The 55,668-nt window shown below is 72.4% G+C and carries 58 protein-coding genes (1 of these 58 only partly in view); 36 read left to right on the forward strand and 22 right to left on the reverse strand.

Annotation, left to right across the window (positions count from 1 at the left end):
• The 4 genes from ABGB17_RS19020 to ABGB17_RS19035 form a co-directional block, all read left to right on the forward strand.
• Positions 1-1,334, forward strand: a 1,334-nt coding sequence (locus tag ABGB17_RS19020) for an FAD-binding oxidoreductase (RefSeq protein WP_347631293.1), incomplete at its 5' end; no start/stop codon positions are given.
• Positions 1,335-1,597: 263 nt separating this feature from the next.
• Positions 1,598-2,035: a CBS domain-containing protein gene (locus ABGB17_RS19025; RefSeq protein WP_347631295.1), complete on the forward strand. Its 438-nt coding sequence runs from the start codon at positions 1,598-1,600 to the stop codon at positions 2,033-2,035.
• A 193-nt stretch (positions 2,036-2,228) separates the two neighbouring features.
• Positions 2,229-3,182 (forward strand): diacylglycerol kinase family protein, encoded by a 954-nt coding sequence (locus ABGB17_RS19030; protein WP_347631297.1) that lies wholly within the window; start codon positions 2,229-2,231, stop codon positions 3,180-3,182.
• Positions 3,183-3,209: 27 nt separating this feature from the next.
• Entirely contained in the window at positions 3,210-3,734 is a 525-nt protein-coding gene (locus ABGB17_RS19035) for a Tn3 family transposase (RefSeq protein ID WP_347631299.1), read from the forward strand.
• 45 nt (positions 3,735-3,779) lie between these two features.
• Here ABGB17_RS19035 and ABGB17_RS19040 read toward each other — a convergent pair whose 3' ends face one another.
• Entirely contained in the window at positions 3,780-3,971 is a 192-nt protein-coding gene (locus tag ABGB17_RS19040) for a hypothetical protein (RefSeq protein ID WP_347631301.1), read from the reverse strand.
• A gap of 126 nt (positions 3,972-4,097) precedes the next feature.
• Positions 4,098-4,997 (reverse strand): DUF4436 family protein, encoded by a 900-nt coding sequence (locus ABGB17_RS19045; protein WP_347631303.1) that lies wholly within the window; start codon positions 4,995-4,997, stop codon positions 4,098-4,100.
• Positions 4,998-5,154: 157 nt separating this feature from the next.
• Here ABGB17_RS19045 and ABGB17_RS19050 point away from each other — a divergent pair, with 157 nt between their 5' ends.
• Positions 5,155-5,367 (forward strand): hypothetical protein, encoded by a 213-nt coding sequence (locus ABGB17_RS19050; protein WP_347631305.1) that lies wholly within the window; start codon positions 5,155-5,157, stop codon positions 5,365-5,367.
• A gap of 102 nt (positions 5,368-5,469) precedes the next feature.
• On the opposite strand, the gene ABGB17_RS19055 is transcribed toward ABGB17_RS19050, so the two are convergent.
• Positions 5,470-6,261 (reverse strand): maleylpyruvate isomerase family mycothiol-dependent enzyme, encoded by a 792-nt coding sequence (locus ABGB17_RS19055; protein WP_347631307.1) that lies wholly within the window; start codon positions 6,259-6,261, stop codon positions 5,470-5,472.
• 88 nt (positions 6,262-6,349) lie between these two features.
• The gene (locus tag ABGB17_RS19060; RefSeq protein WP_347631309.1) at positions 6,350-7,006 is read right to left on the reverse strand and encodes a TetR/AcrR family transcriptional regulator; all 657 of its coding nucleotides are present in this window, start codon (positions 7,004-7,006) and stop codon (positions 6,350-6,352) included.
• A 72-nt stretch (positions 7,007-7,078) separates the two neighbouring features.
• Between ABGB17_RS19060 and ABGB17_RS19065 the strand changes: the two genes are divergently transcribed.
• Positions 7,079-8,065: a carotenoid oxygenase family protein gene (locus ABGB17_RS19065; RefSeq protein WP_347631311.1), complete on the forward strand. Its 987-nt coding sequence runs from the start codon at positions 7,079-7,081 to the stop codon at positions 8,063-8,065.
• Between the two features lies 1 nt (position 8,066).
• On the opposite strand, the gene ABGB17_RS19070 is transcribed toward ABGB17_RS19065, so the two are convergent.
• Complete coding sequence (locus ABGB17_RS19070) at positions 8,067-8,861, reverse strand: FadR/GntR family transcriptional regulator (protein WP_347631313.1); 795 nt, start codon at positions 8,859-8,861, stop codon at positions 8,067-8,069.
• A 158-nt stretch (positions 8,862-9,019) separates the two neighbouring features.
• Here ABGB17_RS19070 and ABGB17_RS19075 point away from each other — a divergent pair, with 158 nt between their 5' ends.
• Both ABGB17_RS19075 and ABGB17_RS19080 read left to right on the forward strand, forming a co-directional pair.
• Positions 9,020-9,601, forward strand: a complete 582-nt coding sequence (locus ABGB17_RS19075; protein WP_347631315.1) for a gluconokinase — start codon at positions 9,020-9,022, stop codon at positions 9,599-9,601.
• A 36-nt stretch (positions 9,602-9,637) separates the two neighbouring features.
• Positions 9,638-10,198 carry a ferritin-like domain-containing protein gene (locus tag ABGB17_RS19080; RefSeq protein WP_347631317.1) on the forward strand — a complete coding sequence of 187 codons (561 nt, stop codon included), beginning with the start codon at positions 9,638-9,640 and terminating at the stop codon, positions 10,196-10,198.
• A gap of 34 nt (positions 10,199-10,232) precedes the next feature.
• Here the strand turns inward: ABGB17_RS19080 and ABGB17_RS19085 are convergent, their stop codons facing one another.
• Positions 10,233-12,548, reverse strand: a complete 2,316-nt coding sequence (locus ABGB17_RS19085; RefSeq protein WP_347631319.1) for a phosphoketolase family protein — start codon at positions 12,546-12,548, stop codon at positions 10,233-10,235.
• Between the two features lie 169 nt (positions 12,549-12,717).
• Here ABGB17_RS19085 and ABGB17_RS19090 point away from each other — a divergent pair, with 169 nt between their 5' ends.
• The 8 genes from ABGB17_RS19090 to ABGB17_RS19125 all read left to right on the forward strand — a co-directional run bounded on the left by ABGB17_RS19090 (position 12,718) and on the right by ABGB17_RS19125 (position 17,789).
• The gene (locus tag ABGB17_RS19090; RefSeq protein WP_347631321.1) at positions 12,718-13,131 is read left to right on the forward strand and encodes an organic hydroperoxide resistance protein; all 414 of its coding nucleotides are present in this window, start codon (positions 12,718-12,720) and stop codon (positions 13,129-13,131) included.
• Between the two features lie 65 nt (positions 13,132-13,196).
• Positions 13,197-14,126: an ABC transporter ATP-binding protein gene (locus ABGB17_RS19095; RefSeq protein ID WP_347631323.1), complete on the forward strand. Its 930-nt coding sequence runs from the start codon at positions 13,197-13,199 to the stop codon at positions 14,124-14,126.
• Positions 14,126-14,293 (forward strand): hypothetical protein, encoded by a 168-nt coding sequence (locus tag ABGB17_RS19100; protein WP_347631325.1) that lies wholly within the window; start codon positions 14,126-14,128, stop codon positions 14,291-14,293. The genes ABGB17_RS19095 and ABGB17_RS19100 overlap by 1 nt, the downstream gene beginning before the upstream one ends.
• Positions 14,290-15,120, forward strand: coding sequence for an ABC transporter permease (locus tag ABGB17_RS19105; RefSeq protein ID WP_347631327.1), 831 nt, complete (start codon positions 14,290-14,292; stop codon positions 15,118-15,120). The genes ABGB17_RS19100 and ABGB17_RS19105 overlap by 4 nt, the downstream gene beginning before the upstream one ends.
• A gap of 5 nt (positions 15,121-15,125) precedes the next feature.
• Entirely contained in the window at positions 15,126-15,926 is an 801-nt protein-coding gene (locus ABGB17_RS19110) for an ABC transporter permease (protein WP_347631329.1), read from the forward strand.
• Positions 15,927-16,019: 93 nt separating this feature from the next.
• Positions 16,020-16,343, forward strand: a complete 324-nt coding sequence (locus ABGB17_RS19115; RefSeq protein ID WP_347631331.1) for a multidrug efflux SMR transporter — start codon at positions 16,020-16,022, stop codon at positions 16,341-16,343.
• A gap of 55 nt (positions 16,344-16,398) precedes the next feature.
• Positions 16,399-16,725, forward strand: coding sequence for a DUF952 domain-containing protein (locus tag ABGB17_RS19120; RefSeq protein WP_347631332.1), 327 nt, complete (start codon positions 16,399-16,401; stop codon positions 16,723-16,725).
• A gap of 77 nt (positions 16,726-16,802) precedes the next feature.
• Positions 16,803-17,789, forward strand: a complete 987-nt coding sequence (locus ABGB17_RS19125; RefSeq protein ID WP_347631333.1) for a radical SAM protein — start codon at positions 16,803-16,805, stop codon at positions 17,787-17,789.
• A gap of 162 nt (positions 17,790-17,951) precedes the next feature.
• Here ABGB17_RS19125 and ABGB17_RS19130 read toward each other — a convergent pair whose 3' ends face one another.
• From ABGB17_RS19130 to ABGB17_RS19140, 3 genes are all read right to left on the reverse strand, one after another.
• Positions 17,952-19,259: an Ig-like domain-containing protein gene (locus ABGB17_RS19130; protein ID WP_347631334.1), complete on the reverse strand. Its 1,308-nt coding sequence runs from the start codon at positions 19,257-19,259 to the stop codon at positions 17,952-17,954.
• A gap of 279 nt (positions 19,260-19,538) precedes the next feature.
• On the reverse strand, positions 19,539-21,752 hold the full coding sequence (locus tag ABGB17_RS19135; RefSeq protein ID WP_347631335.1) for an ATP-dependent RecD-like DNA helicase: 2,214 nt from the start codon (positions 21,750-21,752) through the stop codon (positions 19,539-19,541).
• 204 nt (positions 21,753-21,956) lie between these two features.
• Positions 21,957-22,817 (reverse strand): SDR family oxidoreductase, encoded by an 861-nt coding sequence (locus ABGB17_RS19140; protein WP_347631337.1) that lies wholly within the window; start codon positions 22,815-22,817, stop codon positions 21,957-21,959.
• A gap of 182 nt (positions 22,818-22,999) precedes the next feature.
• Here ABGB17_RS19140 and ABGB17_RS19145 point away from each other — a divergent pair, with 182 nt between their 5' ends.
• Complete coding sequence (locus tag ABGB17_RS19145; RefSeq protein ID WP_347631339.1) at positions 23,000-23,896, forward strand: helix-turn-helix transcriptional regulator; 897 nt, start codon at positions 23,000-23,002, stop codon at positions 23,894-23,896.
• Positions 23,897-23,967: 71 nt separating this feature from the next.
• On the opposite strand, the gene ABGB17_RS19150 is transcribed toward ABGB17_RS19145, so the two are convergent.
• Positions 23,968-24,996: an alpha/beta hydrolase gene (locus tag ABGB17_RS19150; protein WP_347631341.1), complete on the reverse strand. Its 1,029-nt coding sequence runs from the start codon at positions 24,994-24,996 to the stop codon at positions 23,968-23,970.
• A 182-nt stretch (positions 24,997-25,178) separates the two neighbouring features.
• Between ABGB17_RS19150 and ABGB17_RS19155 the strand changes: the two genes are divergently transcribed.
• The 4 genes from ABGB17_RS19155 (at position 25,179) to ABGB17_RS19170 (ending at position 27,930) form a co-directional block, all read left to right on the forward strand.
• Positions 25,179-26,126 (forward strand): WYL domain-containing protein, encoded by a 948-nt coding sequence (locus ABGB17_RS19155; RefSeq protein WP_347631343.1) that lies wholly within the window; start codon positions 25,179-25,181, stop codon positions 26,124-26,126.
• A 106-nt stretch (positions 26,127-26,232) separates the two neighbouring features.
• Positions 26,233-26,358 (forward strand): hypothetical protein, encoded by a 126-nt coding sequence (locus ABGB17_RS19160; RefSeq protein ID WP_347631346.1) that lies wholly within the window; start codon positions 26,233-26,235, stop codon positions 26,356-26,358.
• Between the two features lie 851 nt (positions 26,359-27,209).
• On the forward strand, positions 27,210-27,659 hold the full coding sequence (locus tag ABGB17_RS19165) for a hypothetical protein (RefSeq protein WP_347631348.1): 450 nt from the start codon (positions 27,210-27,212) through the stop codon (positions 27,657-27,659).
• A gap of 25 nt (positions 27,660-27,684) precedes the next feature.
• Positions 27,685-27,930 (forward strand): arabinofuranosidase catalytic domain-containing protein, encoded by a 246-nt coding sequence (locus tag ABGB17_RS19170; protein ID WP_347631350.1) that lies wholly within the window; start codon positions 27,685-27,687, stop codon positions 27,928-27,930.
• A gap of 134 nt (positions 27,931-28,064) precedes the next feature.
• Here ABGB17_RS19170 and ABGB17_RS19175 read toward each other — a convergent pair whose 3' ends face one another.
• From ABGB17_RS19175 to ABGB17_RS19190, 4 genes are all read right to left on the reverse strand, one after another.
• Positions 28,065-29,966: a CocE/NonD family hydrolase gene (locus tag ABGB17_RS19175; RefSeq protein WP_347631352.1), complete on the reverse strand. Its 1,902-nt coding sequence runs from the start codon at positions 29,964-29,966 to the stop codon at positions 28,065-28,067.
• A 346-nt stretch (positions 29,967-30,312) separates the two neighbouring features.
• Positions 30,313-30,720, reverse strand: coding sequence for a hypothetical protein (locus tag ABGB17_RS19180; protein WP_347631354.1), 408 nt, complete (start codon positions 30,718-30,720; stop codon positions 30,313-30,315).
• Positions 30,721-30,912: 192 nt separating this feature from the next.
• Complete coding sequence (locus ABGB17_RS19185; RefSeq protein ID WP_347631521.1) at positions 30,913-32,139, reverse strand: serine hydrolase domain-containing protein; 1,227 nt, start codon at positions 32,137-32,139, stop codon at positions 30,913-30,915.
• A gap of 247 nt (positions 32,140-32,386) precedes the next feature.
• Entirely contained in the window at positions 32,387-32,893 is a 507-nt protein-coding gene (locus ABGB17_RS19190) for a hypothetical protein (RefSeq protein ID WP_347631356.1), read from the reverse strand.
• Between ABGB17_RS19190 and ABGB17_RS19195 the strand changes: the two genes are divergently transcribed.
• Positions 32,871-33,254, forward strand: a complete 384-nt coding sequence (locus tag ABGB17_RS19195; RefSeq protein WP_347631358.1) for a LysR substrate-binding domain-containing protein — start codon at positions 32,871-32,873, stop codon at positions 33,252-33,254. The genes ABGB17_RS19190 and ABGB17_RS19195 overlap by 23 nt on opposite strands.
• A 199-nt stretch (positions 33,255-33,453) precedes the next feature.
• Here the strand turns inward: ABGB17_RS19195 and ABGB17_RS19200 are convergent, their stop codons facing one another.
• A complete protein-coding gene (locus tag ABGB17_RS19200) occupies positions 33,454-34,086 on the reverse strand; it encodes a TetR/AcrR family transcriptional regulator (protein ID WP_347631360.1) in 633 nt (210 codons plus the stop codon).
• Between the two features lie 102 nt (positions 34,087-34,188).
• Between ABGB17_RS19200 and ABGB17_RS19205 the strand changes: the two genes are divergently transcribed.
• From ABGB17_RS19205 to ABGB17_RS19215, 3 genes are all read left to right on the forward strand, one after another.
• Positions 34,189-34,929: an SDR family oxidoreductase gene (locus ABGB17_RS19205; RefSeq protein WP_347631362.1), complete on the forward strand. Its 741-nt coding sequence runs from the start codon at positions 34,189-34,191 to the stop codon at positions 34,927-34,929.
• Positions 34,930-35,100: 171 nt separating this feature from the next.
• Positions 35,101-36,201, forward strand: a complete 1,101-nt coding sequence (locus tag ABGB17_RS19210; RefSeq protein WP_347631364.1) for a M20 family metallopeptidase — start codon at positions 35,101-35,103, stop codon at positions 36,199-36,201.
• 433 nt (positions 36,202-36,634) lie between these two features.
• A complete protein-coding gene (locus ABGB17_RS19215) occupies positions 36,635-37,429 on the forward strand; it encodes a PIG-L family deacetylase (RefSeq protein ID WP_347631366.1) in 795 nt (264 codons plus the stop codon).
• A 98-nt stretch (positions 37,430-37,527) separates the two neighbouring features.
• Here ABGB17_RS19215 and ABGB17_RS19220 read toward each other — a convergent pair whose 3' ends face one another.
• Positions 37,528-38,106, reverse strand: a complete 579-nt coding sequence (locus tag ABGB17_RS19220; RefSeq protein WP_347631368.1) for a DUF1062 domain-containing protein — start codon at positions 38,104-38,106, stop codon at positions 37,528-37,530.
• A gap of 334 nt (positions 38,107-38,440) precedes the next feature.
• Complete coding sequence (locus ABGB17_RS19225) at positions 38,441-39,178, reverse strand: VOC family protein (protein ID WP_347631370.1); 738 nt, start codon at positions 39,176-39,178, stop codon at positions 38,441-38,443.
• 173 nt (positions 39,179-39,351) lie between these two features.
• Here ABGB17_RS19225 and ABGB17_RS19230 point away from each other — a divergent pair, with 173 nt between their 5' ends.
• On the forward strand, positions 39,352-40,698 hold the full coding sequence (locus ABGB17_RS19230) for a serine hydrolase domain-containing protein (protein WP_347631372.1): 1,347 nt from the start codon (positions 39,352-39,354) through the stop codon (positions 40,696-40,698).
• An 8-nt stretch (positions 40,699-40,706) separates the two neighbouring features.
• Here the strand turns inward: ABGB17_RS19230 and ABGB17_RS19235 are convergent, their stop codons facing one another.
• A complete protein-coding gene (locus tag ABGB17_RS19235; RefSeq protein ID WP_347631374.1) occupies positions 40,707-41,252 on the reverse strand; it encodes a dihydrofolate reductase family protein in 546 nt (181 codons plus the stop codon).
• A 223-nt stretch (positions 41,253-41,475) separates the two neighbouring features.
• Here ABGB17_RS19235 and ppk2 point away from each other — a divergent pair, with 223 nt between their 5' ends.
• Positions 41,476-42,417, forward strand: coding sequence for a polyphosphate kinase 2 (gene ppk2, locus ABGB17_RS19240; RefSeq protein WP_347631376.1), 942 nt, complete (start codon positions 41,476-41,478; stop codon positions 42,415-42,417).
• A gap of 9 nt (positions 42,418-42,426) precedes the next feature.
• Here ppk2 and ABGB17_RS19245 read toward each other — a convergent pair whose 3' ends face one another.
• Positions 42,427-43,119, reverse strand: coding sequence for a response regulator transcription factor (locus ABGB17_RS19245; protein ID WP_347631378.1), 693 nt, complete (start codon positions 43,117-43,119; stop codon positions 42,427-42,429).
• A 7-nt stretch (positions 43,120-43,126) separates the two neighbouring features.
• Entirely contained in the window at positions 43,127-44,284 is a 1,158-nt protein-coding gene (locus ABGB17_RS19250; protein WP_347631380.1) for a histidine kinase, read from the reverse strand.
• A 243-nt stretch (positions 44,285-44,527) separates the two neighbouring features.
• On the opposite strand from ABGB17_RS19250, the gene ABGB17_RS19255 reads away from it, so the two are divergent.
• Complete coding sequence (locus ABGB17_RS19255; protein WP_347631382.1) at positions 44,528-44,752, forward strand: hypothetical protein; 225 nt, start codon at positions 44,528-44,530, stop codon at positions 44,750-44,752.
• Here the strand turns inward: ABGB17_RS19255 and ABGB17_RS19260 are convergent.
• Positions 44,724-45,344, reverse strand: coding sequence for a helix-turn-helix domain-containing protein (locus tag ABGB17_RS19260; protein ID WP_347631384.1), 621 nt, complete (start codon positions 45,342-45,344; stop codon positions 44,724-44,726). The two genes, ABGB17_RS19255 and ABGB17_RS19260, sit on opposite strands and share 29 nt — an antisense overlap.
• 46 nt (positions 45,345-45,390) lie before the next feature.
• Between ABGB17_RS19260 and ABGB17_RS19265 the strand changes: the two genes are divergently transcribed.
• From ABGB17_RS19265 to ABGB17_RS19290, 6 genes are all read left to right on the forward strand, one after another.
• Positions 45,391-46,452: an NAD(P)/FAD-dependent oxidoreductase gene (locus ABGB17_RS19265; RefSeq protein ID WP_347631386.1), complete on the forward strand. Its 1,062-nt coding sequence runs from the start codon at positions 45,391-45,393 to the stop codon at positions 46,450-46,452.
• A gap of 226 nt (positions 46,453-46,678) precedes the next feature.
• Positions 46,679-47,746, forward strand: a complete 1,068-nt coding sequence (locus ABGB17_RS19270; RefSeq protein ID WP_347631388.1) for a methyltransferase domain-containing protein — start codon at positions 46,679-46,681, stop codon at positions 47,744-47,746.
• A 65-nt stretch (positions 47,747-47,811) separates the two neighbouring features.
• Positions 47,812-48,669: a helix-turn-helix transcriptional regulator gene (locus tag ABGB17_RS19275; protein WP_347631390.1), complete on the forward strand. Its 858-nt coding sequence runs from the start codon at positions 47,812-47,814 to the stop codon at positions 48,667-48,669.
• 68 nt (positions 48,670-48,737) lie between these two features.
• Positions 48,738-49,865 (forward strand): sensor histidine kinase, encoded by a 1,128-nt coding sequence (locus ABGB17_RS19280; RefSeq protein WP_347631392.1) that lies wholly within the window; start codon positions 48,738-48,740, stop codon positions 49,863-49,865.
• Entirely contained in the window at positions 49,862-50,527 is a 666-nt protein-coding gene (locus tag ABGB17_RS19285) for a response regulator transcription factor (protein ID WP_347631394.1), read from the forward strand. Before ABGB17_RS19280 ends, ABGB17_RS19285 begins: the two co-directional genes overlap by 4 nt.
• A gap of 120 nt (positions 50,528-50,647) precedes the next feature.
• Positions 50,648-51,631, forward strand: a complete 984-nt coding sequence (locus ABGB17_RS19290) for an NAD(P)-dependent alcohol dehydrogenase (RefSeq protein WP_347631396.1) — start codon at positions 50,648-50,650, stop codon at positions 51,629-51,631.
• Here ABGB17_RS19290 and ABGB17_RS19295 read toward each other — a convergent pair.
• Positions 51,621-53,615: a BTAD domain-containing putative transcriptional regulator gene (locus ABGB17_RS19295; protein WP_347631398.1), complete on the reverse strand. Its 1,995-nt coding sequence runs from the start codon at positions 53,613-53,615 to the stop codon at positions 51,621-51,623. The genes ABGB17_RS19290 and ABGB17_RS19295 overlap by 11 nt on opposite strands.
• 124 nt (positions 53,616-53,739) lie before the next feature.
• On the opposite strand from ABGB17_RS19295, the gene ABGB17_RS19300 reads away from it, so the two are divergent.
• Positions 53,740-54,645, forward strand: coding sequence for an alpha/beta hydrolase (locus ABGB17_RS19300; protein WP_347631400.1), 906 nt, complete (start codon positions 53,740-53,742; stop codon positions 54,643-54,645).
• A 197-nt stretch (positions 54,646-54,842) separates the two neighbouring features.
• A protein-coding gene (gene rox / locus ABGB17_RS19305) for a rifampin monooxygenase (protein ID WP_347631402.1) crosses the window boundary here: on the forward strand, positions 54,843-55,668 show its 5' portion. It continues 722 nt past the right edge of the window; 826 of the gene's 1,548 nt are visible here — the first part of the coding sequence; it begins with the start codon at positions 54,843-54,845; its stop codon lies beyond the right edge, outside the window.

Genomic DNA, 55,668 nt, shown 5'->3' on the forward strand with positions numbered 1-55,668 from the left:
GTGCGGGGGTGGGCGGGCGGTTGCGGGGCCGGGTGGAGGGTGCGGTGCACCTGCCCGGGGACGCGGGGTACGACGTGGCGCGGCGGCCGTTGTTCGACACGATCGATCCGTGGCCCGCGGCGGTGGTGGAGGCCCGTACGGCGCAGGATGTGCGGGTGGCGGTGGAGGCGGCGGCCGGTGCGGGGGTGCCGCTGGCGGTGCAGGCGACCGGGCACGGCACGCATGTGCCGTGTGACGGCGGGGTGCTGGTGCGGACCGCGGCGATGGACGCGGTGGAGGTGGACGCGCGGGCCCGGGTGGTGCGGGTCGGGCCGGGGGCGTGCTGGGGGCGGGTGGTGGAGGCGGCCGCGGCACACGGTCTGGCGCCGCTGTCGGGGTCCTCCCCCGATGTGGGGGTGACGGGGTTCACGCTGGGTGGCGGGGTGGGATGGCTGGCCAGGCGGTTCGGGTTCGCCGCCGACAGCGTGGTGCGGGCCGAGGTGGTGACCGCCGGGGGGCGGCCGGTGACGGTGGACGCGGGGCGGCACGCGGACCTGTTCTGGGCGCTGCGGGGCGGCGGGGGGAACTTCGGGGTGGTGACGTCGCTGGAGTTGCGGTTGTTCCCGGTGCGGCGGGTGTACGCGGGGGCGGTGTACTTCGCGGCCGAGCGGGCCGGTGAGGTGCTGGCGTGTTACCGGGAGTGGACGCGGTCGGCGCCGGGCTGGCTGAGCACGGCGGTGCTGGTGCGGCGGCTGCCGGACTCGGCGGACGTCCCGGCGGCGGTGCGGGGCCGGCGGGCCGTGGTGCTGAAGGTGCTGTCGTCGGGCGGCGCGGCGCGGGCCGAGCGGGTGCTGCGGCCGTTGCGGGCGGCGGGCGGGCCGGTGCTGCACGACGGCCTGGCGCGGGTGCCGTACGCGGAGGCGGCGATGGGCGGCACCCGGTCGGCGCATGTGGAGTTCGCCCGTGACCTGCCGGACACGCTGATCGGTGTGCTGGCCGGGGCGGTGGAGGAGGATTCGCCGCTGTCGGCGGTGGAGGTGCGGCACTGGGGTGGCGCGATGGCGCGTCCGGGGCCGGGCGCGGGCCCGGTGGGGCACCGGTCGGCCGTGTTGTCGGTGACGCTGGACGAGCGGGTGCCCGAGCTGGTGGCGGCGGTGCGTCCGCACGTGACCGGGGGGTCGTTCCTGAATTTCCTGTCCGACCCGGCGCGCACCGCGTCGGCGTACACCGCGGCGGACTGGCGGCTGCTGCGTGAGGTCAAGCGGGCGTGGGACCCGGGCAACGTGTTCCGCGGGAACCTCAACATCCCCCCGGCGGGCGCCCGGTCGGCGGGGCCGGTGGCGGCGACCGCGTGAACCTGGCCGGGGCGGGGACCGGGGGTGTGTGTGAGGCCGGGCCGTCGCGGAGCGGGCCGCGGCGGCCCTTGGTGGTCCGGGACGGGTCTTCGCGGCCACGGCGCGGAGCGTGCCCCGTGGGGGGCCGCGAGCTGTGCCTGCTCCCCCGGGTTCCGGCAACACGCGGCACAACAACCCCCCAACAGTCCATATAAGCGCTGATTAGTGGAGTTTCTTGGGCATAACCGGCATGTAGGAGTTCGTCGCACCATCCGGGGGCACCGATGACCACACATGGAACCGGCAGGACGGCCAAGGACCTCATGCACGAGGGCGCGCAGTGCATCGGTGAGCACGACAGCCTGCGGGCGGCCGCGCAGATGATGCGCGACCTGTCGGTCGGAGCGCTGCCGATCTGCGGCGAGGACGACCGGCTCAAGGGCATCATCACCGACCGAGACATCGTCATCAAATGCTGCGCCGAGAACGGCGACCTGGACCGCACCACCGCCGGGCAGCTCGCCGAGGGCGGCCTGGTGTGGGTGGACGCCGAGTGCAGTGTCGAGGAGGCCCTGGACGTGATGGCGCGCCACCAGATCAAGCGCGTGCCCGTCATCGACCACCACCGCCTCGTCGGCATGATCAGCGAAGCCGACCTGGCCAGGGAACTGCCCGACGAGGAACTGGCCGAGTTCGTCCACCGCGTCTACGCCGGCGCCTGACCCACGGGGACCGCGGCCCCGGCGCCCGCCACCGGGGCCGCCTCCCCCTGCCCTCCCGGGCCGGCCCGGCGCGCCGGCGATCCGCCGCCTCACCAGGGCGGCGGCTGCGCGCCGGTGCCGGGGCGGGACGTTTCGGCGGGCGGTGCCGGGTAGACCGGGAGGGGGTGTGACGGCGGAGGGTGGGGAGTGTGTGATGCGGCGGGTGCTGGTGCTGAGGAATCCCTCGGCGGGCGGGGTGGACGACGAGGCGCATCGGCGGGTCATGGCGGTGCTGAAGGAGTACACCGACGCGGTGGAGGCCGAGGCGGACGGGCCCGACGGGCTGGCGCGGGTGCTGGCCGAGCACCCGGGGCGCGACCCGGTGGCGGTGGGCGGGGACGGCACGCTGCACGCGGTGGTGGCGGCGCTGTCGGCGCGGGGCGAGCTGAAGACCCGCACGGTGGGGCTGGTGCCGCTCGGCACGGGCAACGACATGGCGCGGGGGCTCGGCATCCCGCTGGACCCCGAGCAGGCGGCGCGGGTGGTGGCCGGCGGGGTGGAGCGGCACATGGACCTGCTGTTCGACGACGAGGGCGGGGTCGTGGTGAACGCGGTGCACCTGGGGGCGGGGGTGACGGCGAGCCGGGCGGCGTCGGCGCTCAAACCGGTGCTGCGGCGGCTGGCCTACCCGGCCGGGGCCCTGGCCGCCGGCCTCGGGGCGCGGGGCCGGCCGGTGCGGGTCGAGGTGGACGGGACGGTGGTGGCCGACGGGCGGCGCCGCGTCTTGATGGTGGGGGTCGGCAACGGCACCAGCATCGGCGGCGGCACCCCGCTGACCCCACGGGCCCGGCCGGACGACGGCCTGGCCGACGTGGTGGTGTCGTTCTCCACCGGCCCCCTGCGGCGCCTGGTGTACGCGGTACTGCTGCGCCTGGGCCGGCACGGCCGCCAGGACACGGTGGTGACACTGCGCGGGACCCGCGTCACGGTGCGGGGCCCGCAGATGGACGTGAACGCCGACGGCGAGCTGACCGGCCCGGTCACCCATCGCACCTGGACGGTCACCCCGGCGGCCTGGCGGATCACCGTCCCCGCGTCCACCGCGACGGGGAACCAGTGGCCGGTTGACCGCGCCGGCGTTCCAGGTGTCCCTGACATGACCACGTGAGGCGTTCAGGGCCGAGGGGTGCTGCATGTGGCCGGGTCGCTGGAGGCGAACCAGGTGCGCGCCTACGACCTGGTGCGGATGCTGTCGGCCGATGGCCGCCTGACCGGGCTGGGGGCGGCGTTCGCGCGCTACGGCCGCATCTTCAAGTCGATGCACCTGCTGCATGTGGCCCACCTGGAGGACTGCCGGCGGATGACGGGTGCCCAGCTCAACATCGGCGAGGGCCGCAACGGCCTGGCCCGGCGCGTCTTCTTCGGCAACCTCGGCCAGCTGCGCCAGGGCTATGCCAAGGGCATGGAAGACGAGCTCGGCGCGCTTGGCCTGGGTCTCAACGCGATCATCTACTGGAACAGCCTCTACATCGACGCCGCCGTGAAAGCTCTGCAGGCGGACGGGCAACTGTCGACCGGCCCGGAGATCCGGGCCCGGCTGTCCCCGTTGATCTGGGAGCACATCAACTTCCACGGCAGCTACCCGTTCACCCGCCCGCAAGCGCCGGGGAACCTGCGGCCGCTGCGCGATGCGAGAGCCGGAGACGACGAACAGGACTGACCACGATGGGGTCCGGTGCCCCTCCGCCGGCCGGCACCGGCACTCTCACCCGGACGGTGGAGCTGCTGGGCCAGCCGTTCGGCGGTTGTCGTCGTCGTCGCGGGCCTCGTTCTTGTCGGCTGCGGATTGGGCCCGGCGGTCGAAGTCGTCTTCTGCGGTGTCGCTGTCGGGGTTCTTGGCCGCCGCGGATCGGATCCGGGCGGCAGCGTCCTTGTCCATCGGTGTGTGCTTGCTCATGGCTGGTGCGTACCCGGACCCGGGCAGGCGGTGGGGGCGCGGGCGAAGTTCGGATGCACTGTGACTGCCTCCCCGCCACGGCCTGGCTCGACCGACTGGGCCCCGTTTCCTCCCGTGCCTCCCAGGTCACGGCGAGTTCGTACTCTGCGAGGAGCTTCGTGAAGGGCGGGTGTGAGTGAAGATCGTGGCCGCGGCGATGATTGCCACCTCGATCCCGAGCACTTTGTCAAGCAGGGTGAAGCCGGAGATGTCCTGAGGCACGAGCACTTGTCGCAGCGTCACGACCGCGAGCAGCGCCGCCGCCAGCTCCAGCGGGCTGGTGTTGTCGGAGCGCCGACGCCACATCAGGAGCGCGACGACGAGCAGCATGGGCGTGAGCAATACGCTGTAGATGAACGTGAGGGTCTTCGGGGAACGGGCAAGATCGACTTGTAGGTGCCGCAGCGTTCCTCCGGTGAAACTGCCTTTGTTGGCGGTGCCCACCGACGGCAGCGACCAGTCGCCGAGGTTGCCGTCCAGTCGCACCGAGGAGATGGCGTGGACCAATCGGCCCTCCTCACTCCTGTTCTCATGGGGATGTAGTGTGATCCCTCGAGAAATGGAGAGGTTCACCTGGAATAACGCCGTGTAACGATCGTTCGGGTAATTGTTCATGGTGCCCATAAGCGGCACCTTGAACGTCGGCAGTCCGAGCTCACCGTCCCGTTCCTGCACCTCTCGGGGGATGGGCAACTTCATTTCGACCGAATTGGCGCTGGTCCGAAGGTCGTCCCGCCCCTGAACAATCATGGTGGCGACGGCACCGTCGTCCACATCGGCCACTCCCCACGCCAGGTAGATGCGGCCGCCCACCGTCATCTGTTTCGACCGCAGGTCCACTTCGCGAATTATCAGGTGGATCTGAGCGTCGCATATAGCGAGTTCCCGGCAACTCATGCCGATCAGGCCGGCATCCTTGACAGGGAAGGCTGACCAGACGGCCACGACAACGACTCCGAGGATCACCACATTGAGGGCCCATCGCATGGCGGTCACCATAGCGGCGCTGGCCGTCATGCTCGCCCGCGCGTGAGAAACGACTCATCCTGTCAAAGAGGGATCGCTGACCCGCAGTGGCCGGTAGCCCAGGCGTGGGCGGCGTGCCTGACCGACCTGCTCGGCGCCAGGCCGTTCGGGGCTGCAGATGCAGTCGCCCAAGGTCGAAGACCTTGACCTGCGGTTGGACGACGAGCACATGCGCATCTGCGGCAAGGGCGGCAGCGTGCGCACCGTGCCGCCGGCCGAGCCTTTCACCGCCCACTGGCGAAAGCGCCGGCTGCCGCCGGGCGGCCGCGCGTTCGACAGGCAGGACGTGCTGCGCCTGCACGGCCTGACGCGAGAACTGATCCCGCGCTGACGCCCGTGCCTCCGCCGGCGTCGGCGGAACGGGAGGCCGGCATCGCCGCGGGCGGCCGTCGCGCAGGACACCCGCGGCGTGACCAGGGCCGGCCGGGGCGGGTCAGAAACCGGGGAAGACGCGGCGCAGGTCGTCCAGGGTGACGGCGCCGGTGACCTTCACGCCGGCCGGGGTGTGGCGGGGGGCGTGGCGGCCGGAGACCAGGCGCAGCCACCACTCGGCGGGTGCCTCCAGGGTGGCGTCCGGCGCGGCGGGGGCGCCGGTGAGGGTGACGGCGTCGTTGATCTCCAGGCCGAAGTGACGCTCGGGGGCGGTGGTGCGGACCGCGACCACGGTGTGGCGGCCGTCCAGGGCCCCGGGCTTGGCGGCGAACCCGATCAGGGCGCCCGCGGTGTCGAGCAGCAGGCCGACCGCCTCGGGGGCCAGGGCCGGGGCGGGCTCGACGGCGGCCTTGACGTCCCAGGTGTGGTGGGTGAACTCGCCGAGCCGCATCGCGGCGAACCCCGCGACGTCCGGCGGCGGCGCCGGCCACCACAGCGCCACCCGCAGGTCCTGCCGCTGGTGGGGGTCCAGGTCCTCGAACCGGCGGACCAGGGCCTCGTTGGCGGCGGCGAACGCCTCGGCGCGGCCGGCACGCGACATGGAGTCCCAGCGGGCCCACACGCCCCTGATGGTGTCCCCCGGCGGGGAGCCGGTGCCGTCCAGGGCGCCCTGCAGCGCCGCGAGGCTGATCTCGGCGCCGGAACCCAGGTGGCTGAGCACCTGGGAGACGTCCCACTCCGACGCGCCCGAGGGCCGCGCCAGGTCCTGCTCGGTGAAGCCGCGCACCAGCGCGGCCAGCTCGTCCAGCCCCGACCGCAGCGCCTTGATGGCACGGTCCGCCTGCTCGCTCATCTGGTCCTCTTTCTCCGGTGGTCCCGCTGACGCCGAACGTCACCGGCCCCGGGAATCATCCCGGTCCGGCACGCCACCGGGCCCGGGGTCAGGCGCGGACCTCGGTGTCCAGGCGGGTGCGGGAGGCGGCGACCGAGCGGGTGGCGGCCTGCAGGGTGTCGCCGGCGCCCACCATGAGGGCCACGAGCTGGGCCTCGAAGACGCGGCCGGCGTCGCAGGGCTCGATGAGGTACTCCCCCAGCTCCAGGGTGACCAGGCCGTGCACGGCGGTCCACAGCTGGTGGGCGATCAGTTCGGCGTCGCCGACGCCGAACCGGCCGGCCCGCAGGCAGCGGGTGGCGCACGCCACGACGGTGCCGAGGGTGTAGCGGCCGTACTGGCGGTCCTCGGCGGACAGGGAGAACCCGGCCAGGGACGCGCCGCCGAACATGACGGCGTACAGGTGGGGGTTGGTGAGGGCGTTGTGCCGGTAGGCGCGGCCCAGCAGCACCATGTCGCACACCGGGTCGGCGGTCTCGGCGACCTTGGAGAAGTGGTCCTGCAGGCGGGCGAACCCCTCGTAGACCATCGCGCGCACCAGGCCGCTCATGCCGCCGAAGTTGGTGTACACGGCCATCGTGGAGCTGCCCGCCTCGGTGGCCAGGCGCCGGGCCGACAGCGCCTGCGGGCCTTCGTCGGCCAGCAGGCGCGCGGCGATGTCCACCAGCGCGGGGCCGGTGCGCGGATCGGATCGTCGTGGGCTCACTTGACGAGTATGGCATAACACCGTTATGTTTGACATAACAGCGTTATGCAACCAGCACCCGGAGGTGCCCCGATGGCCGTCACCGAGCACGCCCACCCGTGGGCACCCGCACCCCCCCGCCCCGGCGGCGGGCACCACGCCCCGGCGGGCACCGGGAACGGCGAGGCCGGCGCCGACCACCTGGCCCCGGCGTCCGCGGTGGCGGGCGACGGGGCGTTCGGCGTCCAGGGGGTGATCCCCGGCGAGCTGGACGGGGCGCTGGTGCGGATCGGCGTGCCGGGGCGGGGCGGGCGGCCGCTGGTGTGCGGGATCCGGGTGGCGGGGGGCGTGGCCCGCCGTCTCACCCTGGCCGACCTTCCCTGGGACCTCCCGGCGGCCGAGCCTGCGGCGGGGGTGCGGGTGGTGGCGCGCACGGGGCGGTTCACGGTGCTGTACGACCCGCCGGTCGCCTACAGCCGGGCCGCCGACCTGATGGGCGACCCCCTCCCCTACCGCCCGCACGGCCGCCCCGCCCGGGCCGGGCTGCTCCCTCGCGGCGGCGGCGCGCCGCGGTGGTTGGACGTCGAGCCGTTCACGCGGGCGGTGAACGCCTTCGACGACGGCGGCCGCGTCGTCCTGGACGTCACCGCCGCCACCGGCACGCGCCGCTGGACCCTGGACCCCGGCGGCGCGCCGGCCGCCGGCCCGCCGGTGGACGGCGCGCCGGCGGTGGCGGCGGTGGACCCGCGGGTGGCGGGGCGCCGGCACCAGATGCTGTTCGGGCGCGACGCCGGCGGCGGCGCGGTGCTCACCTGCGACCTGGCCGCCGGGACCCGGCGGCGGCGGGCCCTGGCGCCCGGGTGGGGCGCCGAGGAGCCGGTGTTCGTGCCGCGCGGCCGCGCCGAGGGCGACGGGCGGCTGCTGGTCCCGGTGCGCGACCACGCGCGGCGCCGGGCCGCGGTGCTGGTGCTGGACGCCCTGGACCCCGCCGGGCACCCCGAGGCGGTGATCACGCTGCCGTTCCTGCCCCCGCCCGCCGGCCGCGTCCTGTGGGTCCCCGCCGGCGGCCGCCGGCGGTGAGTCAGCCGGCGCCGGCCTGGCGGCGGTGCTGCTGGGGGGACGGCCCGGGCAGCGGCTGGGCCTCGGTGAGCATGGCGGTGGTGGCCTCGTCGACGATGTCGCGCATGGCGCGCTCGGCGGCCTCGGCGTCACCCGACTGCACGGCCTCGGCGACGTCGGCGTGGCGGCGGATGGCGGCGCCCTCGGGCAGGCGCGGCATCAGGCCGTGCTGGGTGCGGCCGCGCAGCACCTCGGTGACCACGTCGGTGAGGGCGCGCAGCATCTCGTTGCCGGAGGCCTCCAGCAGGGTGCGGTGGAACAGGATGTCGGCCTGCAGGTAGTCGCGCAGCTCCCCGGCGCGGCCGTGCACGGCCATGCGCATGACGGCCCCGGTGAGCACCCCGCACTGCGCGGGGGTGGCGTTCCCGGCGGCCAGCGCGGCGGCCACCGGTTCCACGCCGCGGCGCAGGTCCCCCAGGGAACGCAGCAGGGCGTCGCGGTCGGCGCCGGCCAGGCGCCAGCGGATGACGTGCGGGTCGAACAGGTTCCAGGCGGTGCGCGGGGCGACGGTCACCCCGACGCGGCGGCGGCTGGTCACCAGGCCCATCGACTCAAGGACGCGGATGGCCTCGCGGATCACCGAGCGCGACACCCCGAAACGGCGTTCCATCTGCTCGCCGCGCAGCACGGCCCCGGTGGGCAGCACGCCTGAGGTGATCAGGGTGCCCAGACCGTCGAGCACGTCCCCGTGCAGGCCCGAACCGGATGCCGGAGCCGGTGCCGGGGTCGCCGGAATGGTCTGGTCATTGCCCCCCACGGTCGCTGATCCTCCCACGATATGGATGCAAAGCCAGCCACACGCCTTATAAATACGACTTTTAGCACTTCATACTTGATTATGCCAGATGAATTGTGCCACTCTGTCGCCGGGCGCCCCCCGACACCGCCGCCCCGTCCCCGACCGTGAGGCCGCCGATGACCACCGCCGACCCTCCGCCCGCTGCCCGCGCCCCCGGTGCCGAAACCTCCGCTGTCCCGCTGCTTGTGGTGATGGGCGTGTCGGGGTCGGGCAAGACGACCGTGGGGCGCGCCCTCGCCGCCAGGCTCGGCGTGCCGTTCGCCGACGCCGACGACTTCCACAGCCCCGGGAACGTCGCCAAGATGACGGCCGGGATCCCCCTGCAGGACGCCGACCGGCTGCCGTGGCTGCGGCGGGTGGGGGCGTGGCTGGCCGGGCGGGCGGGTGAGGGCGGGGTGGTGAGCTGCTCGGCGCTGCGGCGCGGCTACCGCGACGTGCTGCGCGAGGCGGCGCCGGCGGCGTTCTTCGTGCACCTGCACGGCGACCGGGAGGTGGTGCGGCGGCGGGTGACCGGGCGGACCGGCCACTTCATGCCGGCGTCGCTGGTGGACTCCCAGTACGCGGCGCTGGAGCCGCTCGGGCCGGACGAGAACGGGGTGGTGCTGGACTTCTCCCGCCAGGTGGACCGGCTGGTGGAGGACTACCTGGCGGCGACGGGGACCACCCCGCCCAACGAAACCGACAAACCGGATAAATAGTGCGTTTTGTCGGTCTGGGCAGGGTACAGGCACGACATGGCGGAGTTTCTCACCGACATCCAGACGCTGCGCGACCGGGCACGCGAGGAGATCGACAAGGGCCCGGTCACCGAGGCCGCCGGCGCCGACCTGCCGCGGGTCGTCCAGGTGTGCAACGAGGCCCTGGCCACCGAGATCGTCTGCGTGCTGCGGTACAAACGCCACTACTACACCGCCGGCGGCGTCCACGCCGGGCCGGTGGCCCGGGAGTTCCTGGAACACGCCACCGACGAGCAGCGGCACGCCGACATGCTGGCCGACCGCATCGCCCAGCTCGGCGGCCAGCCCGACTTCGACCCCGCCCGGCTCAGCACCCGGGCCCACATCCGCTGCGACGCCGGCCAGGACCTGGTCGAGATGATCCGCGAGGACCTGGTGGCCGAACGGGTCGCCATCGCCTCCTACACCGAGATCGCCCAGTGGCTGGGCGACGGCGACCCCATCACCCGGCGGGTGTTCGAGCAACTGCTCGCCGACGAGGAGGACCACGCCGACGACCTGGCCGACCTGCTGCAACGCCTGCCCCGCCACCGCGCCGACGCCGCCGGGCCCGCCTGAGCGGGCACGGCACGCCGCCGGCCGCGGGCCGTCCCTAGTGCGGCCAGGTCCAGTCCCGGATCTCCGGCGGGTCCTCGCCGTGGCGGCGGGTGTAGGCGCGGGCGCGCAGCCGCTCGTCGACCATCTGCTGGCGCAGGTGGGCGTGGGACTCCCCCAGGCCGGGGACACGGTCGATGACGTCCATCACCAGGTGGAACCGGTCGATGTTGTTCATCATGCACATGTCGAACGGCGTGGTGGTGGTGCCCTCCTCGATGTACCCGCGCACGTGCAGGTTGTGGTGGCCGTGGCGGCGGTAGGTGAGGCGGTGGATGAGCCACGGGTAGCCGTGGAAGTTGAACACGCAGGGCCTGCCGGTGGTGAACAGGGCGTCGTAGGCCTGGTCGGAGAGCCCGTGGGGGTGCTCGGCCTCCGGCTGCAGCCGCATCAGGTCCACCACGTTGACCACGCGGACCTTCAGGTCCGGGATGTGGCGGCGCAGCAGGTCGGCCGCGGCGAGGGTCTCCAGGGTGGGCACGTCCCCGGCGCAGGCCAGCACCACGTCCGGCTCGGCGCCCTGGTCGGTGGAGGCCCACGGCAGGATGCCCAGGCCCCGGGTGCAGTGCACCACCGCCTCGTCCATGGTCATCAGATCCAGCACCGGCTGCTTGCCGGCCACCACGACGTTGACGTAGTCGCGTGAGCGCAGGCAGTGGTCGGCCACCGACAGCAGGGTGTTGGTGTCGGGCGGCAGGTAGACCCGCACCACGGTGGCCTTCTTGTTCATCACCACGTCGAGGAACCCGGGGTCCTGGTGGGTGAAGCCGTTGTGGTCCTGCCGCCACACGTGGGAGCTGAGCAGGTAGTTCAGCGACGCCACCGGGCGGCGCCAGGGGATCTTGCGGGTGGTCTCCAGCCATTTGGCGTGCTGGTTGAACATCGAGTCGACGATGTGGATGAACGCCTCGTAGGAGTTGAGCAGCCCGTGGCGGCCGGTGAGCAGGTAGCCCTCCAGCCAGCCCTGGCACAGGTGCTCGCTGAGCACCTCCATCACCCGGCCGTCGGGGGCGAGGTTCACGTCGGTGGGCTCGATCTTGGCGCCCCACGTGCGGGAGGTGGTCTCGAACACCGCCGACAGCCGGTTGGACTCGGTCTCGTCCGGCCCCATGATGCGGAAGTCGGAGGGGTTGGCGGCCATCACGTCACGCAGGAAACGGCCGAGGACGCGGGTCGGCTCGGTGGTGGCGGCCGCGGGGGCCTTCACCTCGGCGGCGTAGCCGGTGAAGTCGGGCAGGGCCAGCGGGCGCAGCAGCTCCCCGCCGTTGGCGTGCGGGTTGGCGCTCATCCGCCGCTGTCCCCGCGGGGCGGCCGCGCGGACCTGCCCGGTGGGGGCGCCGGCGGCGGTGAACAGCTCCTCGGGGCGGTAGGAGCGCATCCAGCGTTCCAGCTGGTCCAGGTGCGCGGGGTCGTCGCGCACCCTGGACAGGGGGACCTGGTGGGCGCGCCAGGTGCCCTCCACCGGCAGGCCGTCCACCTCGCGGGGCCCGGTCCAGCCCTTGGGGGTGCGCAGCACGATCATGGGCCAGGGGTCGCGGGCGCCGGCCTTGATCTCGGCGATCTGGTCGAACACGGTGTCCAGGGTGGCGGCCATCATCTGGTGCACCTCGGCGGGGTCGTCGCCGGCCACCAGGTGCGGGCGGTGCCCGTAGCCCTCCATCAGCCGCAGCAGGTCGCGCTCGGGGATGCGGGCCAGCACGGTCGGGGCGGCGATCTTGTAGCCGTTCAGGTGCAGGATGGGCAGCACCGCGCCGTCGCGGGCCGGGTCGACGAACTTGTTGGCGTGCCAGCTGGTGGCCAGCGGCCCGGTCTCGGCCTCCCCGTCGCCCACCACGCACGCCACCACCAGGCCCGGGTTGTCGGCCGCGGCGCCGTAGGCGTGGGCCAGGGAGTAGCCGAGCTCGCCGCCCTCGTGGATGGAGCCGGGGGTCTCCGGCGCGACGTGGCTCGGGATGCCGCCGGGGAAGGAGAACTGGCGGAACAGCCGCCGCATGCCCGCCTCGTCCTGCGACACGTACGGGTACACCTCCGAATAGGTGCCCTCCAGCCAGGCGTGCGCCACCGCGGCCGGGCCGCCGTGCCCTGGGCCCATGATGTAGATCATGTCCTGGTCGCGTTCCCGGATGATCCGGTTCAGGTGCGCCAGGCAGAAGTTCAGGCCGGGGCTGGTGCCCCAGTGCCCGAGCAGGCGCGGCTTGACGTGCTCGGGCCGCAGCGGTTCGCGCAGCAGCGGGTTGTCCAGCAGGTAGATCTGGCCGACGGACAGGTAGTTGGCGGCCCGCCAATAGGCGTCGACATGCTCCAGCTCGCTCATACCTCAGAGCGTTCCCGTCCTCAGGAGGTTATTCCAGGGACCTTCGTCCCGCCGCCGGTCCCTCCTTGGTCCCGCCCCGGCCGCGGGCCGCCTCCCGGGAGGCGGCTACATTGGACGCCTATGACCGAACATCGTTCGGTTTGTTCGCCCGGTGTGAGGAGTGACCCCTATGTCAGCGCTGTACACCGCCATCGTCACCGCCTCGGGCCGTGAGGGCCGCGCCGTCTCCTCCGACGGGCTGCTGGACCTCACCCTGGCCCCGCCGGCCGAGCTCGGCGGCGACGGCAAGGGCACCAACCCCGAGCAGCTTTTCGCCGCCGGATACGCCGCCTGCTTCGCCAGCGCCCTGTCCCTGGTCGCCCGCCACCGCAAGATCGACGTCTCGCACGCCTCGGTCACCGCCGAGGTGGGCCTGGCCGGCGCCGCCGGCGGCCGTTTCGGCCTCCAGGTCACCCTGCGCGTCGAGCTGCCCGACGAACTGCACGGCGACCAGGGGAACGCCCTGGTGGAGGCCGCACACCAGGTGTGCCCCTACTCCAACGCCACCCGCGGCAACATCCCCGTGGAGCTGGTCGTCGAGTGACCGCCGCTGCGCCGGGGCCGAAAACCTGTTGCGGGATCGTCGGTGGGCGCCGCTAGGGTCGCCCCATGTCGACGGGGTCGCTCATCCACGCACGGGGACTGGTCAAACGGTTCGGCGCCTTCACCGCGGTGGACGGCATCGATCTGGACGTGGCGCCGGGGGAGGCGTTCGGGTTCCTCGGGCCCAACGGCGCGGGCAAGTCGTCCACCATGCGCATGATCGGGTGCGTGTCCATCCCCACCGCCGGCGAGCTGCGCATCCTCGGCATGGACCCCGTCGGCGACGGCCCCCGCATCCGGGCCAGGCTCGGGGTGTGCCCCCAGCTCGACAACCTCGACCCCGACCTCAACGTGCGCGAGAACCTCACCACCTACGCCCGCTACTTCGGCATCCCGCGGGCCGAGGCACGGCGCCGCGCCGACCAGATGCTGGAGTTCGTCCAGCTCGCCGACCGCGCCGCCAGCACCGTCGAGCCCTTGTCGGGCGGCATGAAACGCCGCCTCACCATCGCCCGCGCGCTCATCAACGAGCCCGACCTGGTGCTGCTGGACGAACCCACCACCGGCCTGGACCCCCAGGCCCGGCACCTGCTGTGGGAACGGCTGTTCCAGCTCAAACGCCGCGGCACCACCCTGGTCCTCACCACCCACTACATGGACGAGGCCGAGCAACTGTGCGACCGCCTGGTCGTCATGGACGGCGGCCGCATCGTCGCCGAAGGCTCACCCCGCGCGCTCATCGAGAACTACTCCACCCCCGAGGTGGTGGAACTGCGCTTCGGCGACCAGCGCCCCGCCGACGTCGCCGGCAAACTCACCGGCATCGGGGAACGCGTCGACCCCCTCCCCGACCGCGTCCTGGTCTACGCCCCCGACGGCGACGCCGCCGTCACCGAGGTCCACCGCCGCGGCCTGTCCCCCACCAGCGTCCTGGTCCGCCGCTCCACCCTGGAGGACGTGTTCCTGCACATCACCGGCCGCACCCTGGTCGACTGATGGCCGCCACCCGCCCCGCCGTCCACGCCGCGCGTGCCGCGGCGACCACGACCACCCGCCCCGCCTCCCCGCGCCGGAGCGGGCAGGGGACCACGGCACCCCTGACCGCGGCCGTCCCCGCAGGCGCGGGAGCGACCACCACGACCGGCGCCGGGGGTGAACGATGACCACCACAGCGGCCCGGCCCGGCGCGGGACCCGGTGAGGGCGCCCGGATCACCGGGGAGCACGGGGTGAGCTGGGTGTCCACCGTGGCCGTGCTGGAGCGCTACCTGACCCTGCACCGCAGGCTGTGGCGGGCGTCGGCGGCCTCCTCGATCCTGATGCCGCTGATGATCCTGCTGGGGTTCGGGCTCGGCGTCGGCGGCCACATCGGGCAGGTGGAGGGAGTCGACTACCTGGCGTGGATCGTGCCGGGCGTGCTGGCCTCCACCGCCTTCCAGGTCGCCATCGGCGAGTCCACCTGGCCGGTGCTCGGCGACTTCAAATGGGTGCGGGCCTACCACGCCATGCGCGCCACCCCGGTGCGGATCGCCGACATCGTCACCGGGTGGCTGCTGTTCGTCCTGCTGCGCGTGGTCTCCTCGGTGCTGATCGTGCTCGCCGTCACCGCGCTGTTCGGGGCGCTGCGCTCCCCCTGGGCGCTGGTCACGCCGCTGGTGTGCGGGCTGCTGGGACTGGCCGCGGCGGCACCCACCACCGGGTTCGCCGCCACCGTCACCCACGACAGCTACTTCGTGCTGCTGTTCCGGTTCGGCGTGGTGCCCGCCATGCTGTTCGGCGGGGTGTTCTTCCCCGTGGACCAGCTGCCCGCCGCGGCCCGGCCGATCGCGTACCTGTCGCCGCTGTGGCACGGGGTGGAGCTGCAACGCGCCGCCACCCTCGGCGCCGCGCCGCACTGGCCGGTCGCCGCGCACGTGGCCTACCTGCTGGCGGTGACCGCCGCCGGTGCCGTCTGGGCGCTGCGCGCCTTCCGCAACCGCCTCCAGGACTGATCGCCATGGTGACCACGATCATCGCCGCCCGCCTGTCCCCGTCCCGGGTCGGCGCCGTGATCAACCGCAACGTCGGCGTGATGCGCTCGGGCCCCCACTACTGGCTGATCCTGCTGTCGGGGTTCTGCGAGCCGCTGCTGTACCTGCTGTCCATCGGCGTCGGCGTCGGCGCCCTGGTCGGCGGGCTCAGCGTGGACGGCCGCACCCTGCCGTACGCCGCGTTCGTCGCCCCCGCGATGCTCGCGGTGTCCGCCATGAACGGCGCCCTGGCCGAGACCACGATCAACTTTTTCTTCAAGATGAAGTACCAGAAGACGTTCGAGGCGGTGCTCGCCACCCCCGTCAGCCCGATCGAGATCGCGGTCGGCGAGCTCGGCTGGGCGATGATCCGCGGCTCGGTGTACACCGGGGCGTTCCTGGTGCTGATGGTGGCGTTCGGCCTCACCTCCCCGCTGTGGGCGCTGGCCGCGTTCCCCGTCACCATGCTGGTGGGGCTGGCGTTCGGCGCCGCCGGCATGGCGGTCAGCACCCTGATGCGCGGCTGGCAGGACTTCGACGTGATGAACGTCACCCAGTTCGCCCTGTTCCTGTTCTCGGGCACCTTCGCCCCCGTGCAGGACTACCCGGCCGCCGTCCAGGTGGTGATCCAGGCGACCCCGCTGTACCACGCGGTGGAACTGGTGCGCGACCTGTGCCTGGGCGTCCCCGGCTGGGGGTCCCTCGGCCACGCCGCCTACCTGCTGGCGCTCACCGCCGCCGGGCTCGCGTTCGCCGCCGCCCGGCTGCGCAGCAAACTCCTCGTCTGAGGGGGACCGGCACGATCGCGATGCCGGTGGGGCGCTAGAGTCGGGCGGCGTACCGGCGCCCCCAGCCGGTCGGGGACGAAAGGGCCGGTTCCGATGGCGTGGTTACTGCTCGCGGCCGCGATCGCCTGCGAGGTGCTCGCCACCACCGCGCTGAAACTGAGCGACGGATTCACCCACAAAGGCTGGTCGGTGGCGGTGGCACTGGGCTACATCGCCTCGTTCGCCCTGCTCGCCCAGGTGCTGAAGATGAAGATGGAGGTCGGCGTCGCCTACGCCGTGTGGGCCGGTGTCGGCACCGCCGCCATCGCCGTCATCGGCGCCCTGTTCCTCGGTGAGAGCCTGACCCTGGCCAAGGTCTCCGGCATCCTGCTGATCATCACCGGCGTCGTCCTGCTCAACCTGGCGGGAGCCCACTGACACCCCGCCGGCCCCCGCAAGCCGGGGCTCGGACCGGAAGGCAAGGAGCGCGGCGATGATTCTGCACCTGGCGCTGGCCGCCGACTGGGACGCCGCGCGAAAGGCCGGGGAGTACCGCGTCTCCACCCTCGGCCGCACGCTGGAGCAGGAGGGCTACATCCACGCCTGCACCGACATGACGCAGCTGACCGGCGTCGCCGGCCGTTACTACGGCGGCGTCACCGAACCCCTGGTGGTCCTGGCCATCGACGAGGCCCTGCTCGGGTGCCCGGTGGTCCTGGAGACCCCGCCCGGCGCGGCGGAGCGGTTCCCCCACATCTACGGCCCGGTGCCGGTGACCGCGGTGGTGTCGGCCACGCCCTACCCCACGCCCGGCGCCTGACCGGTGGCCCGCCGGGGCCGCGGGCGACGGCGTGTCCGGGTTGCGGATGGTATCGAAAACGTGTTCCACTGTGGGGCATGCGTTTCGACGCTCTTCCCCTCGTCGCGGACGCCCCCGCGGCACGTCCGCGGATCGAGCGCCGGGCGGTGCGCCGGGCGCAGGGCGCGACCACCTTCTACGAGGTGGCGTCGCGCACCATCATCGACAAGGTCCCGCCCGCCCTCGGGCTGGGGGCCGCCTGGGCGGTCAGCCCCTACCGGGGGTGCGCCCACTCGTGCCTGTACTGCGCGGGGCGGCGCGGGCACCGCTACCTCGGGCTGGACGGCGAGCGGGACTTCGGCACGGCGATCGTGGTGAAGACCGACGCCGCGCGGCGGCTGCGGGCCGAGACGGCCAAACCCGGGTGGCGCGGTGAGACGATCGCCATCGGGCTGACCGGCGACTGCTACCAGGAGGCCGAGGCCACCTACCGGCTGATGCCGGGCATCATGGCGGCGCTGCGCGACACCGGCAACCCCTTCCAGATCATGACCAAGAGCACGCTGGTGCTGCGGGACGCCGAGCTGATCGCGCAGGCCGCCGAGGTCTGCGACGCGCGGGTGATGGTGTCGGTCGGGTTCGTGGACGACCGGCTGCGCCGCGCCGTCGAGCCGGGCGCGCCGAGCGCGCAGAAACGCCTGGAGCTGTGCGCCGAGCTCAACGAGCGCGGCGCCGCGTGCGGGGTGCTGATGGCACCCATCCTGCCGTGCCTGACCGACTCGGAGGACCAGCTCCGGGCCGTGGTGCGCCGGGTCGCCGAGACCGGCGCGGTGAGCATCACCCCGCTGGTCCTGCAACTGCCCCCCGGCGCCCGCGACTGGTACCTGCGCTGGCTCGCCGACGAACACCCCGCCCTGCTGCCCCGGTACACCGAGCTGTACGGCACCGGCCCCGTCGCCGCCCAGTCCTACCGCGACCGCGTCACCGCCCGCGTCACCGAACTGGCCCGCCTGTACGGCATCGGCGCCAGGCACCGCCCCTGGTCCCCCGCCCGCGCCGCCGACCGCCAGATGGCCCTGCTCTGACACCCGGCGCCCGGGGTGAGCACCGCCGGGCCTGGTGAGGTTCCCCGGCCGGACGACCCCGCAGGGCGCGCCGGTGAACGGACGCCCGGCGAGCTCGGCCATCCCCCCGGCTATCTCCTCGCCGGACCTGGGCGGCGCGTTCGGCCCGCTGCCGGGGGTGGGTCAGCCGGTGACGGCGGCCTGGTCGGTGGGGGCGACCGGGGTGGCCGGGTCGGTGGCCTCGGCGGAGGGAGTCGGGGTCGGGGTGGCGGTCTTGGGGGTCTGGGGAAGGGCGCTGCCCTTGCGCCACTGCTTGAAGGGCATCTGCCAGAAGCCCCAGCCGTTGTTCCACTCCAGCTCACGGTTGGTGCCGGTGATCTTGACGATGTCGCCGCGGTGGAAGTTGTCGTAGTACCACTTGGCCTGGTCGGGGCGGGCGTTGATGCAGCCGTGGCTGACGTTGGCCCGGCCCTGCGAGCCGACCGACCAGGGGGCGCTGTGGACGTACTCGCCGCTGCTGGAGATCCGCACCGCGTGGTTGACGATCTCCTTGTAGTAGCCGGGGTCGCCCTCCTTCTTGCCGGGCGAGATCATCGTGACGGGGTTGCCGCGCTCCATGGTCAGGTGGATGCCGTTGGTGGTGGTGTACTCGCGGGTGGTGGCCTTGCCGGCGCTGATCGGCATGCGCTTGACGACCTTGCCGTCCTTGCGCACCACCATCGTGTGGGAGCGCACGCTGACCGTGCTGATCCACGCGGCGCCGATCTTCATGGTGCTGGCGTAGTTCCGCACGCCGTACATGTCGGACGCGCCGCGCACGCCCTGCAGGTCGGCGTTGAAGGTGACCTTCTGGTGCGCCGCCCAGTACTTGGAGGGGCGGTAGATGACCTGGCGGTCGCTGATCCACCGCCACGCGCCGGTGTGCGGCTTCTCGGACGTCACCGTGAGCGCGCCCTCCACCGACTTCTTGTCCCGCACGTCCTGGTCGAACGTCACCATGAGCGGCATGCCGATGCCGAGGGTCTCGCCCTTGACGTTGGGGGTGATGTCGGCGATACGCAGCTGACGGGCCGGGGTCAGCGTCTTGAAGGCGCTGGTGACGGTGGCGGGGCCGCCCTCGCCGGCGGCCTTGGCGGTCACGGTGTAGGCGGCGGCGGGCTTGAGCCTGCCGGTGGACACCCAGCGGGTGCGGTCGGCGTTGAACTCCCCCTCCACCGGCTTGCCGCCGCTGGACACGCTGACGTCCTCCAGCGCGCCGCCGGTGGCGCTCACCACGACCGGCTTGTCGGGACGGACCTTGGCCGCGCCCTTGGCCGGGCTCACCTTGATGACGGGCGCCGGGACGGCGGGCGTGCTGCCGGCGCCCGGACCGGAGGAGGCGCCGGGCAGGGCAGGGCCGCCGCCCGAGCACGACGACACGGTCAGCAGCCCCGCCACCACCAGGGCGAGGGTGGCGATAGGTGTCCTGAGACGCTGACGAACGCCCCGCACGGTCACTTCTCCCCCAGTCGGCAAAGTCCCATGAAAAAAACCCTAATAGGCACGGGCACCGATACGTACATCTTTTGGGCGAGTTAGATCACATTTCGGCCACCGTGCGGGGCGAATGCGGACGTCAACGGGCCTGTGGCCTGGTCGGCGTCGCTTACGCCCTTTGTCAGTATTTGAGATGACTATGGCCTGCATATTGCCCTGGGAGCCCGCGAACTAACGATCACCGCGGCCGTGAAGCGGGCACACCGAATCCCGCGGCCCCCGCGACGGGGGTGCTCAGCCCTGGCGCAGCCGGTGGGTGAGGCCGGTGTGGCGGCGGCCGGCGCCGCGGGTGCGCACCGCCTGGCCGAGGGCGCGGCGCGAGCCGACCAGCACCACCAGCTTCTTGGCCCGGGTCACCGCGGTGTACAGCAGGTTGCGCTGCAGCATCATCCAGGCGCTGGTGGCCAGCGGCACCACCACCGCGGGGTACTCGCTGCCCTGGGAACGGTGGATGGACACCGCGTAGGCGTGCGCCAGCTCGTCCAGCTCGTCGAAGGCGTACTCGACGTCCTCGTCCTCGTCGGTGCGCACCGTCAGCCGGCCGTCCTCAGGGCGCAGGTCCACCACCACGCCGACGGTGCCGTTGAACACCCCGGCCGCGCCCTTGTCGTAGTTGTTGCGCAACTGCGTGACCTTGTCGCCGATCCGGAACACCCGCCCGCCGTACCGCCGCTCGGGCATGCCCTCCCGGGACGGGGTGAGCGCCTCCTGCAGCGCGGTGTTCAGGTTGCCCGCCCCGGCCGCGCCCCGGTGCATCGGCGCGAGCACCTGCACGTCGCGCCGCGGGTCCAGCCCGAACCGGCGCGGGATGCGCCGCGCCACCACGTCCACGGTCAGCGCCGCGATCTCCTCGGGCTCCTCGCAGGGGAACAGGAAGAAGTCGGACATGCCCTCCAGTACCGGGTGCAGGCCGGTGTTGATGCGGTGCGCGTTCACCACCACCCCCGACTTCTGCGCCTGCCGGAAGATCTGGGTGAGCCGCACCCGGGGCAGCACCTCGGCGGCCAGCAGGTCGCGCAGCACCTCCCCCGCCCCCACCGACGGCAACTGGTCCACGTCCCCCACGAACAACACGTGCGCGCCGGGCGCGACCGCCTTGACCAGCTTGTTGGCCAGCAGCAGGTCCAGCATGGACGCCTCGTCCACCACCAGCAGGTCGGCGTCCAGCGGGTTGTCCCGGTCGAAGGTGGCGTCCCCGCCGGGCCGCAGCTGCAGCAGCCGGTGCACGGTGGTCGCCTCGTGGCCGGTCAGCTCGGCCAGCCGCTTGGCCGCCCGCCCGGTGGGGGCCGCCAGCACCACCTTGGCCTTCTTGGCGCGGGCCAGCGCGACGATGGAGCGCACCGTGAAGCTCTTGCCGCACCCGGGGCCGCCGGTCAGCACCGCCACCTTGGACGTCAGCGCCAGCCGCACCGCCTCGGCCTGCTCGGCGGCCAGCTCGGTGCCGGTGCGCTCGCGCAGCCACCCGAGGGCCGCGTCCCAGTCGACCGACCCGAACGCCGCCAGCCGGTCGTGCCCGCCCTCCAGCAGCCGCAGCAGCGCCCCCGCCAGCGACAGCTCGGCCCGGTGGAACGGCACCAGGTACACCGCCGGCACCGTGCCGTCCCCGGCGGGCACCTCCTCGCGCACCACGCCCTCCTCGGCGGCCAGCTCCTCCAGGCAGGTGGCCACCAGCTCGGCCGGCACCTCCAGGATCTTCACCGCGTCGCCCACCAGGTTGGGCGCCGGCAGGAAGCAGTGCCCGCCGTCGGCGGCCTGCGACAGGGTGTACCGCAGGCCCGCCTTGACCCGGTCGGGGCTGTCGTGGGGGATGCCGACCGCCTGGGCGATGGTGTCGGCCGTCTTGAACCCGATGCCCCACACGTCGTCGGCCAGCCGGTACGGCTCGGTGCGCACCACCGTGATGGAGGCGTCGCCGTACTGCTTGAAGATGCGCACCGCGATGGAGGTGGACACCCCGACGCCCTGCAGGAAGATCATCACCTCTTTGATGATCTTCTGTTCCTCCCACGCCGCGGCGATCATCTTGGTGCGCTTGGGCCCGAGCCCCGGCACCTCCACCAGCCGCTCGGGGGCGCTCTCGATCACCTCCAGGGTGTCGAGACCGAAGTGGTCCACGATGCGCTCGGCCATCTTCGGCCCGATCCCCTTGATCAGCCCCGACCCCAGATACCGCTGGATCCCCTGCACCGTCGCCGGCAGCACCGTGCTGTAGGACCACACCTCGAACTGCCTGCCGTACCGCGGATGACTCCCCCACCGCCCCGTCAGCCGCAGACTCTCCCCCACCTGCGCCCCCAGCAACGGCCCCACCGCCGTCACCAACTCGTCCCCGCCCCGCTCCACCGCCACCCGCGCGATGGTGTACCCGGTCTCCTCGTTGGCGTAGGTGATGCGCTCCAGGACCGCGTCAAGAGAAACAGCAGGGAGACCGTCTGATCGAGTCGTCACAGAACCCCCCTGCGTCCAGAGCTTTCGCCAAAGGGTAGAGCAGCCGGAGCCCGCCCAAGAGATCGTCACCAAGGACGCGTCAGATGCGTGGGACGCGTCGATGGCAATATCGCTATGGCCGTGACCGGGTGCGGCTCATCCTGGGTGGAAGAGCCGCACCCGGTGTGGGTTCGGGCCAGTACCTCTCTGGCGTATCGGCCGATGTCAGGCGGCGGGGAAATCGGTGGCGGGTGCGCTGAGCGCCGTGGCGTCGAGGTTGGCTTGCAGGGCCTGGACCTTGGCGGTGGCGTAGGAGTGGGCGTCCGAGCCGAGCAGCTGGCGCAGCGGGCCGTCGCCGGCCACGACTTGGCTGATGATCGCTCCGGCGCCCTTGACCGGGTCGCCGAGCTGGCTGCCCTGGAGCTTGAGGTGGTCGGCGACCATCTGGCGGATGGCCGGGTAGTGCTCGGTGGTGCCGGCGGGCAGGGCGAGCGAGTCCTCGGTGAGGAAGGCGGTGCGGAAGTAGCCGGGTTCGACGATGGTGACCTTGACCCCGAAGTCCGCCACCTCGGCCGCGAGGGCCTCGCTCAGTCCCTCCAGCGCGAACTTCCCCGCGCAGTACAGGGCCCAGCCCGGAACGGCGGTCAGGCCCAGGACCGACGACACGTTGACGATGTGGCCGCCGCGCTGCTCGCGGAGGATGGGCAGCGCGGCACGGAGCACGTTCCACACGCCGGCGACCTGCACGTCGAGCATGTCGCGGACGTCGCGGTCGCTGGTCTCCTCCACCGCGGCCAGGAAGCCGTAGCCCGCGTTGTTGACGACGCGGTCCAGGCCACCGAAACGCTCGACGGTGTCAAGCACGGCCTGCTTGACCATCGCCTCGTCACGCAGGTCGACGGCGAGGGGGAGAAGACGTGAGGTGTCGACCCGGTCACCGAGCGCCGCGAGCAGCCGCTCGGGTGAACGCGTCGTCGCGGCGACGCTGTCACCGCGCTCCAGCAGCTGCTTGACCAGTTCGAGTCCCAGGCCGCGGGAGGTACCCGTCACGAACCAGATCGCGGGTCGTTCTGTGGGAATAGCCATGATCGTCCTTCTTGTCCAGGTGCCGGGGGCGGCCCCGAGCGGTCCTAGGGCCGGTATGCACCAGCGTGGTGCACCACGCCCGGCGCTGGACGCGCATATCGCGCCCTGCACGACCGCAGACAGCGCAACCTAGGACTCACAGGGCCAGGTGGGAACGCCCGGAATCGGCGACACTGGTCTGTGTGGCCGAGACCAACCGTGAACTGGCTGACTTCCTGAGACGAGCCCGCAGCCAGGGCGACCCCACGCGCGCCGGCCTCCCCCCGGACGGCCGCGCCCGCCGGGTGCCGGGCCTGCGCCGCGAGGAAGTCGCCCTCCTGGCCGGAGTGTCGACCGACTACTACGCCCGCATGGAACAGGGCCGCCCCATCACCCCCTCGCCCGCCGTCGTCGAAGCCCTCGGACGCGCCCTCAGGCTCGACGCCGCAGGACGGGCACACCTGCGTGACCTCATCGGAGTGACCCCGGCGCCGGCCCGGCAACGTCCCCGCGGCGTCCAGCGTGTCCGCCCCGGCCTCTACCAGCTCCTGGACGCCCTCGACGGCGAACCCGCCCTCGTCCTTGGACGCCGCACCGACATCCTCGCCGCCAACCGGATGGCCAAAGCGCTGTTCACCGACTTCGAACGGATGACCCCCCGGCACCGCAACTACGCACGCTGGATGTTCCTCGACGACGACGCCCGCTCGCTGTTCGCCGACTGGGAGGAGCAGGCGCGGGCCGCGGTCGAGAGCCTGCGCTTCGAGGCCGGCCGCGACCCCGGCGACCAGGCCACACACACCCTCGTCCAGGACCTGCGCGCACACAGCCCCGAATTCGACCAGTGGTGGGAGCAACACCGCGTACACCAGCGCACCCACGGCTCCAAACGCCTCCGCCACCCTCTGGTCGGGGAGCTGACCGTCGAATACGAAACCCTTTCCCTGCCCGGAGACCCCGACACGACCTTGTTCGTCTACACCGCAGAGGCAGGATCACCGTCGAAACGGGCTCTGGACCTCCTCGCGAGCTGGACACTCCCTGGCTCCGGCACCGAACACCAGCACCGACGCCGGCACGATCCCGCCCCAGAACAGTGACCACCCTGGAGTGTGAGGATCCCCGCGCCGCCCGCTGGCCCGCAATCCGGTACACGCCGCCGCATCAAGATTCACTCATGGTGGGCCCGAGGCTCATGCGGGCTGGAGGCCGACGAGCTTCCGGTGACACGAACCGGATCGCGAGACACTACGGAGGCGGCATCCTGCTGTTCCAGCCACTTGAGGATCGCTCGGTTTGTGTCTTCGGGCTTTTCCTGCTGGATCCAGTGACCGCAGTCCAGGCCGACCACTTCGACGTTGGGCACGAACTCTGTCAGGTTTTCGGACCTCGGGACCGCCAGGTCCCGGTCGCCGTAGATCATGAGGGCGGGCTGTTGGATGATCGGGTTCACGTCCGCCAGCAGACGCCAGTTGCGGTCGAGGTTCCTGTACCAGTTGATACTGCCCGTGAATCCCGATGATTCGAACGCGGCGACGAAGACGGCCAGTTCGCTGTCGCTCATGACGGGCTCGCCGAGCGGTGTGGCCGCCCTGGCGAGATTTATCAGCGCCATGCCCGGCTCAGGAGCCGCGAAGGGCACGCCCTTACGGTACATGTTGCGGAGGAACGGGAAGGTGTTGTCTTCGAATACGGCGTCCGCGACGCCCGGCTGCCGATTGAAGTGGACGAAGTAGAAGTCGCTGCCGAGCATGTCTTCCATGAACTCGATCCACGGCCTTTCTCCGCGCTCCTGGTAAGGCAAGCTCAGGCTGATCACCTTGTTCACACGGTTGGGGTGCAACAGGGTCAGTCCCCAGACGACGAACGCGCCCCAGTCATGGCCGACGAAGGTGGCGTCTTGGTATCCGTAGTGGTCGAGGAGCGCGACGAGGTCACCCGACAGGTGTTCGAGGTCGTAATCCGTCACCTCCGTCGGGCGGGACGAGGTGCCGTAACCCCGCTGGTTCGGTGCGATGACGTGGTAACCGGCTGCGGCGAGGGCGGGCATCTGGTGACGCCAGGAGAAGGCGTGCTCCGGCCAGCCGTGGCAAAGCACGATGGGCTTTCCCTCGTTTTCTCGGCCTGCTTCGAAGACTTCGAGTTCCACACCGTTGACCGGAATCAGGGTGGGCACGGGAAAATCGGTTGGATTGAGCATCGCGTGTTCCTCACGGTCTTTGCGGATGATCGGGTGACGAAAGTTCCCGAAGGTGGCGCCGGCGCACCTCTGATAGGCCCGGGTGTTCGCCTGCGGTCGACCTCGCCGGTGAGGTCATGTCGCCATCCTGCCGCCCGAAACCGGTCACCCCACGACCGGTTTCGTGTGAGAGTTTTGTCGGCGTGCGAACCGACCGGCTGGTGGCCATCCTCCTGATGCTGCAACGGCGCGAGCAGGTGACAGCGGCAGAGGTCTCCCGAGAGCTGGAGGTCTCCGAGCGCACCGCCCGTCGCGACCTCGACGCCCTGGCCATGGCCGGGGTGCCCGTTTACTCGGTGCAGGGCCGAGGTGGCGGCTGGCGCCTGGTGGGCGGCGCCCGCACCGACCTGTCCGGATTGACCGCGAGCGAGGCCCGCGCCCTGTTCCTGGTCGCCGGCCCGGCCTCGGCTGCGACGCCGGCCGTGAAAGCGGCTCTGCGCAAGCTCGTCCACGCCCTGCCGGAGCCCTTCCGCATGCAGGCCGAGGCAGCAGCGTCGTCCTTGGTCATGGACCCGCAACGATGGGGGTCGAGCCGGGTCGAGCACCGACCGCCTCGCTTCCTTGACGAACTCCAGGACGCGGTGATCCGCGGCGTCCAGGTGCGGCTCGGCTACGTCGACCGCAACGGCGCCGAAACCGAGAGAACCGTCCACCCGCTGGGCATCGTCGCCAAAGGCCCGACGTGGTACCTCGTCTCCACCACCGAGACCGGCCGACGGACCTTCCGGATCGACCGCGTGTCATCCGCCGACCCGACCGGCGATCCCGTGCACCGGCCCGAGGACTTCGACCTCGCCGAGAGCTGGCGAGAGATCGCCGACGAGGTCGACCGCAAACGAACACCGCTGATGGTCCAGGCGGTCTGCGCTCCCCACGGGATCGGCATACTCCGGATGGGGCTCGGCGCTCGGCTCGAGGTGGGAGGTTCCACGACCGACGGCCGCATCGAGGTCGTGATCCGCGGCCACGACGAGTACACGCTCGCCGGCGAGCTCGCCGGGCTGGTCGAATGGCTCGAGGTGACCGGCCCTCCGGGTGTCCGAGACCACCTGGCCTCGATCGGCAACGCGCTCGTCGAACGCTACCGCTGAGACCGTCCCATAACCCGACCAAGTACGTCGGAAAGGGGCAGTTGCCTGACCGTAGGAGGGTGGTTTGCTCCGGTGATTACGCTGTAGTGAATCCTGCTGCCCCTGTGTGATCGGCGCGGGCGGCGGCGAGCCCGCCGGACACTTCGGGCGCGGTGAGCGGTTCGAGGTCGTCGCCGAGTACCGCGGCGGTTTCGTGGACGGCGCGCGACAGCTCCCGTGCTTCTGGGGCTGACCGGCCCGCGATATCTTGATGCGCTCGCCGGTGGTGTGGTCGCTCCATCGCGCCACGACCAGGACCTCTCCCACTTGTGCTGATAGTCCCGGCCCTTATCCGGTGGCTGCGGCCAGGCCGGCCGAGCGCTGTGCTTCGTCGGCTTCGGCCAGGGCTCGGTACACCGAGGCGACCGACGCGTGCTTGCCCGCACTTGCCCGCGATCTCCGGCACCGGCACCCCCCGGTCCCCGATCCGGATCGGACTGCCAGGCGAGACCTCGACGGCTGCCGCGGCGACCGCTGGGCCCTGCTTGCAGGATTTTCCTGGGTTCCGGTCGGAAGGGATCGCGACATCAAGATCCTCGCGGAGCGCGGGCACATGCACGAACCGCGCAGTGTGATACTTCGCAGCGCGCCGAGCGGGATCTGGTCCACGATGCCCGGCTGCGGGTGGATCTCGATGGCGCCCAGCATGTCCAGGGTGTCGGCTCGGCCCCACGGATTGGTGGCGTGTCCAGCGAGCAGCGACGACACCGAGGGTGGGGCGGCCGAGTCGATCGCTGATGGCCCCATCGGTGGGGGCACCGGGACGTTGCCGGTCCCAGGGCCGCTCTGTCGTTCCACGGTCACGAGCACGGGCTGTGCGCCCGAGCTGATCCCCTGAACGAAATCGTTGCCTCGCACAGGCCCTTCCGCTGAGTCGGACCGGCCAGGGATTGCAGGATCGTCTTCTTCGCGGTGCCCGTACTGACGTTGATCGCACCGCATGAACGGATGGATTGTCCCACCGCGCATAGCGTTTGACCGTCCATGCCAGAAAGGGCCGGGAAACGGTGTGTCAACGGGTTCTCCGGTTAACATGCAAGGCGTGTGGACTTGGCGCCCGGCTCGATCGATTCCGATCGGACCCGGCGGCGAGGGTTGGAAGTCGCCATAAAAGGGAGAAACGGTATGGGCTTGAAAAAATTGACCAGATACTGTGCTGCGTTAGCATTGTTGGCGGGCGCGAGCGTGGTGGCAGCCTCTCCAGCACAGGCCGCATCGACGATCTGCGTCGTCGTTGTGACCAGCTGCACTACAGGCTCAATTCCGGCCAGCTCTGAGCACTGGATCTACTATTACTACGACTCCGGTGTCAGCGCGTCTGGCTGCAGCGCCCGTATTCGTGACACAGGCACCAACGCGATCGTCTACTCGGGTCGAGTCGGCGTGATTTCCCATAGGTCCGGGTACGTTTACGGCCTTTACGGCCGCTACCGAATGGAGATGTACAACTGCGGCAACGGCTCGGTCGGATACCTCAAGAACAGCATCCCCTGACCCGTACACTTAGGGCCTGAGATCTTTGAGTCGGACCACCGGACCCTACCCACCGGAATGCTCGCCGTCGCCGGCCTGGTGGGCTCTGGTACCGCGCGGCCAGAAGGCGTACGGCGTCTACATCGCTCCCGGCACCGGCTACCGCAACAACAGCACCGACGGCGTCGCGACCGGCGACCAGCCCGAGGGGATGTACGCCGTCCTCGACGGTACGCACCACAACGGGGGCCGCCGAACTCCAGCACCACCAACGGCACCGCACATCACGTGAGATCCGGCCGGACGCCATCCCGTGGCGCCCGGCCGGGGGGCGAGTGCGAGCGCGCACCTCACATTCCCCTGGGCGGCCCGGTCCACGTGCGGTCGCGACCGCACTGGCCGCGACCGTACGCGAATGTCGATCTTCTACTTCTTGGTGGGTTTGGCGGTGACCAGCGGCAGGGAGACCGACGTGCCGGCCAGGTCGACGGTGACCTTGGCCCCGGTGCCGGGTTCGACGTCCTCGCCGGACTCGTTGCCGCTCACGTCGCGGTTGAAGTCGTCGTTGGTTCCGGTCAGCACCAGGCCCAGCCGGTGCCCCGCCTTGAACTCGTAATCCTGCGGCAGCATCGACCAGGTGATCTGGTACGACTTACCCGGCGTCAGCGGTGCCTGGCGGCTCAGCGACTTGTGGTTCTGCGCGTCCAGGATTCCGCGGGTGACCACGTTGAAGCCGGAGGTCGCCGTGTTGTCGCCTGCCCTGAGGTAGCAGCCGTCGTCCTCGGCCGTGCTCTGGCCGACGCAGGATTCGCCGCCGATGAACTTAAGGCCTTGCGCGGCCGTCAGGCTGTTCTCGCGGTAGTCGATCCGGGTGTCGGTGCCGTAGTCGACGAGCAGGACGCCCAGGTTGGCGGCCGGCTTGTCCAGCTTGAGGCGCAGGCTCGCCGATGGCGTTCCGGACAGCCGCATCGCGTTCTTCAGCGGCGGGGTCAGGTAGGCCAGCCGGTGGGGGTTGGGGGTGGCGGGGGTGTCGGCCATCGCGACCTCGGTCTGGGCGACGTCGAGGTAGCTGCCGGTGCCGGTCGAGGGAGTGCGGCCCAGGGAGCCGTCCTGCTGCGGCCTGAAGGTCACCTTCCGCGTCGGTGCCGGCCAGTCGGCCTGGGTGACCCACCGGTCCGGGCCGAGCTGCACATCGACGCGCGGCCGGCGCATGACGTCGTTGGCCACGCCCATCAGTTCGTGGTCGAACCACTGGTGCAGGGTGTCGACCCACGCCTCACGGCGGGCCCAGAACGGCTCGAGATGCCCGTACTGCGTCACCCACCTCTTGTGCCGCACGTCGCGGGGCAGCTTGACCCACCACTCGGAGAACTGGCTGCCGATCACGTTGCGGTCCTGCATGCCCATCACCGAGAAGACGCTGGCGCGGATGTCGCGCGCCTTGGAGATCGACCCGTCCCGGTAATCGCGCTCGTGCCAGTAGGCGTTGTAATTGCCGGTGGCGTCGTCGGAGTCTTCGCGCATCTTCTGACGCACCGCCGCACACTTCTCGAGCGGATCCTTGTCGACCCGCTCGGCCTGCCACGCCGCCGCGTCCTTGAACCAGGTGAGGACGCCGTTGATGCGCGAGTTCTCGTATCCGCTGGTGTAGCCCGCGATGTTCACGATCGTCGCCAGCCCTTGCACGCCGGTGCCGGCGACGGCGGCGCCGAGCGCGCCTTCGTAGGAGTGGCCGATCATCCCGGTCCGTCCGGTGGTCCAGGTGGCTTTGACCGGGTCGCCCTGGTCGTCGTAGGCACTCGCCCGGCCGTTCAGCCAGTCGACGACCGCCTTGCCGCCCAGCACGTCGGCGGCGCCGTAGGAGGCCGGGCAGCCCTCGGACAGCCTGGTGCCGATCATGTCGACGGACACGAACGCATACCCGCGCGGCACGAAGTAGTTGTCGTACCACATCGGGAACTTCGTCACGTTCCCGTTCGCGTCGTAGGTCTTCTTTTCGATCTCGTAGCCGACGCCCGGCTCGTCGTAATACGGGGTTTCCTGCATGATCACCGGGACCTTGAGCCCGGAACCGGACTCCTTCGGCCGGATGATGTCCACCCGGATCAGATCCTTCTTGCCGTCGCCGTCGCCGTCGCTGTCGACCGGCGCCTGCACCCGGACGTGCTCACGGATGGCGTCGGCGTAGGAGAAGACCGGCTGCGTCACCCCATCGGAGATCTTGATCTTCGGCTCGGCCGTCGCGGACGCGGCGGGAGCACCGGCGATCACGAGCGCGGTCGTGAGGGTGACTGCGGCGAGAGACGTTCGCCGTCGCGGGGTTGACATGTGCGCCCCTTCCAGGGTCGGTTGCTGTCATCGGTGCGGCCATCGCCGGCGCCATGCGACCGGTTCCGCTTGTCAGCGCGGGTGTCCTGGCCAGATCAGCGGGATCCGCGTCGGCCGGCGAGGCACACGGAGGTGACGGCGAGCGCGCCGCCGGACAGTGGCAGGCTCGTCGTGGCGCGGGCGAACGGTGAGGGTGCGACCGGCGGTGGCCTTGGTGCCGCGTGAGAGCAGCGGGCAGCCGATGGAGCACGCTTTGCGCTGAAGGTTTCCGCCTGACGGCGCCGGCAATGGGACCTGGTGCCCGGCCGGGCAGGTCACGGTGCTGTCAGCGGCCTTCGACACCCCGTCAAGCGGCGCCGAGGGCTTCGGTGATCTTGCGGGTCATCTCCGCCACGGTGGGGCTGGGCTGGCCCTGGTGAGTCCGGGCGGCTGCGTCGACGGCAACGAGGACGGTGCGGCGGAAGTTGTCGGCCTCCGCTGAATCCTGCTCCTTGAGCAGGCTCACGGCTGCGGTGAGGGCCGGCAGCACCTGGTCGGCGATGGCGGCTACCGACTTGCTGTCCAGCTTCATGTCCTTGGGGTACTCGGAGAGCACGTGCCCGACCAGCCCGGTGGCGGAGGACAGCGCGATGGAGCCCTCGGTGGCGGCCTTGTGGGGTTTGCCGGCGGCATCGGCGGCGGACATCAGCGTGACGGCGCCGTAGGCGGCGGTGCGCAGGGTGAGCGTGTCCTGGTCGGTCAGCGTGACGGACATGATGGTGTGCTCCTTGAACTGTTCTGACGTTCGATCGAATGGGCGGATGGTGAAACGCGTCCCGGTGGTGCCCAGGGCATCTCGATTGCTGAGGCCGGGCCAAGCCCAAGCCCGCGCGGAGAGGTCGACGGTTCGGCCGCCAGGGGCCGGCCGTTGGATCGAGGCCGGGCGTACCGGGGTGCGGGCTCGGTGTCAGTTGTCGATCGCCTGGTAGAGCGTGGTCCAGAAGTCGTGCATGAGCCGTATCGAATGCGGGGCGGACGCCCCGACCTGGGTGAGCAGGATGCCGGTGAGCTGGTTGGCCGGGTCGGCGTACGTCGAGGTGCCGCTGCCGCCGTCCCAGCCGAACTGGCCGATGGGTGCGTAGTCGCCGCGGTGGGTGCGTACCGCCATCCCAAACCCCCAGCCGCCGTGCTGCCCCTGACCGAACGACACATGGACGTTGTCGACGGCCATGGCGTGCCGGGCGGCCTGCTGCTCGGGGGTCAGGCGGTTGGTGGTCATCAGCTCGACGGCGGGCCGCGACAGGACCCGCTCGCCGCCGTGCATCCCGCCGTTGAGCAGCATCCGGAAGTAGGCGTGGTAGTCGTCGGCGGTGGAGACCAGCCCGCCGCCGCCCTGGAACGCCGGAGGCCGGCTCCACCGTCCGCCCGCGGGCTCGTCCCACACGTGGAACTCGCCGGTCTGGGGGTCGGGCGCGTAGAGGGTCGGAAGCCGGTCGATCTTATCGTTGGGCACGTGGAAGGCGGTGTCCTTCATCCCCAGCGGATCGAAGATGCGCTCGCGCAGGAACTCCTCGAACGACTGACCCGTGACCCGGGCGACGAGCACGCTGAGGACATCGTGGCTGATCTGGTACTGCCAGCGCTCGCCGGGCTGGTACATCAGCGGCAGCTCGCTCAGGCGGCGCATCCACTCATCCGGCCCGGGCATCGGCTCCGGCAGGTTGGGCGTGAGCCCCTGCTCGAAGACCGCGCCCATGATCGGGGTGCCCAGCGACGTCATGTCCATGCCGAGCCCGAACGTGGAGGTCAGCAGGTCCCGTACCGTGATCGGCCGCCGCGCCGGCACGGTGTCGTCCAGCGGGCTGTCGATCCGCTTCAGCACCTGCCGGTCGGCGAGCTCGGGCAGCCACGGATCCACCGGGTCGTCCAGCCGCAGCCGGCACTCGTCCAGCAGGACCATCGCCGCCGCCATCGTGACCGGCTTGGACGTCGAGGCCATCCGGAAGATCGTGTCCCGGCTCATCGGCGCGCCACCGTCACGCCGCATCGCCCCGATCACCTCGACGTGCGTCTCGTCGCCCCGGCTGACCAGGGCGACAAGCCCGGGAATCTTCCCCGAATCGACATGCCGCGCCAGCACCTCACGCAGTCTGTACAGTCCACGCTTGGACAAGCCGCTGTCGCTCTGTCCCATCATGAATCTCCTTGCCTCAAGTGTTCGATCTCTGCGAGACCCGTCCCGGCGTGCCGCTCATGGGCTTCCATGAGCGGCACGAGGGCCGGGGGTGAGCTCGGCGTGGCCCAGTTCGCAAGCCCGCAGACCGCGATCGCTGAACCGTTCATGGCGTCAACCATCGCCGACCGCACTGACGCCGGGCCGTTGCCGTCCTGACGCCGCCGCTGACATGGCACCGCACGGTCGACGGCGGGCGCGATGACGGTCATGCCCGGCTGCACCAGCGGTCGAGGGCCGCGTGGGCGGGCTGCCATTGGGTGGTGTAGGCGGCGCGGGCGGGCTCCGGCAGGGTGGCGAGCACGCTCGCGGTGGTCTGCGGGTCGGCGTTTTCCAGCAACCACGGCAGCAGCCGGGGCGCGTCGGCGCCGACCCGTCGGCCGTGGATCTGGTCGAAGGCCGCCCACTGCCTTGCGGTGAGAGCTCGCCGGATGAGCGGAATCGCCGACCGGCTGCACGTTTCCCAGGCGCGGGTCAGCCAGGCGCCAACCGCCGCCAGATCCGCCTGACCCCGCTCGGCCGCCAACTCCGCGACGACCTGCGACCGGCCTACGCGGGCCTGCGCGACAGCCTCGAACGCGCCCACCTGGCGGCCCGCGGCATCACCCACGTCATGCTGGTCTGCTGGCTGCCGGTCGAAGAACCCGACCTGACGGTGGGCCCGGTCCTGCGCCGATCCGCGGGTGGTGGCCGTGGCCGCCGAACACGAACTCACCCGGCGCACCTCCGTCTCGCTGGAGATGCTCGCGGACTTCCAGCACAGCGACGCCCCGTCGAGGCCGGACTACTGGGCCGAGGGCTTCGTCCCGTCTCACACCCGCTCAGGACACCGGATCGAGCGCGGCCCCTTGGTACACAACGCCGAGGAGATCCTCACCCTGGTCAGCACCGGGGAGCTCGTCAACCTCTTCCCCGCCCACATGATGCGCTATTGGGGCCGGCCCGACATCGCCTACCTGCCCGTCCGGGACATCGACGCCCTGTCGTACGCACTGGTGTGGCGTACCGAGACCGAGAACGACCTTATCCGGGCGTTCGCCCGAGTCGCCGCCGGCGTCGGCACCCTTGCCACCTGAGCCGCGCATCCTGGGCACGCCGCGGTGGTCACGACATGCCGACGAGTTTCCCGTCCTGCCTGGGCGGCACTACCGCTGGCGGGCCCGCGCAGATGTACGCGATAATCATCGGATGGCGAAGTCGCGGTCGTGGGCCTCCAGCCGGACGAGAGGTGTAGCCGCTTTGGGCCGATAGATCGTTGGCTTGATACACCTGCTGCTACGGCGTAGTCGCGGGCGGGGATGTTCGGGGGGATGTGAGGGTGTCCCACGCCGCCAGCGCGCAGTCCACGACGGTCTCCAGTCGTCCCCGGTCTGCTCCGTCGCGGGATTGGACGGCCATGCCCTGCAGGACGGTGGCGTAGAAGCCGGCGACGGCGTCGACGTCCGTGCCGTCCGTCACGTCGCCCTCCTCGATTCCCCGTTCCAGCCGCCGCCGGAACGACTGTGGCACGAGCGCGCGGCGTTCGGCGAGAAAGCTCCGCAGCCCGGCGTTCGCGGTCGTGCCGGTCAACGCCGCCAGCACCACCATGCAGCCCGGCGGCGTGGCCGGATCGACGAACCTGTCGGCGCTGACCCGCAGCACGCCGGCGATGCCCTCCCGGGCGGTCGCCGAGGCCTCAAGGCAGTGCAGCGGCTTGGCGCCCTCCGTCGTCCCGTACAGCTCGACGGCCTCGCGGAACAGCTGCTCCTTGGAGCCGAAGCCGGCGTAGATGCTGGCGGAGGCGATGCCCATGGCGGTGGTGAGGTCGGACATCGAGGTGCCCTCGTAACCGTGCTCCCAGAACGCCAGCATCGCCTGGCGTAGCGCCAGGTCCCGGTCGAAGCCACGCGGCCTGCCTCGTCCCGCCATGCCCGCCACCTTTCTTTGCCGATTGACCAAGATATCCCTTGACCGGCCCGGCCGCCCCCTGGTACCCATTTCTTTGCCGATCGACAAAGAAATGGGGACGACGTGACGGAACTGACCGGCAAGGTGGCGCTGGTGACGGGCGGCAGCCGGGGCATCGGGGCGGCGATCGCCCTGCGACTGGCGGAGGACGGGATGAACGTGGCCATCACCTACGTCAACGCCGACGGGGAGGCTCAGGCGGTGGCCCGGCGGATCGAGACCGGCGGCGGCCGGGCACTGGTGGTCAAGGCGGACTTCGCCGACGCGCACGCGGCGGTCGAGGCGGTCGAGCGAACCGCCAGGGAGTGGGGCCGGATCGACGTCCTGGTCAACAACGCGGCCGCGTTCGTCAACGCGGAACCGGGACAGGTGACGCCCCACGAGGTGGACCGCGTGCTCGCGGTCAATGTGCGGTCGGTCTTCCTGGCCTGCCAGGCGGCGGCCCGGCACATGGGCCCGGGCGGTCGCGTCGTCAACATCGGCACCTGTGTGACCGAGCGCGTCCCGGGGCCGGGGATGACCTTGTTCGCGATGAGCAAGTCCGCGCTCACCGGCCTCACCAAGGGACTGGCCCGCGATCTCGGTCCGCGGGGGATCACCGCCACCGTCATCCATCCCGGCCCGATCGACACGCACGCGAACCCCGCCGACGGGCCGCAGGCGCCCGGTTTCAGCCGCATGACCGCGCTCGGCCGCTACGGCACCGTCGACGACATCGCCGCCACCGTCGCACACCTCGCCGGTGAGGGAGGCCGCTACATCACCGGGTCCGCCATCAGCGTCGACGGAGGCTTCGCCGCCTGACCCGGGGCTCCGTCCCCCAATCGCGAGCCGGTGCCGGCGGTGGGGTGGGACTTCGGCTCAGGCGGCGGCGCCCGGCTGGAAGCGCGTCATCGAGGCCCGGGGCAGGTGACCGCGAGCGCTTCCGGGACGGGGTCCTGGCGCGGGCGGCGGTGGCGGGCGACCATGGGGGCCATGGAGAACGTTCCCGAGTGGTTCGTCACCCTGGCCGAGGAGTTACTCGCCGTGCCCTCGGTGGCGGGCCGCCCCGCCGATCTGCACCGGGCCCTGGACCTCGTGCTCGACTTCGCCGGGCCCGGCTTCACGGTGGAGCGGTTCGAGTCGGGCGGCAAGCCGAGTGCGCTGGTCTACCCCGCCTCGGCGGCGCGCCCGCGGTTTCCGGTGATCCTCAACGCGCACCTGGACGTGGTACCGGCGCCGCCGGAGCTGTTCGTTCCGCGCCGCGAGGGCGATCGCCTGTACGCCAGAGGCGCCCACGACATGAAGGTGTCGGCGCTGGTGATGGCGTGGGTGTTCCGCGAGTCGGCCGCCGGCCTGCCCTATCCGGTCGCGCTGCAACTCGTCACCGACGAGGAGGTCGGGGGACGCGACGGCACGCTGCACCAGCTCCGGCAAGGTGTCATCGGCGACTTCGTCGTGATCGGCGAGCAGAGCGGGCTGCGCGTGGTGACCGACTCCAAGGGCATGGTCGTGGCGAACCTGCGGGCCACCGGTCGCGGCGCGCACGGCGCCTACCCCTGGCTCGGCGACAACGCCCTGCTCAAGCTGATGCGCAGCGTCGGCAACCTGCTGGCCCGTTATCCGGTCGCCACCGAGGAGGTCTGGCGCACGACGGTGAACCTCGCGCGGGTCGAGACACCCGGCGCCGCCCGCAACCAGGTCCCCGCCGTGGCCGAGGCATGGCTGGACATCCGCTTCCCGCCCGAGGACGGCGACCTGGACGGCCGGACCACCCAACAGGTCGCCGAGCACCTGCGGGGCTTCTGCGAGCCCGGCGTCATCCCAGTCGTCGATCACGTCGACCCGCCGCACCACGCCGATCGCGACCGCCCCGAGGTGCGCGCGCTGCGCGCGGCGGCGAAGCAAGAGGGCTACGACGCCCCCTTCCTGCGCAAGCACGGCGCCGCCGACGGGCGGTTCTACTACGAGCGGGGCGTGGACGCGGTGATCTTCGGCATCGGCGGCGACGGCCAGCACGGCCCGGACGAGTACGCCGACCTGGCGACGGTGATGCCGTACCACCGAGCGCTCACGGCATTCCTCCACGCCCGCTGACCTGCCGGTCCCAGAGAGACGGCCGGCGTCGAAGCCGCCGCGAAGACGGCCGGCGTCGAAGAGAAGGGCAGCTCGGAGGCCGCAGGCGTCGGCACATCCGCGGGCGCCGAAGACCGTTACGGCACCTCCTGCGGCAGAGCGTTCCGTGGATCAAGCCTTTACCCGCGTGCCGGCGTGGTGCTCGAGGGGACGGGGGACTCTCCCGTGCACACGCTGGTGCGTGCGGCGAAACCCAAGAATCCCCAGCGCGGCGAGCAGGTGCCCGGCCGGCCAGGGCCTCGGCCCACCGGCGCCCTGGCCGCCGGCAAGACCGCCTTCATCGTCCCGGTTCACCCCCGGAAGTCATCCCCCTGCCACCGGCACGGGCCGGACTTCAACCCGCTGACGCGCACCGCTCCCCCCGTTGGATGCCCGGCGCTACGATGAGCGGCCGTTGATCGGATCGTTCAGGAAGGGCATGCCGGTGGACTTCGGGGTGCTGGGGGTGCATGCGCATCCGGACGACGAGGCGATCTGGACGGGCGGGACTCTCGCCAGGTACGCCGACGAGGGGGCCAGGACCGGCGTCGTCACGTGCACCTGGGCCGGGGGTACCCGGCGGGCCGGGGAACTGGAGCGTTCTCTGGACATCCTCGGTGCGGGCGGACCACGGCTGCTCGGCTACGCCGACGCGCGCAAGCCTGAGTCGGCGCCCGGCAGTCCCCGCTTCGTGGACGTGCCGCTCGACGAGGCGGTGGGACGGGTGGTCGAGCACATACGGGAGTTCAGGCCCGACGTCGTGCTCACCTTCGACGGGTACGGGTCCTCGGGGCATCCCGACCATGTGCAGGTGCATCGGGTGACCATGGCCGCGGTCGAAGCGGCCGGCTACGACCAGCTCTACCCGGACGCGGGCGATCCCTGGCGTCCGCGTGCGCTCTATCTGGTGACCGTTCCGCGATCTGTGGTGATCTCACACTGGCAGGCGGTGTTCGGAACGCCTCCTGAGCCGGGCATGACACTGCCGGGCGTCCCCGATGAGCAGGTCACCACCCACCTCGACGTCGAGCGGTGGGCCGAGCGCAAGTGGGCGGCCATGCACGCGCACGAGTCCGAGGTCGGACGCGGCGCGTCGATGACCTTGCTCACGGCACTGCCGGAGCAGGCCCGGGCCCAGATGCTGGCGAACGAGTGGTACCGGCGCGTCTGCTACACCGGTGCCCGGGAGACCACCCTCGCAGGGGGTTGAGCTTGCACGCGGTGCACCGCCGAACCCTTGTGCCTGCCGCACAGTGCCCCATGATCCCAGAGGGGATCATGGGGCACTTGTCGCCGCGTCGCCGTGATTCAGGGACGTGAGTCGAATGCTCGGCGACTTCCCAGAAGGGTTTCCCCGGCCATCACGGTGAAGGTGAATCCGGCGCTCGTCGGACGGCGCAACGGGACGTCGCACTTGATCCGGCGCAGTGCCTCGTTCCTGCTGAGGCCGAGCCCCTGCGCGATGAGCCGGTCCGGGCGGACCGGTACCGGATCCTCGAAGACGACCTCCACCTGGACCGGCCACGCCTGGTCGAGCGGTGCCGGCGAAGTGTCCAGCCGCCAGGCCCCCGTCCAGTCCAGGGTGAAGCGGTTGCGCCGGGCGAAAAACGGATCCAGCAGCGTGGCGGCCACCAGTCCCGGATCGTTGACGCGGTAGCCGTGGAGCTCGGCGGGATCGAAGGATCTGACCGGCGCTCGCTCGTGCACGGTGAGCTTGCTCGTCCGATCGCAGGACACGCAACGGACCAGCAGCCACACGTCCAGCAGCTTGCCGTTGGCGTTGACGCGGAACCTGCCCTCGCCGGTGGTGGCGGACTCCGACCGGCAGTCCACGCACCGCGACGACAGCAGAGGCAGCCTGGTCCGGCGAACGACCCAGGGCAGCACGGTATGAGGTTGTGAAGACATGAGCTCTCTAGACCTGACACGAGGCCGATCACGCGCGGCCTCAGACGCTGCATGGCCGGGCGCACCTGGGCAGCCCGGCGGAGCCGGCGGGAGGGCCGGCTTGGAGGTGAGCGGTAGAAGGTGTCAGATCTGAAGAGCGGGCGGGGTCACGCGGTTATGTCCTCTGTCCTCACGGCGGTCGGGGCCGCAGGCAACCTACGGGAACGCGCAAGGACGGCTCAAACGGTTTTCCGCGGCCTCTTCACCTTGGTGGAAGGCGATGGTGGCGTCGAGTGGCGGTCGCCGGTGTCCACAGGGCCGGCGGGACTCCGCGTCACCTCGGGGTGAGGACGCAGAACTCGTTGCCTTCGGGGTCGGCCAGCACCGTCCACGGCACGTCGCCCTGGCCGACGTCGCTGTCGGTGGCGCCGAGGGCCCGCAGCCGGGCCACCTCCGCCGCCTGGTCGTCACCGGGGTACGGCCGCAGGTCCAGATGGACGCGGTTCCTCACGGTCTTCACGTCGGGTGTGCGCAGGAACTCCAGGTACGGGCCGACGCCCTTGGCCGAGCGCAGCGTCGCGTGGTCGCCGGTCACCTCGTGCAGGGTCCAGTCCATCGCCTCGCCCCAGAACCGGGCCATGGCCCGCGGGTCGGCGCAGTCGACCACCACCGCGGCGATCGGCCCGGTGTCCCGGTAGATCTCCCGAGGCTCCAGCACGCAGAACTCGTTGCCTTCGGGGTCGGCCAGCACCGTCCACGGCACCTCGCCCTGGCCCACGTCGGCGGGCGTCGCGCCGAGCCCCCGGAGCAGCGCGACGAGTTCGGCCTGGTGGGCCGCGGAGGTGGTGGCGAGGTCGACGTGCACGCGGTTCTTCACCGTCTTGGGGTTCGGGTCGCGGACGACGTCGATGCAGACGGCGGCGGGGTCGGGGTAGACGAAGCCCACGGGTTCGAGGTTGGTCACACCGGGCCCCTCGCTGGAGACACCCCAGCCGAGCGCCTGGGCCCAGAACCGGCCCACCGCGGAGTCGTCCCCGGCCTTCATGTGGATCTGCACAAGCCTTGTCGCCATGGCGCCGATCCTATGCCCGCGCTGATCAGGGAACCGCCGGGGGCGCACACCCGCCACGCACGGCGGAGCGGTGATCCCAGCGCGGCGCGAGGGACGTGCGGCCCGTGGAGGGACGTGGCGGGTATTCTCCTGCGAACGCGTGCGCACGGATCACGCGGGCGGGAGGGTCGGCGATGGTTCTGGAGGGCACGGCGCGGGCGCTGCTGCGCAGGGTGGCGGGCGAGCAGGTCGAGGCGCGGGTGCCGTCGCTGGTGGCGGCGGTGCTCAGGGACGGCGAGACGGTCTGGTCCGGCACCCGGGGCGAGGTGGACGGCGCGCCGCCCGGGCCGGGCACGCAGTACCGCATCGGGTCCATCACCAAGAGCATGGTCGCCACCGTGGTGATGCGGCTGCGCGACGAGGGGCTGCTGGACCTGAACGACCCGCTGGACAAGCACCTGCCCGGCACACCCGTCGGCGAGGTCACCGTCGCCCAGTTGCTGGCCCACACCGGCGGCCTGACCGCCGAGCCGCCCGGCCCCTGGTGGGAACGCACCCCCGGGGTGGACCCCGCCACGCTGACCGCCGCGCTGGACGGCGCCGCCGCCAAGCACCGGCCCGGCCGGCGCCACCACTACTCCAACGTCGGGTTCGCGCTGCTCGGCGAGGTGGTCGCCCGGCACCGCGGCGTGCCGTGGGACCTGGCGCTGCGCGAGGAGGTGCTGGAGCCGCTCGGCATGCGCGACACCACCACCCGGCCCCGCGCCCCGCACGCCACCGGGTACGCGGTGCACCCCTGGGCCGACGTGCTGCTGCCCGAACCCGAGCACGACGCCGCCGCCATGGCCCCGGCCGGGCAACTGTGGTCCACCCTGCCCGACCTGTCCCGCTGGGCCGGGTTCCTCGCCCGCGGCGACCGGTCGGTGCTGGCCAGTGCCACGCTCGCCGAGATGCGTGAGCCGGCCACGGTGGACGACGGCGACGCCTGGACCGGCGGCTACGGCCTCGGCATCCAGCTCCTGCGCCACCGGGGACGCCGCCTCGCCGGGCACGGCGGTTCCATGCCCGGCTTCCTGGCCCTGGTGTGGGCCGACCCCGCCGACGGCACCGGCGTGGCGTTCATGGCCAACACCACCTCCGGCCTGCGCCCCGCCCTCGGCACCGACCTGCTGGACATCCTGGACGCCCACGAGCCCGTCATCCCTGGCCCCTGGCGGCCCGCCGCCTGCGACACCGGCCTGCTGGAGCTCACCGGCCCCTGGTACTGGGGACCCGCCCCGTACGTGCTGCGGCTGCGCTCGGGACGCGAGCTGTCCCTCGGCCCCGCCGGCGGGCACGGCCGCGCGTCCCGGTTCGCCTCGCGCGAGGACGGCACCTGGGTCGGCCTGGAGGGCTACTACGCCGGGGAGACCCTGCGCGTGGTGCGCCGCCCCGACGGCACCGTCAGCCACCTGGACGTCAACACGTTCGTCTTCACCCGCGAGCCCTACGACCCGGCCGCCCCGGTGCCCGGCGGCGTCGAGGAGAGCGGCTGGCGGTGAACCCCGGCTCAGGCCTCGGGGGCGTAGGTCAGGTGCAGCACGCCGGTGGCGAAGGCGCGCGACTCCACCAGCCGCAGCGGGATCTGCGCCGACTCCTCGAACAGGCGGGCCCCGGCGCCCACCACGATCGGGTGGACCAGCAGCCGCAGCTCGTCCACCAGGCCGGCCGACAGCAGCGTGCGCACCAGCGTGGCGCTGCCGCTCATCGCGATGGCGGCGCCCGGGCCCTGCTTGAGCCGGGTGACCGCCTCCACCACGTCACCGCCGATCAGCGTGCTGTTCTCCCAGTCCGGGGCCGTCATGGTGGTGGACACCACGTACTTGGGGGTGGCGTTGATCCGCCCCGCGATCGGGTCGTCGTCGGCGGTCCGGCCGGCGAACGCCCCGGAGAACTCCTCGTAGGTGCGCCGCCCCATCAGCATGGTGTCGGCGCCTGCCAGGTGGTCTTCCACCGCCTGGCCCATCTCGTCGTTGAAATAGGGGAAGTGCCACTTCTCGGGCGCCTCCATGACGCCGTCCAGGGAAAGGAAGAACGACGCGACGATTCTCTTCATCGTGATCTCCTCGGGGGGTGGGCGGGCACGCGGCTCACTGGCAGGGTCGCCGCCGCGGCCCGCCCGGCGGCACCCGCCCGGCGGGCGCCAGGGGTCGGTTAGGGGGCAGGGTGACCCGGTGGTGGCGGAGCGGTGAATCTTCGGAAAGGGGCACCCCGGCGGGATTAAGCCCCGGCCGTGGTGTCATATGTGGGGGTATGAACCCCGTAACGGTGTGCCTCCCATGAGCGAACCGGACTACCGGCCGATCGCCGACACCCAGGCCGCCGCACGGCGCAGCGAGCTGCTGCGTTCCATGCCCGGCATCTGGGTGCAGGACGACGATGACGACGACCCGATGCTGATCCAGGCCGACGGCAGCCCCGTCGACACCTGGCGCCAGCACTACCCCTACGACGAGCGCATGTCGCGCCCCGAGTACGAAAGCGACAAACGGCTGCTGCAGATCGAGCTGCTGAAGCTGCAGTACTGGCTGAAGGCGACCGGCGGCCGGCTGGTCATCCTGTTCGAGGGCCGTGACGCCGCCGGCAAGGGCGGCACCATCAAACGCTTCATGGAGCACCTCAACCCGCGCGGCGCCACCGTGGTCGCCCTGGAGAAGCCCAGCGAGCGCGAACGCACCCAGTGGTACTTCCAGCGGTACATCGCCCACCTGCCCGCCGCCGGGGAGATCGTGATGTTCGACCGCTCCTGGTACAACCGCGCCGGGGTGGAACGCGTCATGGGGTTCTGCAGCCCCCAGCAGTACACCGAGTTCGTCCAGCAGACGCCCCAGGTGGAGCGCATGCTCGTCGAGTCCGGCATCAACCTGGTGAAACTGTGGTTCTCGGTGTCCCGCGCCGAGCAGCGCACCCGCTTCATCATCCGCCAGGTCGACCCGGTGCGGCAGTGGAAGCTCTCCCCCATGGACATCGCCTCCCTGGACAAGTGGGACGACTACACCCAGGCCAAGGAGGAGATGTTCCTGCACACCGACACCGAGATCGCCCCGTGGACGGTCATCAAGAGCAACGACAAGAAACGCGCCCGCCTGGAGGCGATGCGCCACGTGCTGAACCTGTTCGACTACGACGACAAGGACAAGCAGGTGGTCGGCACGCCGGACCCGCGCATCGTCATCTCCGCCGGCGACATCTTCGACGAGGACCACACCGCCGAGTCCTGAAGCCGGGGTTCACCGGTCGCCGGGCAGGCCGTCCAGCAGGCCGGCGTCGTGGACCAGCAGGGCGATCTGCACCCGGTTGTTGAGGCCGAGCTTGGCCAGGATGCCCGACACGTGGGTCTTGACGGTGGGCACGCTCAGGTGCAGCACCGCGCCGATGTCGGCGTTGGAGCGGCCCTCGCCGACCGCCACGGCGACCTGCCGCTCGCGCTCGTTGAGCCGCGCCAGGCGGGAGGCGGCATGGTCGCGGCGCAGGTCGCGGCCGGACTCGGCGACCCGGGCGATCAGCCGGCGGGTCACCGAGGGCGACAGCACCGGCCGGCCCTGCGCCACCTGGCGCACCGCCGCGACGATCTCGGCGGGCGGGGTGTCCTTGAGCAGGAACCCGGCCGCCCCGGCCCGCAACGCGCGCAGCACGTGGGCGTCGGCGTCGAACGTGGTCAGCACGATGACCTCCGGCGCGCCCTCCCTGGCCCGCAGCGCCTCGGTGGCCGCCAGGCCGTCCATCGCGGGCATCCGGATGTCCATCAGCACGACGTCGGGCGCGTGCCGCTCGACCAGCGGGCGCACCTCGGTACCGTCCCCTGCCTCGGCCACCACCCGGATGTCGGGCGCGCCGCCCAGCATCATCGCCAGGCCCGCCCGCACCAGCGGATCGTCGTCGGCGATCAGCACGCCGACCGTCCGCTCCCCCGGCTGGGTCATGAGGCCATCACGACGGCCAGGGTAACCAAGCCGCGACCCGCCAGCCACCCGCGGCCGTCGGCCCGTGCTCCAGCCGCCCGCCTGCCAGCCCCACCCGCTCGCCGAGCCCCACCAGGCCCTGCCCCGGCTCGCCGGCGGGCACCGGCGCGGCGGGGAACGGCCCCGGCGGGGTGTTGCTGACCTCCACCGCCAGGCCCCGGCCGGGGGAACCGGCCAGGTGGACCGCCACGTCGGCGCCGGGAGCGTGCTTGCGGACGTTGGTGAGGGCCTCCTGCACGATGCGGTACGCGGTGCGGCCCACCGCCCCGGGCACCGAGCCCTCGGTCTCCTCGCGCAGGTCCACCCGCATGCCCGCCAGGCCCGACTCGGCGGCGAGCTGCCGCACGTCGGCCAGGGTGGGCTGCGGCAACTCGCCGACCGGGGCGCGCAGCACCCCGATCACCTCCCGCAGGTCCTGCAACGCCTGGTGCGCGCTCTCACGGATCACCTTGGCCGCCCGCGCCAGGTCCTCCGGCGGCGCGCCGGGACGGTACTCGAGCGCCCCGGCGTGCACGCTCAGCAACGACAGCCGGTGCCCCAGCACGTCGTGGATCTCCCGGGCGATCGCCTCCCGCGCCTGGTGCTGGGCCTGCTCGGCCCGCAGCCGCGCCTCGGCCTCGGCGCGCACCGCCCGCTCACCCAGCGACTCCACCAGGCGGCGCCGGTGGTGCAGGACCAACCCCCAGCCGACCACCGCGCTCTGCGTCACCACCCCGAGGAGCAGCAGCAGCCCCCACGGGGCGTCCGGCTCGGGACGCAGCCACACGTAGCACAGCGCGGCCAGCAGGCTCAGCCCGTACAGCGCGCCGCTCACCCGCGGCGGCCGGTGCACCGCCACGGTGAACAGCGCCACCAGCATCGCGCCCGCGACCAGCTCGGAATAGGCCGACACCGCCACCAGCGCGACCGTCAGCCCCACCGGGTGGCGCCGCCGCACCCACAGCGCCGCGCAGCCCAGCGCCCCGGTGAGCTGATCGAGGTTGAACAGCCACTGCGGCAGCGGCGGGCCCTCGTCCCAGCGTATGGCGGCCGTCCACACGCCGAACAGCACCGCCAGCAGGAACAGGGCGGTGTCGTCGAACGCGTGCCGCAGGCGCCGCCGCGGCGTGGCCGGGGTCGTGTCCATCCTGCCCGGGAGCCTACGGCGCCGCCGCCCCCGCCAGGATCCCGGCGCCGCGCCGGATACCGAAGTCGGCCCGATCCGCTACTTTGGTCGCTCCCCGGCCCGCCCCGCGGCGGCGTGGCTACCGAAGTCGCCAGGCCGCCTGCTTCGGTCACGCCGCGGTCCCGGCGTCCTGCGACCATCGGACGCCGGGTGCGGGCCTCATGGCCGATCCACCGGCGGTGCGGGCGTGCCTAGGCTTCCCGCATGCGCAAACCCATCGCGGTCATCGGCCTGATCCTCACCGTGCAGGGGGTCAGCGGGGCCATCGACCACCTTGCCGTGCAGCCGTTCTTCGGGCCGGTACTGAACTTCTTCAACCGCCAGATCATCCCCCGGGTGGACGCCCTGACCGGGTACGAGCTGTTCGCCAACCTGCTGCTCGCCGCCGTCGGCGTCGTGATCATGGCCGCCGCCCACCACCGCTCCTGACCCGCGGGGCCGGGCGGGCGCGCACGTGCACGCGTTCCCCCTGCGGCCCGAACAGGCTGAGCAGCTCCACCGGCTCGGGGCCCTCCGCGGTGAAGGCGTGCGGCACCCGGGTGTCGAACTCGGCGGCCTCCCCCGCGCCGAGCACCAGGTCGTGCTCCCCGAGCAGCAGCCGCAACCGGCCCGACAGCACGTACAGCCACTCGTAACCCTCGTGCGTGCGACGCTCCAGCGGGCCCCGGCCCGGCGGTGCCGGCGGGATGATCATCTTGTAGGCCTGCACGCCGCCGAGGTGCCGGGTCAGCGGCACGAACGTGCGGCCGAAGCGGGTGAACGGCTCGGGGTGGACCCGCGGGTCACCGGTCGGCGGCGCCCCGACCAGCTCGTCCAGCCGCACCCCGTACGCCTTGGCCAGCGGCAGCAGCAACTCCAGCGTGGGCTTGCGGCCCCCCGACTCCAGCCGCGACAGGGTGCTCTGCGAGATGCCCGTGACCTGGCTCAGCTCGGCCAGCGTCGTCCCCCGCTCCCGCCGCAACGCCCGCAGCCGCGGGCCCACCTCTCCCAGGACATTCGCCGTCTCGTCATTTGCCGACATGGCAAGAAATTTTGTCAAACGGCGGGCTGAGGCCGAGCATCGCCCCATGAGCGAACGAGACCAAAGCCCCGCACCCGGCGGGCATTCCGTTGACGAACCGGTCCCCGCCCTCGACGGGCGGCGCTACGACGTGGTGGTGATCGGCGGCGGCGCCGCCGGGCTGAGCGGCGCCCTCACCCTGGGCCGGGCACGGCGATCGGTACTGGTGGCCGACGCCGGGCAGCAGCGCAACGCCCCCGCCTCCCACGTCCACACCTACCTCACCCGGGACGGCACACCGCCCGGCGACCTGCTCGCCGCCGGCCGCGCCGAGGTGACCCGCTACGGCGGCCACATCGCCGCCGCCACCGTCACCGCCCTGAGCCGCCGCCCCTCCGGCGACTTCGCGGTGACCCTGGAACCCGCGCCCCCGGCGCCGGGCGGCGCGACCGGGGCGACGGTGCTGGCCGCCCGGCTGCTGGTCGCGACCGGGCTGGTGGACGAGCTGCCCGGCGTGGACGGGCTCGCCGGGCGCTTCGGCCGGGACGTGCTGCACTGCCCGTACTGCCACGGCTGGGAGGTCCGCGACCAGACGATCGGCGTGCTGGCCACCGGCCCCCTGTCGGTGCACCAGGCGTTGTTGTGGCGGCAGTGGAGCCCCGACGTCACCTTCTTCCGGCACACCGCCGAAGAGCTCGGTCCCGACGAGGCCGAGCAGCTCGCCGCACGGGACGTCACGGTGGTGGACGGCCTGGTGACCTCCCTGGAGGTGACCGGCGACCGCCTCAGCGGGGTCCGCCTGGACGACGGCCGCGTGATCCCCGTGCACGCCCTGGCCGTCGCCACCCGCCTCACCGCCCGCGCCGACCTGCTCGCCCCCCTCGGCCTCACCTCCGCCGACCGCCTGATGGGCCCCCACGTGATCGGCACCCACATCCCCGCCGACCCCACAGGCGCCACCGCCGTCCCCGGCGTCTTCGTCGCCGGCAACGTGACCGACCCCATGGAACAGGTCATCGGCGCCGCCTGGTCCGGCGTCCGCGCCGCCGCCGCCCTCAACGCCGACCTGATCAACGAGGAGACCCGCGCCGCCGTCGCCGCCCGCAGGGAGGCCGCACCCGTCGCGTGACCACCCGGCACCCGGCCGATCAGGCGCGCAGGTGCGTTACAGTGCTGGGCATGCAGCAGTTCTTCTTCCAGCTCGGCTAGGCCTCCGCCGGCGAGACGAGGCGTGTCCCGTCGCCGGCGACGCGGGGCGGCGTGGTGCCGTCCCGGGGCCGACGTGGGAGAAGAACAGGCATGCGCGTGTACGCGCCAATTCTCACCATCCCGCGTCCCGGCGCCCTCGCCGTCACGTGACGGCGGCGCGCCTGGTGGCGCGGTGCGTGCGCGGGCTGGAGGCGGCGGTCGCCGCCGAGATCCTCCAGGCCGGCGACACCACCATCACCCGTATCGGGCATCGCGAGGTCCACTACCGCGCGTCCGCGGCCGTCATGCCGCGGATCGCCGACGACGTGTTCCTGCTGGCGGCACGGTGGCCCGACATCGGCGCCGGCCGGCAAGGGCTGGCCGCGCTCGCCGGCCTCGCCGCGTCCGCCGACGCCAGGGCGCTGACGCGGCTGCGGGAACGGTACGCGGGCCCCGTCCCGGTCACCGGGGTCGAGGTGTCCGCCTCGTTCCTCGGCCGGCGGAACTTCACCCGCTACGACGCCGAGGACGCCACCGGCCCCGTGCTGGCCCGGCGCCTCGGCGTCCCCTACCACTCCCGGCGCGCCGGAGCCGTGCCCGCCGCCACCGGCGGCGGCTGGCGGCTGACCCTGGACGGGGAGTCGGCCACCCTCATGCTGCGGGCCGCCCCCCGCCCGCTGCACCGGCGCCCCTACAAACAGGCCGGCCTGCCCGGCACCCTGCACCCCCCGGTGGCCGCCGCGATGGCCCGCCTGGCCGGCCTCCAGCCCGGCCACACCGTGCTGGACCCCTGCTGCGGCGCCGGGACCCTGCTGGCGGAGGCCTACCTGCACCAGCCGGAATGCGTACCCCGCGGCTACGACCTGTCACCGGCCGCCGTCCACGCCGCACGGGCCAACACCGCCGCCGCCACCGGGACCGGCCCGCCGATCACCGTGGAACGGGCCGACGCCGGGCGTCTCCCGGTCGCGGACGGCACGGTCGACCGCGTGTTGTGCAACCCGCCCTGGGGCGGGCAGGTCCCGCCGGGCGGCCTGCTGGCGCGGTCCGCCTCGGCGTGGTGGGCCGGGCTGCGCCGGGTGCTGGCGCCCGGCGGGGCGGCCGTGGTGCTGCTCCCCGGCGCGGCGGACATCGCCGCCGGGATCGGGCACGGGTTCGTCCCCGAGCACGTCCAGCGGATCCGCCTGTCCGGCGCCCAGCCCTACATCGCCCGCTTCGCCGTCCCCGGCCGCTGATGGGGGGTACCGGGGGGTTGTATCAGGACCAGGATGCGCGGGCGCCGCCGCCCTAGCCTGGGGGCATGAACGACAGCAACGAGCTGGGCGCGTTCCTGCGTGCCCGCCGCGACCTGGTGCGGCCCGAGGACGCCGGCCTGAACCCCGGAGGGCACAGGCGGGTACCCGGGCTGCGGCGGGACGAGGTGGCGCAGCTCGCCGGGATCTCCGCCGAGTACTACCTGCGGCTGGAGCAGGGACGCGACCGGCACCCCTCGGCGCAGGTCCTCGACGCCCTCGCCGGAGTATTGGGGCTGCAGGAGCAGGAGGTGGCGCGACTGCGGCACCTGGCCCGGCCGGCCCGGCGGCGCACCGCACGGCGACGGCCCGAGCGGGTGCCGTGCGGGCTGCGGGAGCTGGTGATGTCCCGCCTGGACACCCCGGCCATGGTCCTCGGCCGGTACAAGGACGTGCTGGCCGCCAACCGGCTCGCCACCGCCGTGTACGGCCTCACCTGCGGCTGCAACATCCTGCACTCCGCCTTCCTGGACCCCGGCATCCGGGCCCTGTACGAGGACTCCTGGGAGAGCTGCGCCCGCAGCCTCGTGGCGTCGGTGCGCGCCCTCACCGGCCCGGAGATCCGCGACCCCTACCTGGCCGAGCTGGTCGGCGAGCTGTCGGTGCGCAGCAAGGAGTTCCGCCGCCTGTGGGCCCGCCACGACCTGCGGGACCGCTCCAGCGGGCTCCTGCGCCTGCGCCACCCCCAGGTCGGCCTCATGGAACTGAACTTCGAGAAGCTCTCGGTCCCGGGCACCGACGGCCAGGTCCTCATCATGCTCCACGCCGCCCCCGGCAGCCCTGCCGCCGAATCCCTCATCCTGCTCGGCAACCTGACCGCCGACACCGCCTCCGGCCCGGCCGCCGCCCCCCTGGCCACCCCCTGAGCCACCGGCGTCCGAACCGTTCCCTTCCCGCCGGTTCCTCATGGCCCGGGCTTCCGTACGATGATGGCGTGCGCGGCCTCGTTCGATCCCTCTGGGACGAGCCCCCTCCCCCCGACCCGCCGCGACGGGTCTGGCGGGACTGGGTGCTCGTGGGGCTGCTCGTCCCGATCGCGCTGATCGAGGGCGTCGTACGGCCCGACCTGCCGCACCGCGTCCTCGCCGTGGCCCTCACCGTCGCGCTGGTCCCCACGCTGCTGTGGCGCCGCACCCACCCCCTGCGGGTCATCCTGATCGTCTTCGGGTCCTCCACCACCGCCGCGCTGCTGGCCGGCGGCGACCAGGTGGGCACCAACACGCAGGCGTACCTGCTGCTGGTGGTGTACGCGCTGTTCCGCTGGGGGGCGGGGCGCGAGGTGGTGATCGGGCTCGCCGTCATGGCCGCGTCGGTCGGCCAGGCCATCGCCGGCGGCCGTCTCACGCCGCCCGACGCCATCGGCGCGTTCGTCGTCATGTTCGCCGCCGGCGCCCTCGGCGTGGCGCTGCGTTACCGTTCCCGGGCGCGGAACCGCGAGATCGACCAGGTCAAGCTGCTGGAACGCGAACAGATCGCCCGCGACCTGCACGACACCGTCGCCCACCACGTCTCGGCGATGGCCATCCGCGCGCAGGCCGGCCTCGCCACCGCCGGCAGCAGACCCGACGCCGCCACCGACGCGCTGCGCGTCATCGAGGCCGAGGCCGCCCGCGCCCTGGACGAGATGCGCGCCATGGTGCGCGTGCTGCGCCACGACCAGCCGGCCGACCTGACCCCCGGCCGTCGCCTCGCCGACCTCCACGAGCTCGCCGGGCAGGGCCGCGGCGGGCCGTCCGTCGAGGTCGAGATCTCCCCCGGGCTGGACGACCTGCCGCCGTCGCTGACCGCCGCGATCTACCGGCTGGCCCAGGAGTCGATCACCAACGCCCGCAGGCACGCCCGGCACGCCACCCGCGTCGAGGTCCACGTCACCGCCGACGACACCTCGGTGCGCCTGCGCGTCACCGACGACGGCGACGGCGGCCCGGCCGCCTCACCCGGCGGGTACGGCCTCATCGGCATGCGCGAACGCGCCGCCCTGCTCGGCGGCACCTGCGAGGCTGGCCCGGACCCCGGGCGCGGCTGGACGGTCACCGCCGTGCTGCCCCGGGCGGCGGCATGACCATCCGGGTGCTGGTCGCCGACGACCAGGAGATCGTCCGCACCGGGCTCGCCATGATCCTCGACGCCCAGCCCGGCATCGAAGTGGCCGGCCAGGCCGCCGACGGGCGGCGCGCCGTCGAGCTGGCCCGCCGCCTGCGCCCCGACGTGTGCCTGTTCGACATCCGCATGCCCGGCCTCGACGGCATCGCCGCCACCCGCGCCCTCGCCGGGCCCGGCGTCGAGAACCCCTTGGCCGTGGTCGTCATCACCACGTTCGACCTCGACGAATACGTCTACGCCGCGCTGCGGGCCGGCGCCAGGGGGTTCCTGCTGAAGAACGCCGGCGCGGCCCTGCTCTCCCAGGCCGTGCACGCCGCCGCCGAGGGCGACGCGCTCATCGCCCCGAGCGTCACCGCCCGCCTGCTCGACACCTTCGCCCGCACCGGGCCCTCCTCGTCGGCGGCCCGCCCCGTCGAGGAGCTCACCCACCGCGAGGAGGAGATCCTCACCGCCGTGGCCCGCGGCCGCACCAACGCCGAGATCGCCGACGAGCTGTTCATCTCGCTCAGCACCGTCAAGACCCACGTCGCCAGCCTCATGGCCAAGCTCGGCGCCCGCAACCGCGTCGAGATCGCCATGTGGGCCTACCAGACCGGCCGCGTGAGCGACGAGCGCCGCTGACCCGGCCGATCGGCGGCCGATCAGGCGTACTTTCGGCCGATGAGCCGCGAGGCCCGCCCTTCCTAACCTCAACTCGTGAGGCCCGGAAAAAAGGGCCACGTACCCCACGAGGAGATCGCGATGAGAGCGTTCGTCTTGCCTTCCTACGGCTCGCCCGACGTGCTGGAACTCACCGACGTCCCCACACCCGTCCCCGGGGACTCGCAGGTGCTGGTCCGGGTGCGCGCCACGTCCGTCAACCCCTACGACTGGCACCACATGCGAGGCGAGCCGTACGCCGCGCGGCTGGGAGGCGGGCTCGGGCGGCGCGCACCCAAGCTCTCCATCCTGGGCGCCGACGTGGCCGGGGTGGTCGAGGCGGCCGGGAAGGACGTGACGGCGTTCCGGCCCGGCGACGAGGTGTACGCGCTGGTCGAGCAGGGCGGTTTCGCCGAATACGTCTGCGTCGAGGAGAGCGTGCTGGCGCCCAAGCCGAAGAACCTGTCGTTCGAGCAGGCGGCCGCGGTGCCCCTGGCGGGCGGCACCGCCCTGCTGGCGGTGCGGGACGCGGGCCGGGTCCTGCCGGGGCACAAGGTCCTCGTCAACGGGGCCTCCGGCGGGGTGGGCACGTTCGCGGTGCAGCTCGCCCGGGCGATGGGCGCCGAGGTCACCGGGGTGTGCGGCCCGCGGAACGTGGACCTGGTGCGGTCGATCGGCGCGGACGACGTCATCGACTACACCACCCGGGACTTCACCCGGACGGGACGCCGGTACGACGTGGTGCTGGGCATCGCCGGCACCCGCACGCTGCCGTCCTGCCGCCGGGTGCTGACCCCCAGGGGCGCCTACGTGATCATCGGCGGGGCGGGGGGCCGGTGGCTGCAGCCCATGGGATACATGTTCTCCTCGCTCGCGACGGGGGCGTTCATGTCGCAGCGGGTCGCCATGGTCGACGTGGTCGGGTGCACCCACACCAAGGAGAACCTGATGACGCTGAGCGAGTTCGTCGAGGACGGCAGGGTCACCCCGGTCGTCGACCGCCGCTACCCGTTCGAGGAGATCCCCGAGGCCGTCCGGTACGTCGAAAAGGGGCACGCGCCGGGCAAGGTCGTCGTCACGATCTGAGTGCCGCCGTGAGGTCGTCCAGGTACCCGGCGACGGGGCCCAGGCTGAGCAGGCCGCTTCCCGCCCCGGCGAGTTCCCCCGCCGCGGGGGCCAGCTCGGCACGGGCCCGCTCGGCGGTCTCCCGGTCCCCGACGGCGATCGCCGCGCGGGCGGTCAGGCACCACATGGCCTCGAACAGCAGGTCACGGGGCGGGTCCGGGACGGCACGCAGCGCCGCCGCGGCGTCACGGGGCCGTCCCCGCGCCAGCAGCACCAGGGGGCGGGCCCAAGGTTCGTACGGGCCCCAGCCGGCGTCCTCGGCAGGGGCGGCGCCGTGGCCGGCGCGGTCCCGCCGCAGGCGCACCGACAGCAGGGCGAGGGGCAGCAGGCCGCGCTCCAGGCCGGGCATGCCGGCGCCGTCGAGGCGTGCGGCGGCGGCGCGGCAGGCGGCCTCCTCCTGGGCCGCGGTGACCGTGTCGTCCACGGTGAGGCGCAGGGCGCGGTACCACTGGGTGAACACACCCGCCAGGGGCAGCTCGTTGCGCCGGGCCAGGCGGTCGGCGGCGGACGCGTGCCGGTCGGCCGTCGCGAAGTCCGCCAGGGCGGCGCGGGCCTGGACGCGGATCAGGTGGCCGAGCACCTCGTAGGTGACCAGGCCGTGCCGCGCGGACAGCGCGACCAGCTCGGCGCCGATCGCGTCCCGCTCGGGGGCCAGGCCCGCGCGGTGGAAGGTCTGCATGAACAGCCCGTTGAGGGCGAACGCCAGCAACGCGGGGTCGTCCAGGCGCCGGGCCAGCCGCTCCGCCTCCCGGGCGGCCCGCGGACCGCGGGCGTCCCGGGTGCCGCGCGACTCCACCGCGACGGTGGCCAGCAGCCGGGTCCGCGCCGCCTCGTGCCCGCCGGGCGGCAACGCCGCCAGGGCCCGCTCGGCCGCGGCCACCACCCGCGCTGCCTGGGCGGGGTCGTCGGCCCGGGTCCAGATCGCCGGGACGTCGTACGCGCCGATCACCCGGGCCGTCAGCTCCACGTCCCCGAGTTCCTCGGCCGCCGCGATGGCCGCCACCCGATGCTCGCGCGCCGCCTCCAGCCCCCCGCCGCCGGTCACCGCCAGGTTCCGCAGCAACCCCACCGTCGACTCCAGCCGCGCCCGCGCCCCCGAGGCCACCGTGCGGTCGTACACCGCCGCCGCCCGCGCCCACACCCGCGCCGCTCCGGCACCCCCCTCGGCGTCGCCGGCCGCCTCCACATGGTCCAGATGCGGGGCGTGGCCGAGGATGTCGGCCTCCAGGCGGCGCAGCCGGGGCCCCGGGTCCACCCCGAGCTGCTCGACCAGCAGCGCCCGCGCCCGGCGCAGCACGGCGAGCGCGTCGCCCTGCCGTCCGGTGCGGTACAGGGCGAGCGCCAGCAGGTGCCAGGCGTCCTCGCGCCAGGGGTGCTCGGCGGCGTGGGCGTCCAGGTCGGGCACCGCCTCGGCGGCCCGGCCCAGCGCCAGGCGCGCCCCGGCGTGCCGCTCCACGGCGTGCAGCCGCAGCTCGGCCAGGCGGGAACGCTCCGCGCGGGCCCAGTCCTCGCCGGCGAACTCGGCGTAGGCGGGGCCGCGCCACCACCCGAGGGCCTCCTCCAGCACGGCCAGCCCCTCGGCGGGCGGCAGGTCCGCGGCGCCGGCCACCGCCCGCTCGAAGCGCCAGGCGTCCACCGCGTCGGGCTCGGCGCGCAACGCGTACCCCGGGCCCTCGGTGACCAGCAGCCGGGCGGGCGTCCTCGCGGCGCGGCCCGGCTCGAGCGCGCGGCGCAACGCGGCCACGAAGGTGCGCACCGCGCCCACCGCGCCGGGCGGCGCCTCCGCCCACAGGTCGTCCACCAGGCGGGTGACGGGCACGACCCGGCCGCGGGCCACGACCAGCCGGGCCAGCACCGCCCGGTGACGCGGCCCCTTCAACGCGATCGGGTCCCCGGCGTCGCCCCAGGCCGTCACCGGACCCAGCACCCCGAACACGACCCCCACCTCGACCGTCCCTTCCAGGGCCCCGCCGGCCCCCGGTTCACGCTATGCCGTGCTCATCGGTTGCTCATCCGGGCCCGGCAGGCTGAGGACCACCCCCCGCCACCCACCGGAAAGGAACATGATCATGACGCCTGTCATCCCCGGCTTCACCTACCACGAGATCCCCGTGGCCGGCGGCGTGAGCCTGCACACCGCGGTCGGCGGCTCGGGCAGCCCCGTCGTGCTGCTGCACGGCTTCCCGCAGACCCACCTGATGTGGCGGCACGTCGCCGCCGACCTGGCGGACAGCCACACCGTGATCTGCCCCGACCTGCGTGGCTACGGCGCCAGCGGCAAACCCGCCGAGACCGGTCCCGACGTCTACGCCAAACGCACCATGGCCGCCGACGTCGTCACGCTGGCCCGGGCGCTCGGGCACGACCGCTTCGCGCTGGCCGGGCACGACCGCGGCGCCCTGGTCGCGTTCCGCGCCGGGCTCGACCACCCCGAGGCGATCACCCACCTGGCGTGCCTCGACGTGCTGCCCACCCTGGACATGTGGGAGGTGATGCACGGCAGGACCGCCGCCATCGGGTTCCACCTCTATCTGATGGCCCAGCCGCCCGGCCTGCCCGAACAGATGATCACCGCGAGCGCCGACGCGTTCTTCGGCCACTTCCTCGACATCTGGGCCGGCGACCCCGGCGTCGTGCCACCCGAGATCCGCACCGCCTACCTGGACGCCTGCCGCGCCGCCGTCCCCTCGATCGTCGCCGACTACCGCGCCTCCGCCGGCGTCGACGCCGAACACGACCACGCCGACCGCGACGCCGGCAACCGGCTGCGCATGCCCGTCACCGTCCTGCAGCAGGACTGGGGCGCCGCCCTCGGCTTCGACGCGGCGGCCCTGTGGGGCGCCTGGGCACCGGATCTGCGGCACGTCACCGTCACCACCGGCCACTTCATGGCCGAGGAGTCCCCGGCGGACGTCACCAAGGCCCTGCGCGACCTGCTCACCCGCCGGCCGGGTCCCCATCGTCCGGAGCCGTGATCACATGGCCGGGAAAGGATTGGACGGGGTGACGCCCGGGCTTGTAGCTTGCGGTTGACCGTGACACCGGCCGAGGAGGTGAGACCCATGAACGTTGGATCGATGTGGGTGCTCCCCCTTCCCGTCACGGCCGGGCGATCGACCTAGGTGTCGCCGGGAGCGCCGCGCCGACAAGGCACTCCCGAAAGGCAACACCTATGCATTCTCAGCAGGTCACCGCCGCGCCGCCGTCCAACGACAGGGCCGGGCGCGGCTCCACGGCAGGCGACGTCCCCGGAGTTCTCGGGTCGCCGGCCTCCGGCGCCGATCGCCCGCACCCCGTCTTCGATGTGATCATCGCCGGGTGCGGGCCGACCGGTGCGACGCTGGCCGCCGAACTGCGGCTGCACGATGTGCGGGTACTCGTCCTTGAGAAGGAGACCGAGCCCGCGTCGTACGTCCGCATCGTCGGTCTGCACATCCGCAGTCTCGAGCTGATGGCGATGCGCGGACTGCTGGACCGCGTTCTCCCGCATGGACGACGGCGTCCGGCCGGCGGTTTCTTCGCCGCCATCCCCAAACCCGTGCCCAAGGGCCTGGATTCCGCGTACGCCTATCTGCTGGGCATCCCGCAGCCGGTCATCGTCCGCCTGCTCGAAGAACATGCGATCGAACTGGGTGCGCAGGTCCGGCACGGTCGCGCGGTCACCGGTCTCGAGCAGGACGACGAGGGGGTGACCGTCGAGCTGGCCGGCGGGGAACGGCTGCGTACGCGTTACCTCGTCGGCTGTGACGGCGGGCGCAGTACGGTGCGCAAACTGCTCGGCGTCGGCTTCCCCGGCGAGCCCGCACGGACCGACACGCTCATGGGCGAGATGAAAGTGGGTGCACCGCAGGAGGAGATCGCCGCCAAGGTGGCCGAGATCAGCGAGACCCACAAGCCGTTCTGGCTCCGGCCCTTCGGCGAAGGCGTCTACAGCGTCGTGGTCCCCGCCGCGGGAGTCAGCGACCGCGCGGAACCGCCCACCCTCGACGATTTCCGGC

Origin of the sequence: Sphaerisporangium sp. B11E5 (assembly GCF_039871875.1) — a bacterium.
Lineage (GTDB): Bacteria > Actinomycetota > Actinomycetes > Streptosporangiales > Streptosporangiaceae > Sphaerisporangium.

Coding starts and splice junctions, on each gene's coding strand:
- ABGB17_RS19025 (WP_347631295.1), top strand. CDS start 1,598: ATGACCACACATGGAACCGGCAGGACGGCCAAGGACCTCATGCACGAG.
- ABGB17_RS19030 (WP_347631297.1), top strand. CDS start 2,229: ATGCGGCGGGTGCTGGTGCTGAGGAATCCCTCGGCGGGCGGGGTGGAC.
- ABGB17_RS19040 (WP_347631301.1), bottom strand. CDS start 3,971: ATGAGCAAGCACACACCGATGGACAAGGACGCTGCCGCCCGGATCCGA.
- ABGB17_RS19045 (WP_347631303.1), bottom strand. CDS start 4,997: ATGCGATGGGCCCTCAATGTGGTGATCCTCGGAGTCGTTGTCGTGGCC.
- ABGB17_RS19050 (WP_347631305.1), top strand. CDS start 5,155: ATGCAGTCGCCCAAGGTCGAAGACCTTGACCTGCGGTTGGACGACGAG.
- ABGB17_RS19055 (WP_347631307.1), bottom strand. CDS start 6,261: ATGAGCGAGCAGGCGGACCGTGCCATCAAGGCGCTGCGGTCGGGGCTG.
- ABGB17_RS19065 (WP_347631311.1), top strand. CDS start 7,079: ATGGCCGTCACCGAGCACGCCCACCCGTGGGCACCCGCACCCCCCCGC.
- ABGB17_RS19075 (WP_347631315.1), top strand. CDS start 9,020: ATGACCACCGCCGACCCTCCGCCCGCTGCCCGCGCCCCCGGTGCCGAA.
- ABGB17_RS19080 (WP_347631317.1), top strand. CDS start 9,638: ATGGCGGAGTTTCTCACCGACATCCAGACGCTGCGCGACCGGGCACGC.
- ABGB17_RS19085 (WP_347631319.1), bottom strand. CDS start 12,548: ATGAGCGAGCTGGAGCATGTCGACGCCTATTGGCGGGCCGCCAACTAC.
- ABGB17_RS19090 (WP_347631321.1), top strand. CDS start 12,718: ATGTCAGCGCTGTACACCGCCATCGTCACCGCCTCGGGCCGTGAGGGC.
- ABGB17_RS19095 (WP_347631323.1), top strand. CDS start 13,197: ATGTCGACGGGGTCGCTCATCCACGCACGGGGACTGGTCAAACGGTTC.
- ABGB17_RS19100 (WP_347631325.1), top strand. CDS start 14,126: ATGGCCGCCACCCGCCCCGCCGTCCACGCCGCGCGTGCCGCGGCGACC.
- ABGB17_RS19105 (WP_347631327.1), top strand. CDS start 14,290: ATGACCACCACAGCGGCCCGGCCCGGCGCGGGACCCGGTGAGGGCGCC.
- ABGB17_RS19110 (WP_347631329.1), top strand. CDS start 15,126: ATGGTGACCACGATCATCGCCGCCCGCCTGTCCCCGTCCCGGGTCGGC.
- ABGB17_RS19115 (WP_347631331.1), top strand. CDS start 16,020: ATGGCGTGGTTACTGCTCGCGGCCGCGATCGCCTGCGAGGTGCTCGCC.
- ABGB17_RS19120 (WP_347631332.1), top strand. CDS start 16,399: ATGATTCTGCACCTGGCGCTGGCCGCCGACTGGGACGCCGCGCGAAAG.
- ABGB17_RS19125 (WP_347631333.1), top strand. CDS start 16,803: ATGCGTTTCGACGCTCTTCCCCTCGTCGCGGACGCCCCCGCGGCACGT.
- ABGB17_RS19140 (WP_347631337.1), bottom strand. CDS start 22,817: ATGGCTATTCCCACAGAACGACCCGCGATCTGGTTCGTGACGGGTACC.
- ABGB17_RS19150 (WP_347631341.1), bottom strand. CDS start 24,996: ATGCTCAATCCAACCGATTTTCCCGTGCCCACCCTGATTCCGGTCAAC.
- ABGB17_RS19175 (WP_347631352.1), bottom strand. CDS start 29,966: ATGTCAACCCCGCGACGGCGAACGTCTCTCGCCGCAGTCACCCTCACG.
- ABGB17_RS19180 (WP_347631354.1), bottom strand. CDS start 30,720: ATGTCCGTCACGCTGACCGACCAGGACACGCTCACCCTGCGCACCGCC.
- ABGB17_RS19185 (WP_347631521.1), bottom strand. CDS start 32,139: ATGGGACAGAGCGACAGCGGCTTGTCCAAGCGTGGACTGTACAGACTG.
- ABGB17_RS19200 (WP_347631360.1), bottom strand. CDS start 34,086: ATGGCGGGACGAGGCAGGCCGCGTGGCTTCGACCGGGACCTGGCGCTA.
- ABGB17_RS19210 (WP_347631364.1), top strand. CDS start 35,101: ATGGAGAACGTTCCCGAGTGGTTCGTCACCCTGGCCGAGGAGTTACTC.
- ABGB17_RS19225 (WP_347631370.1), bottom strand. CDS start 39,178: ATGGCGACAAGGCTTGTGCAGATCCACATGAAGGCCGGGGACGACTCC.
- ABGB17_RS19230 (WP_347631372.1), top strand. CDS start 39,352: ATGGTTCTGGAGGGCACGGCGCGGGCGCTGCTGCGCAGGGTGGCGGGC.
- ABGB17_RS19235 (WP_347631374.1), bottom strand. CDS start 41,252: ATGAAGAGAATCGTCGCGTCGTTCTTCCTTTCCCTGGACGGCGTCATG.
- ppk2 (WP_347631376.1), top strand. CDS start 41,476: ATGAGCGAACCGGACTACCGGCCGATCGCCGACACCCAGGCCGCCGCA.
- ABGB17_RS19245 (WP_347631378.1), bottom strand. CDS start 43,119: ATGACCCAGCCGGGGGAGCGGACGGTCGGCGTGCTGATCGCCGACGAC.
- ABGB17_RS19250 (WP_347631380.1), bottom strand. CDS start 44,284: ATGGACACGACCCCGGCCACGCCGCGGCGGCGCCTGCGGCACGCGTTC.
- ABGB17_RS19255 (WP_347631382.1), top strand. CDS start 44,528: ATGCGCAAACCCATCGCGGTCATCGGCCTGATCCTCACCGTGCAGGGG.
- ABGB17_RS19260 (WP_347631384.1), bottom strand. CDS start 45,344: ATGTCGGCAAATGACGAGACGGCGAATGTCCTGGGAGAGGTGGGCCCG.
- ABGB17_RS19265 (WP_347631386.1), top strand. CDS start 45,391: ATGAGCGAACGAGACCAAAGCCCCGCACCCGGCGGGCATTCCGTTGAC.
- ABGB17_RS19275 (WP_347631390.1), top strand. CDS start 47,812: ATGAACGACAGCAACGAGCTGGGCGCGTTCCTGCGTGCCCGCCGCGAC.
- ABGB17_RS19285 (WP_347631394.1), top strand. CDS start 49,862: ATGACCATCCGGGTGCTGGTCGCCGACGACCAGGAGATCGTCCGCACC.
- ABGB17_RS19290 (WP_347631396.1), top strand. CDS start 50,648: ATGAGAGCGTTCGTCTTGCCTTCCTACGGCTCGCCCGACGTGCTGGAA.
- ABGB17_RS19300 (WP_347631400.1), top strand. CDS start 53,740: ATGACGCCTGTCATCCCCGGCTTCACCTACCACGAGATCCCCGTGGCC.